The organism is Janibacter cremeus, assembly GCF_029395675.1.
GTDB lineage: Bacteria > Actinomycetota > Actinomycetes > Actinomycetales > Dermatophilaceae > Janibacter > Janibacter cremeus_A.
Genome location: NZ_CP115184.1, coordinates 1,991,668 through 2,046,826 on the forward strand (window position 1 = coordinate 1,991,668; position 55,159 = coordinate 2,046,826).

Consider the following 55,159-nt stretch of genomic DNA (forward strand, 5'->3'; position numbering starts at 1 on the left):
CGCCGCGCCGACCGCGTGGGCGACCCCGCTCGCCTTCGTCGTCACGGTGCTGGTCTCGCTGGCGACCCCCGGGTCGCGCCCCCGCCGCTGGGCGCGCACCATGGCCCGGCTGCACACGCCCGAGGAGGTCTTCGCCGACGCGCGCTGACCGCTCGTCGCAGCCGGGCCACCGCTCATCGCGGCACACCCTCCCGCACGGCGACGCAGGACGCACGTCGACCGCGGAGCACGACCCGGACGCGCACGGCAGGCCCGCTCCTGCACCAGTGTTGGTCCATCCGGCCGGAGCCGTCCGGACCCACCAACTACCCGGAGGTGTGTTGTGAGCAACGACGCTCCCACGCTCGGCGAGCGCTACATCGCCGTCCAGGAGTCCGAGGATTTCGGCGAGCTGCGCCGCAAGTTCCGCGGATTCGTCTTCCCCGTCACCGCGTTCTTCCTCGCGTGGTACTTCCTCTACGTGCTGCTGTCGATGTTCGCGCCCGACTTCATGGGCACCCCGGTCTTCGGCAGCATCAACATCGGTCTGCTCCTCGGGCTGGGCCAGTTCGTGACCACCTTCGCGATCACGATCATCTACGTCCGCTGGGCCGACCGGGTCTTCGACCCGCGCGCTGAGGCACTGTCCGCCAGCGTCGGCAGCCACGAGACCCCGGAGGTGGACGGCTGATGAACGCCCTGAGCACCCTGGCCGCTGCGACCACGACCGGCTCGCCGACACTGAACATCACGATCTTCGTCGTCTTCGTCGTCGCGACGCTGGCGATCGTCATCAAGGTGGCCTCCGGCCACAAGACCGCCAGCCAGATGTACACCGGCGGCGCCGCCTTCTCCGGCCGGCAGAACGGGCTCGCCATCGCCGGCGACTACCTCTCCGCCGCGAGCTTCCTCGGGATCGCCGGAGCCATCGCCCTGCAGGGGTATGACGGCTTCCTCTACTCCATCGGCTTCCTCGTGGCCTGGCTCGTCGCCCTGCTCCTGGTGGCCGAGCTCTTCCGCAACACCGGCCGCTTCACACTGGCCGACGTGCTGTCCTACCGGTTGCGCCAGCGTCCGATGCGCATCGCCACGGCCAGCTCGGTCCTCGCGGTCTCCTTCTTCTACCTGCTGGCCCAGATGGCCGGCGCCGGATCCCTCGTCTCGCTGCTCCTGGGCGTCGACGGCGCGATGGCGCAGAACGTCGTCATCGCCGTCGTCGGCATCGTCATGGTCAGCTACGTGATGATCGGTGGCATGAAGGGCACCACCTGGGTGCAGATGATCAAGGCCGTGCTGCTGATCTTCGCCGTGGCGATCATGACCGTGTGGATCCTGGGCAGCTACGGCTTCAACTTCTCCGCCCTCATGCAGGCCGCGGTCGACAAGAGCCCCACCGAGGTCGGGGACAGGCTCCTCGAGCCGGGCCTGAAGTACGGCGAGAGCCTGACGACGAAGATCGACTTCATCTCCCTCTCGCTCGCCCTCGTCCTCGGGACCGCCGGACTCCCCCACGTCCTGCAGCGCTTCTACACCGTCCCGACGAGCAAGCAGGCCCGCAAGTCGGTCGAGTGGGCCATCTGGCTCATCGGTGGCTTCTACCTGCTGACCCTGGTCATCGGTTACGGCGCCGGCGCCCTCGTCGGTCCGGACGTCATCAACGACGCCCCGGGCAAGGCGAACGCCGCCGCACCGCTGCTGGCCTTCGAGCTCGGCGGGTCCTGGCTGCTCGGCATCGTCTCGGGCATCGCCTTCGCGACGATCCTCGCGGTCGTCGCCGGGCTGACGATCACCGCGAGCGCGAGCTTCGCCCACGACCTGTACAACCAGGTCTTCAAGAACGGCGAGGCCACCCAGGAGCAGGAGGTGAAGGTCTCGCGCTACGCGGTCATCGGTATCGGCATCGTGGCGATCCTCGGCGGCATGCTCGCCAAGAACCAGAACATCGCCTTCCTCGTGGCCCTCGCCTTCGCCGTCGCGGCGAGCGCGAACCTCCCGACGATCCTCTACAGCCTCTTCTGGAAGCGCTTCAACACCCGTGGGGCGCTGTGGTCGATGTACGGCGGCCTCGGGTCGGCGATCGTCCTCATCGCCTTCTCCCCCGTGGTCTCCGGGTCCGAGACGGCGATGATCCCGGGCGCCGACTTCAGCATCTTCCCGCTGGCCAACCCGGGCCTGATCTCGATCCCGCTGGGCTTCACCCTCGGCTGGCTCGGCACGATCTCCAGCAAGGAGTTCAACCGCGCCAAGTACGCCGAGATGGAGGTGCGCAGCCTCACCGGTCACGGCGTGGCCGAGATGGTCGACCACTGAGCCGACCCGAGGAGCGTGCGCAGCACGCGCCCCGAAGGGGGGAGAGCCGCGGCTCTCCCCCCTTCGTCGTGCGTCAGGGCAGTGCGGGAAGGTCAGGCATTGGCTGGGGCCTGCGTGCCCGCGCCGCGCCGACGGATGACCGGGTCCGTGGCCGTCGCGGGGTCGTCCGCCGCAGCCTGTGCCCCCAGGACGACGAAGCCGTTGTCCGCGAGGAGGTCGAGGTCCTCCTGGGCGGCCTGCCCCTCGGCCGTGAGGTAGTCCCCGAGGAAGATCGAGTTGGCCACGTGCAGCCCGAGCGCCTGCAGGCTGCGCAGGTGCATCTCGCGGCCGGCGGCGATGCGGATCTCCGTCGAGGGCGCGAGGAGCCGGGCGGCCGCCAAAATCCGCAGGCAGCGCAGCGGCGTCAGCTCCCACGTCTGCTGCTTCGGGGTCCCGTCGAAGGGGATGAGGAAGTTGATCGGGATCGACTCCGAGCCCATCTCGCGCAGCGCGACGAGCGCCTCGACGAGCTGCTCGTCACTCTCCCCGAGCCCCGCGATGAGCCCGCTGCACGGGGAGAGGCCGGCACCCTGCGCCTTCGCCACCGTGCGGACCCGGTCCTCGTAGGTGTGCGTCGTGACGATCTGGTCGTGGTGCGACTCCGCGGTGTTGATGTTGTGGTTGTAGGCATCGGCCCCGGCCTCCCGCAGCCGCTCGCCCTGCCCGTCCCGGAGGAGGCCCAGGCAGGCGCAGACCTCGACGTCGGGACGCTCGTCCTTGATCGCACCGACCATGCCGGCGACCCGCTCGACGTCGCGGTTGCTCGGGCCCCGGCCGCTGGCGACCAGGCACACGCGGGACGCGCCACCGCGCAGCCCGGCCCTGGCCTGCTCGAGCGCCTCGTCCTCCGTGAGCCAGGTGTAGCGCAGGATCTCGCTCGTGGAGCCGAGCGCCTGGGAGCAGTAGCCGCAGTCCTCGGGGCACATCCCGGACTTGAGGTTGACGAGGTAGTTGACCTTGACGGTCATGCCGAAGTGCGCGCGCCGCAGCCGGGCGACGGCGGCCACGAGGTCCAGCACCTCCTCGTCGGGTGTCCCCAGCACAGCCAGGGCGTCCTGCGGCGTCGCCTCCGCCCCGGCGAGGATGCGGTCGACGAGGTCGTCGTGGGTTGTCATGGGGCTACCTCCGGTGTCTGGGTCTGGTCAGTCGTCCCCCACGCCACGGGCGTGGAGGGCCTCGCCCGTCGCCTGGGCGTCGGCGACGACCCGGATGGCGAAGGGGGTGAGTCGGGCCCGCACATCGCGCTCCAGTCCGCGGGCGCGGGCCGCGTCACGGGTCTCCTCGGCGAGCCCGATGGTGGCGGGGATGGTGCGGAGCACGAGGGAGAAGGCGAGCGCCACCCGCTCGGGGTCGATCCGGAGCCGGTGCCCGGGGAGACGACGGAGGAGCCTCGATGGCGGCTCCAGGGCACGCTCGACGACGTCGAGCATGGCGTCGACCGGCGTCGTCGTGGTGACGACGGTGGCCAGGAGGACGAGGGCGACGAGGTCCCCCACGGTCTCGACGGCTCGCGGCCAGCCCTCCTGGCGGGTGAGCCAACCACCCAGCACGAGGACGAGGAGCAGCAGCCAGCGCAGTGCCCGGACCAGGTCGCGACCAGGCGTGCGCGCAAGGGCGAGGAGTACCACGGCGACACCGAGGGCGAGGAGCGCCGACTGCCATCCCCGGACGACTGCGACGAGCGGACCGGCCACGAGCAGGGCCAGCAGCTTCGCCCCTGCCGGCAGCCCGTGCAGGAGCGTCTCGGCGGGTCGGTACGCGCCGACGAGCAGGCTGCTCATGCGCTCACCCGGTACTGCTCGACGACCTCGGCGGCGGGCCCGTCTGCGACGACACTGCCCCCGGCGACCAGGAGGGCCCGGTCGCACCTCCCGGCGAGCTCGAGGTCATGGGTCACGAGGACCAGCTGCTGGGGCAGGGCCATCAGCAGGTCCCCGACCCGGCGGGCGTTGGTCAGGTCGAGCAGGGTGGTCGGCTCGTCGGCGACGAGGACGTCGGGGTCGAGTGCGAGCACGCCCGCGAGTGCGAGCAGCTGGGCTTGGCCTCCCGAGAGCGCGTGCACGCTGCGGTCCTCGAGTCCGCCCAGGCCGTGGGCCGTGAGGACCTCGCGGACGGCCTGCCGCCGGACCTCGGGATCCCGGTGGATGCGGCGCAGGGAGAGGGCCACGTCCTCCCCCGCCGTCGGCATCACCAGCTGGGCCCGGGGATCGGTGAAGGAGAAGGCGACCCGGCGACGCACCGCACGCCCCTCGCGGGCGACGTCCAGCCCGTCGACGCGGACCGTGCCGGTGGTCGCCGTCACGAGCCCGTTGAGGAGACGCGCCAGGGTGGACTTGCCGGCGCCGTTCGGACCGATGAGGGCGACCCGGTGCTCGGTGAGGTCCAGGCTCGTCCGCTCGAGGACGAGGCGGTCACCGTCGGCCGTGGTCCGCCGGACGGTGACGTCCTCGAGCTCCAGGCGGGCCATCAGGACTCGCGACGCAGCAACCCGGGGAAGGCCCGGTGCACCGCTGCGGCGACAGCCACCGTGGCGGTCAGCTTGATGACGTCGCCGACCCAGAAGGCGGCGTCCACCGTCGCTGCGGCCGACCAGTCGAGGTCCGCCCGAAGGTGCAGGCCGACGATGCCCGCGCCGTGGATGAGCACCACGGCGAGCAGGCCACCGACGAAGAGCGCGGCGGCACCCGGGGTCCCGGACCGGCGGGTGAGGGCGGTGGCGACGGCACCGATGACCGCTGCACCGATCACCATGCCGATGATGTACCCGCCCGTCGGCCCGCTGAGGACGGGCAGGCCCGACTTGCCGTTGGCGAAGACGGGCAGGCCGGCGGCACCGACGCCGATCCACAGCACCACGGCCATGGCCCCACGTCGAGCGCCCAGGACCGCCCCGGCGAGCAGCACCCCGAAGGTCTGCAGCGTGATCGGCGCGAAGGCCGAGACGTTGATGGCGGGCAGGATCGAGCACACGGCGATGAGGGCGGCCAACGCCGCGACGAGTGCGAGGTCGACGGACGCGACACGGTCCCGGGTGGCCAGCTGGGTCGTCACGGTCGATCCTCCGTCGTCGTACTGAACGCCGTTCACCGGCGGTGAACGGCGTTCAGATTAGGGCGCGGGAGAGGTAGGGTCAAGTTGATCCGCAGCACGCACCAGGACGAAGGGAGGGCCGTGCCCGACGCCCGCACGCCCCGCTCGGGCCCACTCACCCGCACCCTCCTCGTCGACACGGCGCTGGCGATCCTCGCCCGGGCGGGTCTACCCGACCTGACGATGCGCGCGATCGGCACGGAGCTCGGCGTGCGGCAGAGCGCGCTGTACCACCACGTCGACAACAAGCAGGCGCTCCTGGGGGCCGTCGCCGACGAGATCCTCTCGCGTGGTCCGCGTGGCCCGGCCGGGACCGGGGACGACTGGCGGCGCCGGGCACGCCACCGGTGCGCCGACCTCCACGCAGCGGTGACGGCCTACCCGGACGGCGCCGACCTGGTCATGAGCATGTGGGCCTTCGGGATGGGCGCGCAGGCCCCCTTCGTCGAGCTGCGCGACCTGCTGGTCGAGGCCGGCCTGTCCGACGAGGTGGCCCCGACGGCGGCCCGCACCCTCCTGCACTTCGTGTATGGGCACGCCTACGACGAGCAGTCCCACGAGCACGCGGCCCGCTCCGGGATCACCCCGGGCGAGCGCGCGTCGACGGACTTCGACACCGGCCTGGACATCGTGCTCACCGGCATCAGCACGCTGCCGGGACTCGCCGGGGGCTGACCTCAGGCCGGCGCGCCGGCCTGGGCGCGAAGCTCGGCCGCGCGGTCGTCGTCGACGGTGGCGAAGAAGTCCCCGACGACGTCCTCGAGGTGGCCCAGCCCCCGGGCCGCGAAGAGGATCGGCTGGTACTTGGTGATGTCGTAGTTGAGTGTGCCCATGTCCGCGAGGTCCAGGTCCCGGATCTCCATGGAGGCGTACTCCTGGATCTCCCCGTAGCTGGAGAGGATCCCGGCCCCGTAGGCCTTGAGGTCGTCCCCGTCGTAGGCGACGCCGAACTCGATGGAGAACCAGAAGACGTCGGCGACGAACTGCATCGCCTCCTCCGTCTCCAGCCTCAGCGAGGCCTCGCCGGCGGCCTGCGTGATCGCGGCGAAGCGGGGGCTGGCCAGCTGGTTCGCGTGCCCGATGACCTCGTGGATGATGTCGGGCTCCGGCGTGTACAGCGGCTCGGCGCCATGGCGCAGGTACTGCGTGGAGTTGAAGGTCTGGTTGGCCAGGTCGGCGTAGAAGTCGCGCAGCGGCACCAGTCCCGGCGCGCAGACGTAGCGCCATCCGGTCAACGGCAGCAGCCGCTCGCTGACCTCGTGCAGCTGCGGGACGTGGTCGGCGGGCAGGGCCAGCCGCTCCTTCGCCGCGAGGTACTCGGGGTGCGCGTGGACCTCGTGCAGGGGCGCGAGCTCACGGCTGACCTGCCGCCAGACCGCGTGCTCGTCCTCGGTGTAGTCGATGGACGGAACGGGCTCGTGACGACGGTCCCACCGCAGGGCGGTCCCTGCGATCTCACCCCGCCGACGCAGGTACTCCGCGTCGTCGCGGCCCGGGTGGGTGTCCGCCAGATGGACCTCCACGGTGCCGTCGTCGTGCTCGGTCACGGGTGAGTACAACTGTCCCTCGGTGAACACATCACCACCTCCTTGTGGTCAGTCAACACTGACAGATCACGCTCTTCCAGGCCACGGACGCGCAGATCACTGGTCAGGATGTGCAGTGCGTCGCCCATCCGCTCCCCCGGTTCCTGGGCACAGTGCGTACCCCGGGGGCACGTGTCCCGCGGCCCCTGCCGCTCGTCGCCCCGGGACCGACGTCCGGCGACGGCGAACGGACATCGATTGTGCTCGTGACCACATCGGGGGAAAGTAGGGGTGGTACACACCGTGCGGTGACGCACGGCCACTCGATGAGGAGGACACGTGTCGGACTACGCCCCGAGCACCGAGTTCGCCGACCAGGCGGTCGGCAAGGCAGCCCTGTACGACGAGGCCGCGGCAGACCATGAGGGATTCTGGGCCGCGCGTGCCCGCGAGTACGTCACCTGGAGCAAGGACTTCGACACCACGCTCGACTGGACCGACGCCCCCTTCGCCAAGTGGTTCGTCGGCGGCGAGCTCAACGTCGCCTACAACTGCGTCGACCGCCACGTCGAGGCCGGCAACGGCGACCGCGTCGCCATCCACTTCGTCTCCGCCAACGGCGACGACGACCGTGCGATCACGTACGCGGACATGCAGCGTGAGGTCGCCAAGGCCGCCAACGGCCTGGAGTCCCTGGGCGTGGAGAAGGGCGACCGTGTCGCCATCTACATGCAGATGATCCCGGAGACGATCTTCACGATGCTGGCCTGCGCCCGTATCGGCGCGCCGCACTCGCTCGTCTTCGCCGGCTTCTCCGCCGACGCGCTGCGGGCCCGGATCGAGGATGCGGACGCGAAGGTCGTCGTCACCAGCGACGGGCAGTTCCGCAAGGGCAAGGCCATGCCGTTGAAGAAGGCCGTCGACGATGCCGTCGCGGGCACCTCGGCGCAGAAGGTGCTCGTCGTCAAGCGCACCGGCATCGACGTCGACTGGGACGACGAGCGGGACATCTGGTGGGACGACGTCGTCACCCCGGCCGCGGACACCCACGAGGCGGTCGCCCACGACAGCGAGCACCCCCTCTTCCTGCTCTACACCTCCGGCACGACGGGCAAGCCCAAGGGCATCCTGCACACCTCGGGCGGATACCTCGTCCAGTGCGCCTACACCAACGCCGTCGTCCACGACCTGCACCCGGAGACCGATGTCTACTGGTGCACCGCCGACATCGGCTGGGTGACCGGCCACAGCTACATCGTCTACGGCCCGATGGCCAACGGCGCCACGCAGATCGTCTTCGAGGGCACCCCGGACAGCCCACACAAGGGCGTCTTCTGGGAGATCGTCCAGAAGTACGGGGTCTCGATCCTCTACACCGCTCCCACCGCCATCCGCACCTTCATGAAGTGGGGTCAGGACATCCCGGAGCAGTACGACCTGTCCTCCCTGCGGGTCCTCGGCTCCGTCGGCGAGCCGATCAACCCGGAGGCCTGGCGCTGGTACCGCGAGCACATCGGCGGCGGCCACACGCCGATCGTCGACACCTGGTGGCAGACCGAGACGGGGGCGATCATGAACTCCCCGCTCCCGGGCGTCACCGACCTCGAGCCCGGCAGCTCCCAGGCGCCGGTCCCCGGTATCCACGCCGAGGTCCTCGACGACGAGGGCAACCGCCTCACCGACCCCGAGGCGGTCGGCTACCTCGTGCTGACCAAGCCGTGGCCGGCGATGCTCCGCGGGATCTGGCGGGACCCGGAGCGGTACAAGGACACGTACTGGAGCCGCTTCGGCCCCGACCTCTACTTCGCCGGTGACGGCGCGAAGTACGACGAGAAGGGCAACATCTGGATCCTCGGCCGCGTCGACGACGTCATGAACGTCTCCGGCCACCGGATGTCCACGGCCGAGATCGAGTCGGCGCTCGTCTCGCACGACAAGGTGGCCGAGGCCGCCGTCGTCGGGGCGTCGGACCCCACGACCGGCCAGGCGATCGAGGCCTTCGTCATCCTGCGTCAGGACGCGGCGACCGAGGCCGACTCCGAGGGCGGCAACGAGCTCGTCACCGAGCTGCGCAACCACGTCGCCAAGCACATCGGCCCGATCGCCAAGCCGCGCTCGATCATGATCGTCTCCGAGCTGCCCAAGACCCGCTCCGGCAAGATCATGCGGCGGCTGCTGAAGGACGTCGCGGAGAACCGCGAGGTCGGCGACGTCACCACGCTCGCCGACTCCTCGGTCATGTCCCTGATCCAGGACGGCATGTCCAAGTCGTCCAGCGACTGATCCACCACGACGAAGGGGGCCTGCCCACCGGTTACCGGTGGACAGGCCCCTTCTCGTGTGCCGTGGGACGGGATCCCCCCACATCCGGACGCACGAAAGCCCCCAACGGTGTGGTTGGGGGCTTTCGTGTGAATGGTTGTCCGGCTGCGTCCTACTCTCCCACACCGTCTCCAGTGCAGTACCATCGGCGCTGAAAGGCTTAGCTTCCGGGTTCGGAATGGGACCGGGCGTTTCCCTTTCGCTGTGACAGCCGTAACTCTATGGAAATACGATTTGCAGTGTCACCCCGAGCGGGTGGCTGACCGTATCTCGGGAACTGCACAGTGGACGCGAACGTGTCTTTCTTTACGCAACAAGTGTTGTGTGTGTATCAAGTCATCGGCTTATTAGTACCAGTCAGCTGCATGCATTGCTGCACTTCCACATCTGGCCTATCAACCCAGTCGTCTACTGGGAGCCTCTCGAACCGTAGTTCATGGAAACCTCATCTTGAGACATGCTTCCCGCTTAGATGCTTTCAGCGGTTATCACTCCCGAACGTAGCTAATGAGCGGTGCCCTTGGCAGAACAACTCACACACCAGAGGTTCGTCCAACCCGGTCCTCTCGTACTAGGGTCAGCCTCTCTCAAGTTTCCTACGCGCACAGCGGATAGGGACCGAACTGTCTCACGACGTTCTAAACCCAGCTCGCGTGCCGCTTTAATGGGCGAACAGCCCAACCCTTGGGAGATACTCCACCCCCAGGATGCGACGAGCCGACATCGAGGTGCCAAACCATCCCGTCGATATGGACTCTTGGGGAAGATCAGCCTGTTATCCCCGGGGTACCTTTTATCCGTTGAGCGACGGCGCTTCCACAAGCCACCGTCGGGTCACTAGTTCCGACTTTCGTCCCTGCTCGACATGTCTGTCTCGCAGTCAAGCTCCCTTGTACACTTGCACTCGCCACCTGATTGCCAACCAGGCTGAGGGAACCTTTGAGCGCCTCCGTTACATTTTAGGAGGCAACCGCCCCAGTTAAACTACCCACCAGGCAATGTCCCTGATCCGGATCACGGACCGAGGTTAGATAACCAGAACGACCAGAGTGGTATTTCAACGATGACTCCACACGCACTGGCGTGCATGCTTCAACGTCTCCCACCTATCCTACACAAGCCGTCCCGATCACCAATACCAAGCTATAGTGAAGGTCCCGGGGTCTTTCCGTCCTGCTGCGCGTAACGAGCATCTTTACTCGTAGTGCAATTTCGCCGAGTTCGTGGTTGAGACAGTGGAGAAGTCGTTACGCCATTCGTGCAGGTCGGAACTTACCCGACAAGGAATTTCGCTACCTTAGGATGGTTATAGTTACCACCGCCGTTTACTGGGGCTTAAATTCTCCGCTTCGGCCACAAAGTGGCCTAACAGGTCCTCTTAACCTTCCAGCACCGGGCAGGCGTCAGTCCGTATACATCGTCTTGCGACTTCGCACGGACCTGTGTTTTTAGTAAACAGTCGCTTCTCCCTGGTCTCTGCGGCCCTTTCCCCTAGCCCGTGAAGAGCTTCAGGGTCCGGGCCCCCCTTCTCCCGAAGTTACGGGGGCATTTTGCCGAATTCCTTAACCACGATTCACTCGATCGCCTTGGTATTCTCTACCCAACCACCTGAGTCGGTTTGGGGTACGGGCGGCTAGAACCTCGCTAGAGGATTTTCTCGACAGCATAGGATCACCCTGCTTCCCGCTAAAGCGGTCACCATCAGGTCTCAGGCACATGAGCTGCGGATTTGCCTACAGCTCGCCCTACACCCTTGGACGTGGACAACCATCGCCACGCGGAGGCTACCTTCCTGCGTCTCCCCATCGCTTGACTACTACCAGATCGGGTCACGCGTTCCACCCACCGGCGGGATCCGAAGATCCCTGTGGTGGGCTTCAGGCGCTTAGCATCACTGGATTCGTCAGGGGCGGTTCTTCGCCGGTTCCGGAATATCAACCGGATGTCCATCGACTACGCCTGTCGGCCTCGCCTTAGGTCCCGACTTACCCAGGGCAGATTAGCTTGACCCTGGAACCCTTGGTTATTCGGCGGACGGGTTTCTCACCCGTCTTTCGCTACTCATGCCTGCATTCTCACTCGTGTGGCATCCACGACTGGATCACTCCGCCGCTTCACTCGCCACACGACGCTCCCCTACCCATCAACACGCCTGGACACCCCCCACGAAGGAGGATGCCGAGCAGTGCGTTAATGCCACAGCTTCGGTGGTGTGCTTGAGCCCCGCTACATTGTCGGCGCGGAATCACTTGACCAGTGAGCTATTACGCACTCTTTCAAGGATGGCTGCTTCTAAGCCAACCTCCTGGTTGTCACGGCAACTCCACATCCTTTTCCACTTAGCACACGCTTAGGGACCTTAGCTGGTGATCTGGGCTGTTTCCCTCTCGACCACGGAGCTTATCCCCCGCAGTCTCACTGCCACGCTCTCACTTACCGGCATTCGGAGTTTGGCTAACGTCAGTAACCTGGTGAGGCCCATCAGCTATCCAGTAGCTCTACCTCCGGTAAGAAACACGTGACGCTGCACCTAAATGCATTTCGGGGAGAACCAGCTATCACGGAGTTTGATTGGCCTTTCACCCCTACCCACAGCTCATCCCCTCAGTTTTCAACCTAAGTGGGTTCGGTCCTCCACGACGTCTTACCGTCGCTTCAACCTGGCCATGGGTAGATCACTCCGCTTCGGGTCTAGACCCAGCGACTCACACGCCCTATTCGGACTCGCTTTCGCTACGGCTTCCCCACACGGGTTAACCTTGCCACTGAGCACTAACTCGCAGGCTCATTCTTCAAAAGGCACGCCGTCACCCCACAAGGAGGCTCCGACGGATTGTAGGCACACGGTTTCAGGATCTATTTCACTCCCCTCCCGGGGTACTTTTCACCTTTCCCTCACGGTACTTGTCCGCTATCGGTCACCAGGGAATATTTAGGCTTAGCGGGTGGTCCCGCCAGATTCACACGGGATTTCTCGAGCCCCGTGCTACTTGGGAACACTCCACGAGAGTCTGCATCATTTCGTCTACGGGGGTCGCACCCTCTGTGCCGAGCCATTCAAGACTCTTCGACTATGACGCAGATTTATCACTCCCGTCCAGGATGTCAGTCCCGGAACGAAGGTCCCACAACCCCGCACCTGCAACGCCTGACAGCTATCACACAAGTGCGGTTTGGCCTGATCCGATTTCGCTCGCCACTACTCACGGAATCACAATTGTTTTCTCTTCCTGTGGGTACTGAGATGTTTCACTTCCCCACGTTCCCTCTACCCGGCCTATATATTCAGCCGGGAGTGACTGGACTTGCCTCCAGCCGGGTTTCCCCATTCGGAAATCCTCGGATCACAGTCTGGTTATCGACTCCCCGAGGCTTATCGCAGATTCCTACGTCCTTCTTCGGTTCCTGGTGCCAAGGCATCCACCGTGCGCCCTTAAAAACTTGAGCCACAAAGATGCTCGCGTCCACTGTGTAGTTCTCAACATACGGGCAGCACCCCACCCACACGCCGACGCTGACCACACACCCACACAGGGTGCACGTGGCAGTCCGCCGACCAGGCAGGGCCCACAACCAACACACCCACCACCACAACAGCAGCAGATGCTCTCGTTGGCCATCAGGAACAAGCTCAACGCCTGAACCCTCAGGACCCAACAACGTGTCCGACACCCACCCCACGCCGCCGCGCCGCGTTCCACCACACCCCCAACGGGGCTGCAGGTACTAGCACGCGACCACCCAGGGTCACGATGTCATGATCGATGTTCCACCCAGAGCACCCGGCTGCCGGACATCCGCCGGCACAACCGAGCATGACCACCAACCACCACAACGGGTGGCCGGGGCACTAAAAGCTCCTTAGAAAGGAGGTGATCCAGCCGCACCTTCCGGTACGGCTACCTTGTTACGACTTAGTCCCAATCGCCAGTCCCACCTTCGACGGCTCCCTCCACAAGGGTTGGGCCACCGGCTTCGGGTGTTACCGACTTTCGTGACTTGACGGGCGGTGTGTACAAGGCCCGGGAACGTATTCACCGCAGCGTTGCTGATCTGCGATTACTAGCGACTCCGACTTCATGGGGTCGAGTTGCAGACCCCAATCCGAACTGAGACCGGTTTTTTGGGATTCGCTCCACCTTGCGGTTTCGCAGCCCATTGTACCGGCCATTGTAGCATGCGTGAAGCCCAAGACATAAGGGGCATGATGATTTGACGTCATCCCCACCTTCCTCCGAGTTGACCCCGGCAGTCTTCCATGAGTCCCCACCATTACGTGCTGGCAACATAGAACGAGGGTTGCGCTCGTTGCGGGACTTAACCCAACATCTCACGACACGAGCTGACGACAACCATGCACCACCTGTATACCGACCAAAAAGGGGCACCCATCTCTGGGTGTTACCGGTATATGTCAAGCCTTGGTAAGGTTCTTCGCGTTGCATCGAATTAATCCGCATGCTCCGCCGCTTGTGCGGGCCCCCGTCAATTCCTTTGAGTTTTAGCCTTGCGGCCGTACTCCCCAGGCGGGGCGCTTAATGCGTTAGCTGCGGCACGGAACTCGTGGAATGAGTCCCACACCTAGCGCCCAACGTTTACGGCATGGACTACCAGGGTATCTAATCCTGTTCGCTCCCCATGCTTTCGCTTCTCAGCGTCAGTAGTGGCCCAGAGACCTGCCTTCGCCATCGGTGTTCCTCCTGATATCTGCGCATTTCACCGCTACACCAGGAATTCCAGTCTCCCCTACCACACTCTAGTCTGCCCGTACCCACTGCAAGTCCGAGGTTGAGCCTCGGATTTTCACAGCAGACGCGACAAACCGCCTACAAGCCCTTTACGCCCAATAATTCCGGACAACGCTCGCACCCTACGTATTACCGCGGCTGCTGGCACGTAGTTAGCCGGTGCTTCTTCTGCAGGTACCGTCACTTTCGCTTCTTCCCTGCTGAAAGAGGTTTACAACCCGAAGGCCGTCATCCCTCACGCGGCGTCGCTGCATCAGGCTTTCGCCCATTGTGCAATATTCCCCACTGCTGCCTCCCGTAGGAGTCTGGGCCGTGTCTCAGTCCCAGTGTGGCCGGTCGCCCTCTCAGGCCGGCTACCCGTCGTCGCCTTGGTGAGCCATTACCTCACCAACAAGCTGATAGGCCGCGAGCCCATCCCAGACCGAAAAACTTTCCAGACCATGCCCATGCGGACTGATCTCATATCCAGTATTAGACGCCGTTTCCAGCGCTTATTCCGGAGTCTGGGGCAGGTTGCTCACGTGTTACTCACCCGTTCGCCACTGATCCACCCCAAGCAAGCTTGGAGCTTCACCGTTCGACTTGCATGTGTTAAGCACGCCGCCAGCGTTCGTCCTGAGCCAGGATCAAACTCTCCGTTGATGATAGAAACCCTCACCCCCAGCCACAAAGGACCAGGAACGAGAGCCAATCAATAACCCAACAAAGGGCCTAAAATCCCGGCTGAGCAAGAACAACTAGCAAAATAAACTGCTAATCATCTCAATCAACCAAAAGAAAATGCTCCCCAACCAAACCAACCCACACCCACACGGGCACAGGCCAGATCAGCCAAGAAACGAGGTATTGGCATCGATCATTTGACACGCTGTTGAGTTCTCAAGATTCACACGCACACCCCACACAACCCACCAACCGGCGACCTGCACAAGGGGCAACTTCTCCATCTTGCCGCTGTCCATGCTTGGGCGTCAAATCCGTGATCCGCTCTCTGAGCGGCCGGACTGCTTGATCGCGCTTGGATCTTCAGCGGCGGTGACCCACCGTAGCAGCGAGGCTGTTCGGCTCCAAATGCGTTTCTCCGTGGTCGCGATGACCGTGGATGCTGCGATTTGAACGAGGGGCTGTCAGTCCTGGGACCGGCCTACTTGGTGCGACCCTGCAAGGGCCACCACTTGGTGTCCGTTCCTCCCTCTCGGGCTGACAGATGAAACATTAGATCACCCGTCGGCCCGACACCAAATCGCCTCTCCACGAGTGCCCGTCCGGCCCGCGACGGGTGGGTTCCGGGACGGCTCGGGTGTCCCCGCCCGGCCTCGACCCCCGCATCGGTGCCCACGCCCCCCGGCGAATCAGGACGGTGCGCAGGATGTCCGGCCGGTCGGTGATGATCCCGTCCACCCCCATGTCCAACAGCTCGTCCATCAGGGCCGGTTCGTTGACCGTCCACACCACGACGCGCACACCCAGCCGGTGGGCCCGTCGCACGAGCGAGGGCGAGTGCACCGGGAGACGCCCGAGCCGGATCGGGAGGTGTGCGAAGCGTCCGGCCACGGTCACGGCCGGCGGTTGGAGGCCCACCGTCGACGCGGAGAGGAGCGCGGCCAGGGACCGCCACCCCAGGGCGGTGCGTACGTGCGGCACCTGTGACGCCAGCAGCTGCAGCCAGCCGTCCCAGGCGCCGGCGACGCAGACGCGCTCCGCGTAGTCCCGGCGCTGGAGGAGCCGGGCCATGGGCGCGATGGCGGCGCGTTCCTTCAGATCGACCGTGAAGCAGGCATCGGGGAAGGTCTCCAGCGCCTCCTCGAGAGTCGGGATGCGCTCCGTACCCGCCACGCGCACGTGCGCGCGCAGCTGGTCGCTCGTGTGGGCGGAGACCCGACCTCGTCCCGTGGTGCAGCGGTCGAGCACCTCGTCGTGGAAGCAGACCAGTTCCCCGTCGGCGGTGAGCCGGACGTCGCTCTCGAGGTAACCCAGTCCGAGAGCGGTCGACATCGCAAAGGCCGCCAGGGTGTTCTCGGGAGCGAGGAGGGCACCGCCACGGTGGGCGATGGCCAGTGGCTGACCCTGGACTCCGTAGCTCATGTGTCCATGGTTGCCCCGGAAACAGCGATCGCCCACCCGCGCAAGTCGCATCTCGCACGGATTCAACTGATCTTCACCGGGTACATCCCCACCAGCCACCCAGTGGGCACCCACACCACGCGCAGCGGCGACCGGCGGCGTCTCGTGACCCCGCTTGCCGACGTTTCCCTCGACTCGTGGGTAGGCTTGCAACTGCACAAGGCCCGGCCCGTCAGCGGCGGGTCACCGTCGCGACCAGGAGCACCATGAGCAACGACAGCGCCACCAGCACCCCCGCCGAGCGAGCCGCCCGCCGCGTCGTCGGTCAGCCGGCCCCTGGTGAGACCGAGCGGACCGTCGGTCAGCTCGTCGCCGACGCCTCGCACGACATCTCCTCCCTGATCCAGAACGAGATCCAGCTCGCCAAGACCGAGGTCTCCCGGGGTATCTCCTTCGGGGGCAAGGGCGCGGCCTTCCTCGGCATCGCGGCCTTCCTCGCCCTGCTCGGGCTGATCTTCCTCTTCCACACCCTCGCCCAGGTCATCGCCGTCTGGCTGCCGGTGTGGGCGGGCTACCTGATCGTCACGCTGGTCCTCTTCCTCATCGCAGCGGTCCTCGGCCTCCTCGGCGTCAAGGCCATGAAGAAGGCCAAGGCGAATGCAGTGCCGCAGCGGGCCATCCGCAACGCGCAGGAGTCCATGACGGCCATCAAGCCGAGCAGCTGAACCCTTCCGACGCCGCCGCGGCCCTGGTCGAGGGGCCGTGGGAGCACCGATTCGTCTCCGCGAACGGCGCCCGGTTCCACGTCGCTGCCATGGGCAGCGGTCCTCTCGTCCTCTTCGTGCACGGCTACCCGCAGTTCTGGTGGTCCTGGCGATTCCAGCTTCCAGCGGTGGCCGCGGCGGGATACCGCGCCGTGGCGCTCGACCTCCGAGGCTTCGGGGCGAGCGACAAGCCTCCCGCCGGGTACGACGGCCCGACCGCGTGCGACGACCTCGCCGCCGTCGTGCGCAGCCTGGGCGCGGACCGAGCCGTCTTCGTCGGCCAAGGACTGGGTGGGTGGTTCACCTGGAGCATGCCGGCACTGCGCCCCGACGTGACCGCCGCCATCGCGCCGGTGGGCGTCCCCCATCCGGCGGTCTTCCACCGCGCGATGTGGCGCCACCCCCTGCAGTGGCGCTCCAACGGCCACCTCAGGGCGATGCAGGCCCCCTTCGCCTCCGGCCGCCAGGCCATGACGGTGGGTCGCCGTCTCCGTGCCTGGTCCGGACCGGACCAGGCATGGCTGACCCCGCAGGTCGTCGCGCGGTACACGGAGGCGCTGTCCGTGCCCTTCGCCGGTCAGGCGGCCGCGGAGTACCACCGGTGGCTGTACCGCTGCCCGCTCACCCCCTCGGGTGCCCGATACCTGCACCGGGTCTCGAAGGAGATCACGGTCCCCGTGCTCCACGTCCACGGACAGCAGGACCTGTCCTCGCTACCGATCCTGTCCGCGGAGAGCCGTCGCCACACGAGCGGACCGCTGCAGACCGCCGAGGTGCCGGGCGTCGGTCACTTCGTGCCCGAGGAGGCCCCGTCGCAGATGAACTCGCTCCTCGTCGACTGGCTCAGCGCCGTCCACCCCGGCCATGGAGGTACTGCCGCACGAAGCGCCACGGCAACCGCCGCCGGACGGTCTCGTCCCACGGGACGTCGATCCCCGCGGCCTCGATGAGCACCGCCAGCAGCTGTGCGGTGAACCCCCAGACGAACAGGTCCGCCACGTCGAAGCCCGGCCCGACGTAACCGGACGGCCCCTTGACCGTGAACCGGTTGGTCGGTTCGACGAGCTCCGCGACCGGCACCCACTCGACGCGTGCCACCTCGCCCCTGTCGATGACGCGAAGGGGGTGCGGCTCCCGCACCCAGCCCAGCACCGGGGTGACAGCGTTGCTGCTCGGCCCGAGCCACAGGTCGGGAAAGGAACCGATCACCTCGACCTCGGAGGGGTCGACCCCGACCTCCTCCCACGTCTCCCGCAGCGCGGCCTGGACCGGTGTCTCACCCGGATCGAGCTTGCCGCCCGGGAAGGAGACCTGGCTGGCGTGGCTGCGCAGGGTCTCCGACCGCTCCGTGAGCACCACGCGGGTCCCGTCGTCGCCGGGACCGAAGAGCATGAGGACCGCGGAACGTCGCGGCGGGTCGTCGGGCGGCTCGAAGCGGGTGAACCAGTCCGGCAGGTCCGCGTGGAGGTTCACCTCGCACTGCAGCAGCCACTCGGGCGGCTCCGCCCCGGTATGGCGGGTCATCCCCCCTTCGCCTCCGCGCCCGGCGCCAGCTCGAACTTGAGGAGCTTGGCCGCCGCCACGGGGTCGGTCTCACCCACGCCGTACGAGGGGCACCACCTGGCCACGGGGCAGGCACCGCACGCCGGTCGCCGGGCGTGGCAGGTCCGCCGTCCGTGGAAGATCAGGACGTGGCTGAGCATCGTCCACTCCTTGCGCGGGATGAGCCGCCCGACGGCCTGCTCGACCTTGACGGGGTCCTCCTCGTCCGTCCAGCCCATGCGCCGCGCCAACCGACCGAAGTGGGTGTCGACGGTGATCCCCGGGATGCCGAAGGCATTGCCGAGAACGACGTTCGCCGTCTTGCGACCGACGCCCGGAAGCGTGACCAGGTCCGCCAACCGGGGCGGGACCTGCCCCTCGTACCGCTCCACGAGGGCCGCGCCCAGCGTGATCACCGAGTTGGTCTTGGCCCGGTAGAAGCCGGTCGGTCGCAGCACCTCCTCCATCTCGGTCCGGTCGGCCGACGCGAGGTCGGCCGCGGTGGGCCAGCGGGAGAACAGCTCAGGGGTGACCCGGTTGACCGTGACGTCCGTCGTCTGCGCCGAGAGGACGGTCGCGACGAGCAGCTGCAGGGGGTCGGCGAAGTCGAGCTCACAGTGCGCGTACGGGTACCGCTCGTGCAGGGTGCGGTACATGCGGCGAGCTCGACGGGTCAGGGCGAGTGGGGACTCGACGCGTTCGGCAGACACCCTCGCAGCCTAATGGGGTGCGGCCTGAGGCTTCCGGGTGACCGCACCCCACGGAAATCCCCTCGCATGGCACACTGCGCTGTGTGAACCTCGATGTCGTACGCCGCGCCCCGCTCTTCGCGACTCTTGACGACGCCGACGCCGCCGAGGTGATGGCAACGATGACCCCCGTGCGCATGGAGCGCGGGGACGTCCTCTTCAACGAGGGCGACCAGGGTGATCGTCTGTATGTCATCACCGAGGGCAAGATCAAGCTCGGCCGCTCCTCCACGGACGGTCGGGAGAATCTGCTGGCGATCCTCGGCCCGTCCGAGATGTTGGGAGAGCTCAGCCTCTTCGACCCCGGTCCGCGCACGGCCACGGCGACCGCCGTGGCCGAGACGCAGCTGATCGGACTCGGGCACGAGCAGCTGGTCACCCTCCTCAGCAGCCACCCCCGCATCGCGGGCACGCTGCTGGGCGCCCTGGCCCGGCGCCTGCGCCGGACCAACGAGAACCTCGCCGACCTCGTCTTCACCGATGTCCCCGGTCGCGTGGCCAAGGCCCTGCTCGAGCTGAGCCAGCGCTTCGGGCGTCCCGTCGAGGAGGGCGTCATGGTCGCCCACGACCTCACCCAGGAGGAGCTCGCCCAGCTCGTCGGCGCCTCGCGCGAGACGGTCAACAAGGCGCTCGCCGACTTCGCCGGCCGTGGGTGGCTCCGCCTCGAGGCGCGCGCCGTCCTGCTCATCGACGTCGAGCGCCTCACCCGCCGCGCCCGCTGACTTGCGCGACGACACCGGCCGCAGCGCACCGCGCTGCGGCCTTCGTCGTGCGTCGGAGGTGAGGTGAGGACGCAGGGATGGCGTCGCCCGGCTCAGGCCGAAGTCGGGCCCGGCAGGACTCCGGAACCATCAGGGAGAAGGACCGACTTCGCGCCAAGGGCGATGCCGTGCCTGCGTCCGCGGAGCCTCCCGGCCCCCTTCGCCCTGTCGTGGCCGGCTCAGGCGCCGAGGTAGGCCATCTGGGCGAGGACGGACATCTTCGCGGCGGGCCACACCGAGCGGTCGACGTCCGCGTACACCGTCGCCACGACGTCATCGGCCGTCTGCGCGCCCTCGGCGAGTGCCGCGCGGACCTGGTCGAGTCGCTCGCGCCGGTGGAGCCGGTAGAAGTCGACCATCGATGCGGCGTCGGGGATCGTCGGTCCGTGACCGGGCAGGATCGAGGTGACCTCTCCCCCGCCGGTGAGTGCCTTGATGCGCTCGAGCGAGTCGAGGTAGGCCGCCAGCTCCCCGTCGGGGTGGGCGACGACGGTGGTGCCCCGCCCGAGGACCGTGTCCCCGGTCAGCAGCGCGTTGTCGGCCGGGAGGGCGAAGGAGATGGAGTCGGCGGTGTGCCCGGGGGTGGTCACCACGCGGACCTCGAGGCCCGCGGTCCGCAGCACATCTCCGTCGGAGAGGTCGTCGTGTCCTCGCCCCACGGCCTGGACGGGCGCACCGGTGAGCCGGGCCAGACGCGGGGCTCCCTCGCTGTGGTCGATGTGCCCGTGCGTGAGCACGATCCGACCGACGCGAGCCCCGAGCGACGCGACGTGGTCGACCACGCGCTGCTGGTGCGCCGCCTCGTCCTCACCCGGGTCGATCACGATCGCCTCGCTCCCGTCGGGCGGGAGCAGGACCCAGGTGTTGGTCCCGTCGAGCGTCATGGGACCGGGATTGCCCTGGAGGAGACAGTGCGCGTGCACCGTGACCTGACCGCCTTGCCACTCCCCGACGGGGACGGAGGGCTCGGGAGGACGCGCCGGGCTCACGGCAGGCTCGCGCGCATGGCCGGTCCGGCGTCGGAGATGACGAACTCGGGCATCACCGGCGCGATGGGAAGGTCCTGCTCCATGGCCGCCCGCACGGTGGTCACGGGGGCCAGCTGCTCCAGGCTGACGATCGTCGGAGGCATCAGCATGACGTCACCGTCGGTGAAGGCGTCGAGCAGCGCCTGCGGCCGGGTCCAACCGGACCGGTCCGCCTCGCTGGTGTCGCCATCGGGATCCTGGCCGATGGGGACGGCTGCGACGAAGAACCTCGTGTCGTAGCGTCGCGGCTCGACGACGGGCGTGATCCAGTGCGCCCGGTAGCGCAGCAGGTCGCTGCGCAGGACGAGCCGACGGTCCAGCAGCACCTGACCGAAACCGATCTCCCGGGCCACGAGGGCCCGACGCAGCTCCCGTGCGTCATCGAGGTCGAGCCGCGGCGGCTCACCCTCGGCGCCTGCCGGCGAGGCCAGCAGGACACCGGTCTCCTCGAAGACCTCGCGCACCGCAGCGGCGACGAGCATCCGCGCCGCGGCCTCGTCGGTGCCGAGCAGCTCGGCCCACTCCTCGACGGCCGGTCCGGCCCACGGCAGCTCGTCCTCGGCATCGCGCGGGTCGGCCGCGCCCCCGGGGAAGACGTGCATCGACGCAGCGAACTCCATCTGGGCCACCCGCCGGAGCATGAAGACCTCGAGCGGGCCCTCGTCGTCACGCAGCAGCATCACGGTCGACGCCAGTCGCGGGGTGACCGGTTCGGCGGGAGCGGCGTCGCCCTCCGCCACCCCGAGCGTTCGCCGGGCGTCGGCGTCGAGCAGGAAGTCCCGCTCGACCATCAGTCGCGCAACCTCACGGTCACCTCGACCTCGACCGGCGAGCCGAGTGGGAGCGCGGCGACGCCCACGGCGGACCGGGCGTGCATGCCCCCTTCGCCGAAGACCTCGCCCAGCAGCTCGCTGGCACCGTTGATGACCCCGGGCTGGCCGGTGAAGTCGGGTGCGCTGGAGACGAAACCGACGACCTTGGTGACCTGCTCGACGCGGTCGAGGTCCCCGATGGCGGACTTGACGGCGGCGAGCGCGTTGATCGCGCACGTCCTCGCGAGCTCCTTGGCCCGGTCCGGGTCGACCTCGGCACCGACGTGCCCGGTCTCGAGCAGCTGCCCGTCGACCATCGGCAGTTGTCCGGAGGTGAGGACGTGGTTGCCGTCCACGAGGGCCGGGACGTAGGCGCCTGCCGGTGCCGCCGGCTCCGCGAGCGTGATGGACAGCTCGGCCAGACGATCGTCGATGCGTCCCATCAGGCGCCCTTGGGCCGCTTGAGGTAGGCCACCAGGTTGGTCCCGTCCGGGCCGGGGACGACCTGGACGAGCTCCCACCCGTCCTCGCCCCACTGGTCGAGGATCTGCTTGGTGGCATGGACGATGAGCGGCACTGTTGCGTACTCCCACTGGGTCATGTCGGCACCCTACTCGTAGGGTGACGGGTGTGGACTCCCCCTCGGACCCCCGCGTGAGACTGCACGTCGTGACCGGCAAGGGCGGGACGGGCAAGACGACCGTCGCCGCCGCGATGGCGCTGGCCCTGACGGCTCGCGGTCAACGGGTGCTGCTCGCCGAGGTGGAGGGGCGTCAGGGGATCTCGCAGGTGCTGGACGTGGCTCCACTCGGGTCGAGCGAGCGCCACCTCGTGAGCGACCCCTCCGGAGGAGAGCTCTTCGGCCTGTCCGTGGACCCCAAGAGCGCGCTGATGGAGTACCTGCAGAAGTTCTACAAGCTCGGACGTGCGGGCTCCGTCCTCGAGAAGGTCGGGGCGGTGGACTTCGCCACGACGATCGCTCCGGGGGTCCGGGACGTCCTGCTCATCGGCAAGGTCTACGAGGCCGTCGGGCGGCAGACGAAGGGGGCCCGCAAGCGCCCCGTGTACGACGCGGTCGTCCTCGACGGTCCGCCCACGGGACGGATCGGCCGGTTCCTCGCGGTCAACGAGGAGGTCTCCGAGGTCGCCCGGATGGGGCCGATCCACAACCAGGCCGAGTCGATCACCCGTGTCCTGCAGAGCCCGGCCACGTCGGTGCACGTGGTGACGCTCCTGGAGGAGATGCCGGTCCAGGAGACGAGGGACGCCATCGCCGAGCTCGGTGACCTCTCCCTGCGGGTGGGGTCGGTCATCGCCAACGGCGTCCGCCAGCCGCTCGTCGCGGAGGAGCACGCTGCGGCGGTCGCGAACCAGGCCCCGGAGGTGAGGGACGCGGTGAGCGAGGCCCTCGGCGTCGTCGACATCAAGGCCGGACCGGCGATGGTCTCCGGACTGCTCCGCGAGGGCGCCGACCACGTGATGCGGGCCCGGCTGCAGCTCGAGCAACAACAGGTGCTGGCCAGCCTGCCCGTCCCCGTCCGCACGCTGCCGCACCTGGCCGACGGCGTGGAGTCCGGGGACCTGCGGGTACTCGCCGGCACCCTCGCCGAGCAGGGAGGCGTGTGATGGCCCCCCGGACCGAGACGGCCCTGGACCTCGATGCCGTCATCGCCGATCCCGCACGACGGATCATCGTGTGCTGCGGCTCCGGTGGCGTCGGCAAGACGACGACCGCTGCCGCACTGGCCGTGCGCGCCGCCGAGCAGGGACGTCGCGTGGTCGTCCTCACGATCGACCCCGCCCGACGGCTGGCCCAGTCCCTCGGGCTGGACGAGCTGGACAACACTCCACGTCCGGTGGCGGGCCTGGACACCTCGGCGGGCGGTTCGCTGGACGCGATGATGCTCGACATGAAGCGGACCTTCGACGAGGTCGTCGAGGCCCACGCCTCGCCCGAGAAGGCCGCGCAGATCCTGGCCAACCCCTTCTACATCGCGGTGTCCAGCTCCTTCGCCGGGACGCAGGAGTACATGGCGATGGAGAAGCTCGGGCAGCTCCGCGCCCAGATCAGCGACGGGTCGCGCGACTGGGACCTGATCATCGTCGACACCCCGCCCTCACGCTCCGCCCTGGACTTCCTCGACGCCCCCAAGCGACTGGGGTCCTTCCTCGACGGACGCTTCATCCGACTGCTCATGGCGCCGGCGAAGGTCGGGGGCCGCGCCTCCCTTCGCGTCTTCGGTGCCGGGGTCTCGCTGGCCGGCGGGATCATGACGAAGCTGCTCGGCGGGGAGATGCTGCGCGACATGCAGACCTTCGTCGCCGCCATGGACACCATGTTCGGTGGCTTCCGTCAGCGGGCGGACCAGACCTACGCGCTACTGGCCGACCCGGAGACCTCCTTCCTCGTCGTGGCCTCACCGGAGCGCGACGCGATGCGGGAGGCGGGATTCTTCATCGAGCGGCTGGCCAGCGAGCAGATGCCTCTGGCCGGGCTCCTCGTCAACCGGGTGCGCGTCACCGCCGCCAAGCAGCTGAGCGCGGGGCGCGCCGAGGACGCCGCGGACCGGCTCGGGGCCACGGGGACCCACCCCCTCGCGGTCTCGCTGCTGCGGGTGCACGCCCAGGCCGCCGAGGACGCCGCCCGTCACCGAGCGATCATCACCCGCTTCCGCACCTCGCACCCGGGAGTGCCGGTCGGCACGGTCCCGGCGCACCCGGTCGACATCCACGACCTCACTGGGCTGCGCGACATCGGGAAGGCGCTCGCCGGACGTTCGTGACAGGGCGCCGAACCGCCGCCGAGGTTGCCGGACCCGCTCAGGTTCGGACGTTACCCTTTGCCGCATGTCTGCCTCCCGGATGCCACATCTTGCCCGGCTGCTCGGCGCCTTCGTCGCCGTGTCGGTCGGCATCGGACTCGTCGGTGCCGGACTCGTCATCCCCTTCGCCGGTGCCTCCGGGAACGCGGCGAAGGCCACCGCGCAGGGATTCAACAACCTCGATGACGAGTTCACGGCCAACCCCCTGGCCCAGCAGTCGAAGATCTTCTCCGCGGACGACAAGCTCCTCGCCACGCCCTACGACGCGAACCGCATCGTCGTGCCCCTGGAGAAGATCGCACCGGTGATGCGGAAGGCGCAGCTGGCCATCGAGGACAGCCGCTTCTACGAGCACGGCGGCATCGACGTGCGGGGCACGAGCCGCGCCCTCGTGTCGAACCTGACCTCGCAGTCGACGCAGGGCGGGTCCTCGATCACCCAGCAGTACGTGAAGATGATGCTGGTGGAGAAGGCCGCGCGCAACGACAACCGGGAGGCCGTCGCAGCGGCGACGGAGCAGACGTACGCGCGCAAGCTCCAGGAGCTGAAGTACGCGCTCAACGTCGAGAAGACCCACACGAAGAAGCAGATCCTCGGCAGCTACCTCAACCTCGCGTACTACGGCGACCAGGCCTACGGCGTCGAGGCCGCGTCCCTGCACTTCTTCAGCAAGAACGCGAAGGACCTCGGGCTCTCCGAGGCCGCCACGCTCGCCGGAGTGGTGCAGTCCCCCAGCCGGCTCAACGCACGCACGAACACCGAAGAGGTCCAGAAGCGACGCGATGTCGTCATCGACCGGATGGTCGAGCTGGGCTGGGCCACCCAGGAGGAGGGTGAGAAGGCCAAGGCCAAGGACCTGGAGGACCTGCTCAAGATCCGCCAGAACGAGGGCGGCACCTGCTCGAAGGCCGTCGACCCGTACTTCTGCAACTACGTCATCGCCTACCTGAAGCAGATGCCCGAGCTGGGTCCGAACCCGGACGCGCGCATGCAGACGGTCAACACCGCCGGTCTGAAGATCAAGACGACCCTGCGCCGGGACTGGCAGAAGGAGCTCAAGGAGGACCTCACGGACAAGGTGCCCAACGGCGACGACAAGTTCGGTGCGGCCGGCGCCGTCGTCGAGCCCGGCACCGGCAAGGTGCGGGCCATCGCCCAGACCTCCGAGTACAAGGTCGGGATGGAGCAGGCGACGACCCGGTACTCCGAGCAGGCCTGGACGGTCCCGGCGCAGTACGGAGGGACCAACGGCTTCGCCATCGGGTCGACGGCCAAGATGTACGCGCTCGTCGCGGCCCTGGAGAAGGGCATGCCGATGTCGGCGACCGTCGACGCCCCGTCGGCCGGCATCAGCAACCCCCACCAGTTCTCGCCCGACCAGTTCCAGGACAACTGCAGCACCAGCGCCCCGACCTGGGCGGTGTCCAATGACTACCAGATCGGCGGCGAACTGACCCTGGCCGAGATGACCGCGAAGTCCATCAACACCGCCTTCGCCCAGCTCGCCGCGGACATCGGCTCGTGCTCGATCCCGAAGGTCATGGCGAAGATGGGCCTCACCGACGGCTACGGGCTGCCCTACGGGCTGGCCCAGAGCGGCGGCGAGAAGATCAAGGGCAAGTACGCGATCTCCAACATCGTGCTCGGGTCGGACTCGACCTCGCCGCTGCAGCTCGCGTCCTCCTACGCCACCCTCGCCGCGGGTGGCAAGTACTGCCCGCCGACACCGATCCAGTCCATCACCCGCGCCGACGGCACGAAGATGAAGATCGAGAAGCCGAAGTGCAAGAAGGTCCTCGACAGGGGGGTCGCCCGCGGCGTCACCGAGCTGCTGCGCGGCACCCTCGAGGACGGCGGCACCGCGGCCGGGCAGAAGCTCGACGGTGGCCGCGAGGCAGCCGGCAAGACGGGCACCACGGACAACCACAAGCAGTCCTGGTTCGCCGGCTACACCCCGCAGCTGTCGACCGCCATCTGGGTCGGCTCGCCGATCACCGAGTTCGAGATGGACAACGTCACCATCGGTGGCCAGTACTACGAGAACGTCTTCGGCAGCACCCTGGCGGCGCCGATCTGGAACAACATCATGAACGTCGCCTCGAAGGGGATGAAGGAGAAGGACTTCCCGGAGCCCGGGAAGAAGATCGTCAAGGGTGACCTGCGGGACATCCCCGACGTCGTGGGCGAGGGCCCCACCCAGGCGAGGGCCGCCCTGGAGAAGGCCGGGTTCAAGGTCACGGAGGGAAGCACCGTGGCCAGCAACCAGCAGGCCGGGGCGGTCGCGTACACCGACCCGCGGGAGGAGGCCCTCAAGGGATCGACGGTCACCATGTACATCTCCAGCGGGGTCCCGCCGTACACACCCCCGCCGCCACCGCCGGAGCCGACGACGGCGGCTCCCCCGGCGCCGACGCCGGCCCCGGCGCCGGAGCCGGCGCCGACGAGCACCCCGACGTCCACCTCGCAGGCGCTGGGGCAGGGCAACAACGGCAACGGCAACGGCGGTGGACCCTCCTCGACCGGTTCACCGAACTGAGGCCATGACGAAGTGGGCCGGTCACCATCACGGTGACCGGCCCACTTCGTCGCTCCTGCGTCGCACTCCGGGGCGACGCGTGCCTCATGGGGCCGGTCAGCCGACGAGCCGGGCCTTGACCATCGCGGCGACGGCGCCGCCGTCCGCTCGGCCGGCGACCTCGCCCTGGACGATCTTCATGACCTGCCCCATCTGGGCCATCGAGGTCGCGCCGACCTCGGCCACCGCCCGGTCGACGATCCCCGCCAGCTCCTCGTCACCGAGCTGCTCCGGCAGGTAGACCTGCAGGTCCTCCAGCTCGGCCTCCTCACGCTCGGCGAGCTCGGGCCGCCCGGCCTCGCGGTAGGCAGTGGCCGACTCCTTGCGCTTCTTGGCCTCCTTGGCCACGACCTTCAACGTCTCCGCGTCGCTGAGCTCGTGGGCCTCGGTGCCGGAGACCTCCGCGTTGCTGATGCCGGTGAGGACCATGCGCAGGGTGTCGACACGGACCTGCTCCCGGGCACGCATCGCGGCGTGGAGATCGGTGCGGAGGGTGGCCTTCAAGGAGTCGCTCATGGACCTGATTGTCGCAGGATCCCCCCTTCGCCCATGACCATTTGCGAGGATGAGCCGGTGACCACTCCCCTGCCGCTCCGCCTCGCGGCCTACGGCGCCGCCACGGGTGGGGCCGCCCTGGCCTGGGCCACCCTGGTCGAGCCGCGGCTGTTCGCCCTCCGCCGGTACGCCCTGCCCGTCCTGCCGCGGGGCTCGCGACCGCTGCGCGTGCTCCAGGTGAGCGACATCCACATGGTCCCCGGCCAGCGCGCCAAGCAGGAGTGGGTCCGCTCACTCGCTGCCCTCGAGCCCGACCTCGTGGTCAACACCGGCGACAACCTCAGCCACCTCCGGGCCGTCCCACCGGCGCTCGAGGCGCTGGCCCCCCTGCTGGAGCGGCCGGGCGTCTTCGTCATGGGGTCCAACGACTACTTCGCACCGACCCCGAAGAACCCCGCGCGCTATCTCACCTCGGCCTACGCCGAGGTCCCGGACGGTCAGGTCCCGCTCCCCACCGAGGAGCTGCGCGCCGGCCTCGCCGATCGTGGCTGGGTCGACCTCGACAACGTGCGCACGACGATGGCGGTGGAGGGCAGCCGTCTCGATCTCGTCGGCGTGGACGACCCGCACATCGAGCGCGACGACTACGCATCCGTCAGCGCGCCCGCCGACCCCGACGCGGCGCTGACGATCGGCGTCGCGCACGCGCCGTACCAGCGCGTCCTCGACGCCATGACCGCCGACGGTGCGCGCCTGGTCATCGCCGGTCACACGCACGGCGGGCAGCTGCGTGTCCCTGGCTACGGGGCGCTCGTGACCAACTGCGATCTCGACCGCCGCCGCGCCAGAGGAGTCTCCCGTTGGTGGACCGGGGCCGGCTCCGGTCGGGTCCAGCCGCCGGATGCGGCCTGGCTGCACGTCTCCGCCGGGTTGGGCGCCTCGCGCTACGCGCCGGTGCGCTTCGCCTGCCGTCCGGAGGCGAGCCTGATGACCTTGACGGCGGCAGAGGCCCCCCGATGAGGGTCCACGAGGCCGTTGCCCTGGGTGCCGCCGTCGTCTTCGCCGCAAGCACCACGACATGGGCCCTGGCGACGGCGCAGCCGGCCGTGGGCCCGGCGCCCCCGTCCACCGGTGGGCCCCCGACCTCCTCGTCGACGACGACCACCTCCTCGACCTCCACGTCGAGCACCTCGACGACGAGCACGACCGAGGCCGTGGTCTCGGCGACGGAGGACCTCGTGACCGAGGCCGAGCCGGTGGAGGCGCCGCCCGTGGCGCCGTCTCCCGAGCCGACCAGCACGTGGGTGCCCGAGCCGTCGGCCACCTACGCCCCGGTCGAGCCGACGTGGGCGCCCGTGGTCCCACCGCTCGAGCCGCTCGACCCGGACACGCCACAGGGGACCACCGTGGACGGCGGTACGTCCGATCCCGGCACCACCCGGACTGGGACGACGGATGACGGTGCCACGACGGGCGACGGCGACGAAGGGGCGAGCGACACCCCCGGGCCGGAGGGTGAGTCCACGAGCCCGGGCCTCCTCGACCCGCTGTTATCACCCGACGACGGGCAGGGCTGACACCCGATTACGGGTCGAAGCAGTCTCTGGGTTATTCTTCCTTGTCGTTGCCCACTGCGGGCAGCGCAAGCACCTCGGGGTGTGGCGCAGCTTGGTAGCGCGCGTCGTTCGGGACGACGAGGTCGCAGGTTCAAATCCTGTCACCCCGACCATCTGACACCGGCTCTGATCCACGGATCAGGGCCGGTGTTTCGTTCTGACGGGCCCCATCCCCGCGCCCCGTCGACCGTGCGGTCTACTGGGGACGGATCCCACGTCCCTCAGGAGATACCCATGACGCACCGCCCCTGCTTCCACCTCGCCATCCCGGTCGACGACATCGACGCCGCTCGAGAGTTCTACGGCGGCGTGCTCGGGCTCGGGCAGGGGCGTTCGGACACGCGGTGGGTCGACTGGAACTTCTACGGCCATCAACTGGTCACGCACCAGACCTCGGGCGGCGTCCCCGGCCCTGCGGGTCACAACCCCGTCGACGACCACGAGGTGCCGGTGCCCCACTTCGGGCTCGTGCTCGACCACGACGACTTCCACGACCTCGCGGAGAAGCTGCGGGCGGCCCACGTCGAGTTCGTCATCGAGCCGTACGTGCGGTTCGAGGGACAGCCCGGGGAGCAGTGGACGATGTTCTTCCTCGACCCGGCCGGCAACGCCCTGGAGTTCAAGTCCTTCGCGGACGAGTCCCAGATCTTCGCGACCTGAGCCGCGGCCCGCTCCCCCCGTCCCTCGTCGTACCCTGCCGTCATGGGCATCCTCGGCTACCTCGGCAGAGTGGCCGGCCCCGATCGGACCCCCGCGCTCAACCACCAGCTGGCAAGCCTGCTGGCGCTGGTCGCCGGGATCCTCAACTCGGTGGGTTTCGTCGCCGTCGCCTTCTACACCTCGCACATGACCGTGTGACCGCGATCGTGGCGGACCAGATCGTCATGGGTGACTACTACCTCGTCGGGATCGGAGTGCTGTCGATCGTGTCCTTCATCTGTGGCGCGATGGTCTGCGCGATCATCTTCAACTGGTGCCGGCGTCGGGGTCTGCGCAGTCGCTACGCCAATGTGCTGCTCATGGAGGGTCTGCTGATGCTGCTCTTCGGTCTGCTGGCGGAGCGACTCACGATCCCGGGACGCGAGCTCGTCTTCGTGCCCGTGCTCTGCTTCACCATGGGCCTGCAGAACGCGATCATCACGAAGATCTCGGGTGCACAAATCCGCACGACCCACGTCACCGGGATGATCACCGACATCGGTATCGAGCTCGGCAAGGTCGCCTACGTCAACCGACTCGCTGGGAGCACCCCGGTCGCCGGGTCTCGCGGGAAGCTCTTCCTGCACACCTCCCTCGTCGCGCTGTTCGCGATCGGCGGGGTCATCGGTGCCGTCGGATACCTCGCGCTGGGCTTCGCCGTCCTCGTGCCCTGTGCGCTCCTGCTGGTGCTTGCCTCCCACCAGCCGTTGCTGGCCGACCTGGGTGCCCGCGTCGAGGGGCACGCCTGACTACGCTGCGACCATGAGTGACGAGCCCTGCCCCTGTGGCACCGGTCGAGCACTGTCGCAGTGCTGCGGACCGCTGCTGACCACCGAGCGTCTCGCCGAGACGGCCGAGGAGCTGATGCGCAGCCGGTACACGGCCCACGTCTTCGGCAACGCGGAGCACCTGTGGCGCACGTGGGACGGCCGTACCCGGCCGGCCGTGGTCAATCCCGGCGAGGCCCGCTGGACGGGTCTGGAGATCACCGAGGTCGTCGACGGCGGCCCGGACGACATGACCGGGACGGTGGTCTTCACCGCCACGCACGAAGGGGGCGAGCTGGCCGAGCGCAGCGAGTTCACCCGGCGCGGTGGACGCTGGTTCTACACGGGAGGTCGATGATGGGCGAGGTCCGTTACGAGGTCGCCGAGGGTGTCGCGACCATCACGCTGGCCGCGCCGGAGCGGCGCAATGCGCTCTCGGTGGAGATGTCGCGCGAGCTCATCGACGCCGCCCGCACGGCGGAGGCCGATGCCGGCGTGGGTGCCGTCGTCATCACCGGCGGCGCGCACTTCTGCGCCGGCGCCGTCCGCTCCGTCCTCGCCGAGACCGGCAAGGACCCGGTCGAGGACACCGCGTACCGCGACCTCGAGACGGTCTACTCGGCGTTCACGACGATCGGGACGCTCGACGTGCCCACGATCGCAGCGGTCCGCGGCGCGGCCGTGGGAGCGGGACTGAACCTCGCGCTGTCCACCGACCTGCGGGTCGTCTCGCGTTCCGCGCGTCTCCTGCCCGGCTTCGCCCAGATCGGGATCCATCCCGGTGGCGGCCACCTGCACCTGCTGCACCGGGTCGCGGGGCGGGAGGCGGCTGCGGCCATGGGGCTCTTCGGCGAGGAGGTCGACGGCACGAGGGCCGTCGACCTCGGGATCGCGTGGTCCGCCCACGAGGACCCCGAGGTGGAGGACGCCGGCCGGGCCGTGGCCGCCCGGGTGGCGGGCGACCCCGATCTGGCCCGGCGGGTGCTGCGCAGCTTCCGTCGCGAGACCGCTCCCGGCGGTCTGGCGTGGGACTCAGCGGTCGAGGTCGAGCACTCCCCACAGATGTGGTCCCTGCGCCGCAAGCACGGCTCCTGAGCAACCGCACGACCCCGGGGAGATGCGGGCCGGGTGGCGGGGTCAGGACTGGCCGATGGCCCGTCGCAGGTCGGCGAACCACTCGACGGTCGGGTCGAAGGCCCCGCCACCGGCGATGCGGTCCAGCTCGATCGCGCGCAGCTCGTCGTCGCGCCCCACGTCCTGGCCGATGACGCCCGAGCCGCCCGCCAGCGCGGTCTCGACCGCCAGGTCGGTGCACCGGGCGATCAGCTCCAGGTCCTCGGCGTTCGGGGCGGCGGAGCGGGCGAAGTAACCCGACTTCCACACCTTCGCCTTCTCCGCCCCGAGCCGCTCGGCGAAGGTCTCCGCGAAGTATGCGCCCGGGTTGACCTCGTCGAGGGCCACGTGACCGAAGGCGTCCCGCGGCACCCGCTCACCCGCGGCCTCGAGCGAGGCGACAATGTCGTCCACACCGGCACCCTCCGCGAGGAAGACGTTGACGCACCCGATCTCGTCCATGACCGCCCTGAGTCGCTCACCCTCCGCGTCGAGGTCGACGGGCACCTCGGGGACGTAGACGGCGTGCACGTCCCACCGGCGGGGGTCGTTGCCGATCCCGGGGACGAACTCTCGCCCGAGCAGCTGGTCCCGGTACCGACGCGCGGTCTCGGCCGTGAGCCAGCCGCTGTGCCGCCCCATCACCTCGTGGATGATGAGCATCCGCGGGTTCGAGGAGTGCTCGCCGATGATGTTGCGGGCGAAGAGCGCCCCCTGCTCGGCCGCCGTCCACGCCCCCAGGCTCTGCCGGATCGGGATGATGTCGTTGTCGATCGTCTTGGGCAGCCCGATGACCCGCAGGTCGTGGCCCGCCTCGACGAGGTGGCGGGCGAGGTCGGCCGCCGTGGTGTTGGTGTCGTCGCCACCGATGGTGTGCAGCACGTCGACCCCGTCCTCGAGCAGCTGCTCGGCCGCGACGCGAAGGGGGTCGTCCCCCTTCGCCACGAGGCCGCGGCGCACGAGGTCCTCGGCATTGGTCAGCTTGACCCGGGAGTTGCCGAGCGGGGAACCACCGAAGGCGTGCAGACGGCCCGCCGTTGCCCGCACCTCATCGGTGACCTCGACGCTGCGGCCGGCAAGCAGGCCGGCGTAGCCGTCGAGGTAGCCGATGAGCCGCACCTCGGGGGCGCGGTCGGTGTAGCGCTCGATGAGCCCGCCCACCGCGGACGAGAGGCACGGGGCGATACCCCCGGCCGTCAGCATCGCGACGGTGCGGACGCTCACGTGCTCTTGCAGGGCAGCTGGATCGTCTCTGCCGGACGCTCGTAGGGCTTGACCTGCGGGACCTCGCTCGGTGCCTTCAGTCCGTCCCACTCGTTGCCGAGGACCAGGTCGAGCGTGGTTCCGCTGCGATCGTCCTTCTGCATCTGGATGTCCTCGACCTGCTCAGCCAGTCGCTTGGCCGCTCGCTCGCCCTCCGGACCGAACCGGATGACGCCGACCTCGTTCTTGTGGAAGGAGTTCTGCGGGTCGTTGCCCGTCTTCTTGACCGTGAACTCACGCTCCTCGAGGACCTTGCTGGTCTCTGCCGCCAGCCCCTCCTTCCACGTCGTGTTGTAGACGTTGACGGAGATCTCGGCCGGCGCCGGCAGCGGCGGGTCGGGCTCGTCGACGAGCTTCTCGAAGCCGTACCCCAGCACGAGCTGGACGCTCTCCCCACCGCGGGCGTCGTTCCACAGCTTGGAGCCGGGGATCTGCTTCTGCACCAGCAGGGCGTTCTTCAGACCCTCGTCGCCGAAGTAGATGGTCGCCGGGCCCTCGACGTACACGGAGTCGTCGGCATTGCCGATCGAAGCGACCTTGAAGTCGCGCAGCTCGAGGTCACGTCCGACCTCGCTGGCCAGACCGACGGCGTCGCTGCTGTTGAGGAGGTTGATCTTGAAGGACTCGCGCTCGGGGGCCGGCGCGGCCACCGGGGCGCAGTCCACGGTCTCGTTCATGCCGAGCAGACCGGTCCCGTAGGCCGTCGCGACCGTCGCGGTCCCCAGGATGAGCCCGGGGAGGGTGACGAAGAGGAGAAGACGGCGCCGACGCTGACGACGGAAGTGCCTGGCGGCGGCTCCCTCGAGCTCGTCGAAGCCGACGACTCGATACGACACGGGACCTTCGTCGTGCGGGTCCGCTCCGTGGTTCTGATCAGTCATCTACACCCCTCCCCTGAGTCTCCATTGTAGAGGAACTTCATCTCCTCATGAGCCACACCAGTCACACAAGCAACACGGGTGGATCGTTCCCGGACCGAGACCGATCGGGCACTCACGAGCATGGACGCCCGGGGTGACGAACCGGTTGCATGATGGTCACGACCCGGCCGCACCATGGTCAGCCCCGGGAGACGGCAGGAGCGCCCCGGCCCCGCTCGGCGGAGATCATCTCGGCGACCGTGAGCATCGCCGTGGCACCACGGCGAATGGTGTCGGCACTGACGAACATGTCGATGTGGTGCCCCGCTCCCTTCGGCTGCCGGATCCGGCCCACGAAGCGTGGGTCGATGCCCACGCTGTCCACGGGCGTCGGCACCTCCCCGGTCCGCTCGTCGAGGTAGACGAGGGACGGCGCGGCCACGTAGGCCTGTCGCACCTTGTCCGGGGAGACCGGCCGTGCGCACCGGGCGTGCAGCGCCATGGAGTGCGCCATGACCACCGGCACCTGGACGAGGGTGACCACGACTGGCACGGTGGCGGCGAGGTCGAGGATCTTGCGCACCTCGTGGTCCACCGCGCGCTCGGCGGTGGTGAAGCCGTCATCGGTCGCCTCCCCCACCCACGGGATGACGTTGAGCGCCAGCGGAGCGGGGAAGGGGGACGCGACGGGCAGGTCGGACACGGCCGCCCGCACGTCCCCGGGGTGCTGTCCGATCGTCGGCTCCGCGGCGACGGTGTACAGCTCCTCGCGCAGTCGGGCGACCCCCCGGTCCGACTGGGACACCGCGGCGATGAGGCCCGTGACGACGAGGTGCTGCAGCTCCCACCCCTGGTGCAGGACGTGGGCGGCGTCGATGAGTCCCCACGTGAGCGGTCCCGGCAGGGCGACGATGCCTCGGGGCCGGTGGCTCACCAGCTCGGAGTTGATACCCGGGACGACGAGCGGGACATCCTCGTCCAGGCGATGCGTAGAGCTGGCGTCGATCACGACGGCGCCGGCCGCCACCGCCCGGCTCGCCCACTCCCCCGTCACCTCGGACGAGAGGTTGAACAGCGCGACGTCGACGCCGTCGAAGGAGTCCTCGCGCAGGGTCTCCACCGGCTGCTCACGCCCGCGCACGGTGAGGGTGCGGCAGGTCACCCCCGGTGCGTAGAGACGGATCTCGCCCCACGGGTCGTCCCGCAGGGCGAGAGCGGAGGCGATCGCCTCCGCGAAGCGCCCCGTCGCCCCCACCAGGGCCAGGGTCGGCCCTGCGGTGGACGGCGACGGGGATGCGGTCACCGCCCGGTACCCGCGTAGACGACCGCTTCGCCGTCCTCGGAGTCGAGACCGAAGGCCGTGTGCAGCGCCTGGAGCGCGTCATCGAGCTGCTCGACGCGCGTGACCACGGAGATACGGATCTCCGAGGTCGAGATCATCTCGATGTTGATGCCCGCGTCGGCGAGTGCCTTGAAGAAGGTGGCCGAGACGCCCGGGTTGGTGCGCATGCCGGCGCCGATCAGCGAGAGCTTGCCGATCTGGTCGTCGTACCGGATCGAGTCGAAGCCGACCTCGTCCTTGGTCTTCAACAGCGCCTCGACGGCCACCTGCCCATCGGACATCGGCAGGGTGAAGGAGATGTCGGTGCGGGCGGTCTCCGACTCGGAGACGTTCTGCACGATCATGTCGATGTTGACCTGGGCATCGGCCACGGTCGTGAAGATCTGCGCGGCGCGACCCGGCTCGTCCGGCACGCCGACGACGGTGATCTTGGCTTCACTGGCGTCGTGGGCGACGCCGGCGATGATGGGTTCTTCCATGGCCTGGTTTCCTTCGGTATCGGGGGGCAGGACCCACGTACCCTCCTTCGGGGAGAAGGACGAACGCACGTGGATGGGCATCTCGGAGCGACGCGCGTACTCCACGCACCGCAGGTGGAGGATCTTGGCGCCGCTGGCGGCCATCTCCAGCATCTCGTCGTGGGAGATGCGATCGATCTTGTGGGCCTTGGTCACGATGCGCGGGTCGGCGGTGAAGATGCCGTCGACATCGGTGTAGATCTCGCAGACGTCGGCCTCGAGAGCGGCGGCGAGCGCCACCGCGGTCGTGTCGGAGCCGCCCCGGCCGAGGGTGGTGATCTCCTTCGTCCCCTGGCTCACGCCCTGGAAGCCGGCGACGATGACGATGTGCTTCTTGCCCAGCGCCTCGGTGATGCGGCCGGGTGTGACGTCGATGATCTTCGCCTTGCCGTGCGAGGTGTCGGTGATGACGCCCGCCTGACTGCCGGTGAAGGAGCGCACGCTGTGGCCGAGGTCGGCGATGGCCATCGCGACCAGCGCCATCGAGATCCGCTCACCGGCGGTCAGCAGCATGTCCATCTCCCGCGGGGGCGGGACCGGACTGACCTGCTCCGCGAGGTCGAGCAACTCGTCGGTGCTGTCACCCATGGCGGAGACGACGACGCATACGTCGTTGCCCGCCTGCTTGGTCTCGACGATGCGGTGCGCCACTCGTTTGATGCTCTCGGCATCGCCGAGCGAGGAACCGCCGTACTTCTGGACAACCAGACTCAAAGGAGAACTCCGTGATCTGCGGGTCCGGCCCGGGCACGGACCGGCGCGTCACCCCGCAGGATAACGACACGGCGGTTCCCGTGCCGCATCCGTCCACCAGACCGTTACCCTTCCGGCAGCTCTTCCGCCCCGTCAGCGGGCCGTGGCGCCGCGCGTGAGGCTCGTCACGCGGTCTGGTGGAGGCCGCCTCCCCGCTGCTGGGTCAGGTGTGCAGGGCGTCGAACTCGGCCTCACCGACGACGTCGGCGTCGGCATCGAGCCGCAGGTGCGCCAAGAGCGTCTGCAGGACGCGCACGGCCATCGCGGCACGGTCGCCCCAGTCCGCGAGGTAGCTGTACTGCCACCACCACAGGGCCTCGGTCGGCCGGCCGGCCTCGTGGTGCGCCAGCCCGTGCGTCAGTGCCCCGGCGATGATCGCGAGGTCGTTGCTCAGCGAGCCGGTCGCCCGCTCGGGCGAGGTGACCGGGTCGGCGACGTCGTCGTACTCGTCGACCTCGGAGAGCAGCTGGGCGAGGCCGGTGCGCAGTGGGTCGAGGTCGGTGTCCGGGCCCGCGTCGTCCTCGAAGCGCTGCTCGAGGACGATGTCGTTGATCGCCCCCAGCCGGGCACCGACGAGCTGGATCTGGCTCGTCGTCAGCAGCAGGAGCGGGATGGCGCTCTCGGGCGCGGCCCCCGAGGCGATCTCGGCGACGGTCGCCAGCCAGGCACTCGCCTCAGCCGCGCACTCGTCGGCCAGCAGGGTGGTCTCGTCAGGCATCGAGCAGCTTCCTCCCTTCGAACGCGCGACCGAGGGTGACCTCGTCGGCGTACTCGAGGTCCCCACCCACGGGCAGCCCGGAGGCCAGGCGGGTCACCTTGATCCCGAAGGGGGAGAGCAGCCGGGCCGTGTAGGACGCGGTGGCCTCGCCCTCGAGGTTGGGGTCGGTCGCGATGATCACCTCGGCGACGCTGCCGTCGGACAGCCGCGACATCAGCTCGGTGAAGCGCAGGTCGTCCGGACCGACGCCGTCCATCGGGGAGATCGCACCGCCGAGCACGTGGTAGCGGCCGCGGAACTCACGGGTGCGCTCGATCGCGATGACGTCCTTGGGCTCCTCGACGACGCAGATGGCGCTGGGGTCGCGGCGGGTGTCCGCGCAGATGCGGCACTGCGGGCCCTCGGCGACGTTGCCGCAGGTCTCGCAGAAGGAGACCTTGTCCTTGACCTCGCTGAGGGTCTGGACGAGCCGCTGGACGTCCTGCGGGTCGGCCTGCAGGAGGTGGAAGGCGATCCTCTGGGCACTCTTGGGACCGACCCCGGGCAGTCGGCCGAGCTCGTCGATCAGGTCCTGGACCACGCCTTCGTACACGCCTCGACCCTACGCCCACCGGTGACCACGTGGGCCATCGGAGGGAGGTGGGCGGTTCACTCCTCGCGGATGACGGCTCCGCCGAGGATGCGCTCGATGACGGCCGGGCCGGCAGCACCGGCATCGACGATGTCCTCGTCGTCGTCGCTGACCGAGGCGTCGTCAGGCTCGCGCGGCGCACGCGGCTCGGGGGCGGGCGGCGAAGGGGGGCTGCTCGCCTGCTCGGACCCGGTCGCCGGACCGGCGGTGGCCCACGAGGGCGCGGAAGAGGCGGACGCCGGCGTCGACCCCCAGTCGGCACCGGAGGGTCCACCAGCCGGGGCCGGGACACCCATGTCATCCGCAGGAGCGGCCTGGGCCCGGGGCTCACCCGGCCCGGTGGGCCCGCCTCGGCCGGCAGCGGGCGGCGCGGACGCACTCTGCGGGGGCGGTGAGTAGGTCGCCTGGGAGCCACCGCCGGCCGGCGGCTGGCCGCTCTGCTGGTGCGGGACGCCCTCGACGCGGGCGTCGACCCCCAGGGCATCGATGAGTGCCTGGCGGACCACCTCGGCGTGGGAGCCGTTGCGGAAGGCGTTGGCCAGACCGGTCGTCGCGATCCCGAGGACCAGACGTTGCCCGTCGTACGAGAGCACCTGCGCGTGCTCGGACAGGAAGGTCCAGGTCGCCCGGCGCATCTGGTAGATCCGCCCGAGGACGTCGGGCCAGGCCCGGCGCAGCGCCTCGACGTCGATGTGGCTGCTCGTCGCGGCTGCCCCCGCCGGCTCATCGGCCGCAGGCTGCTCGGGCGCCTCGGCCGGCGGCTCACCGCGGTCCGGGCGCGCCCCGGTCTGCTGCTCCGGGGTCGGCGGCTGCGAGTCGGCCGCGGCCGGCGCGGGCCCGGCGGCCTCGTGCGCGGAGACGTCGTGCGCCGTGGGGCGTGGCTCGGACGCGCGCCCCTGCGGCGCCGGCGCCCGCGGGGCCGACTCGTGCGGCGTGACCGCATGGTCCGGGCCCCGCCCGGTCGTCGCCGCGGCAGGCGCAGCCTGCGCGATGGGGGCGTCCTGCTGCGGGCCCGGCGCCGGGCGCTGGGGCACGGCGGCCTGACGCGGTGCGTCGCCCCTCGCCGGGGCTGCGTCCTCGCTCCTGGGGCCACCCCCTTCGCCCGTGGGCACCCCTCCCACGTCGAGACGGCGCTCGAGGCGGTCCAGTCGGGCCGCGTAGCCGGACTCGCCGGCCGCGGCCGGCAGGAGCACCCGGGCGGCGATGATCTCCAGCTGGACGCGTGGGGAGGTGGCGCCGGTCATCTCGGTCAGGCCGGCGTTGATGATGTCCGCCGCCCGGGAGAGCGACGCGGGACCGAAGACACCGGACTGCTGACGCATCCGCTCGATCTGGTCACCGGGCAGCCCGCGCAGGATCGCCGCGGCGCCCTCGGGCGCGGCCGCGATCACGATGAGGTCCCGGAAGCGCTCGAGCAGGTCCTCGACGAACCGGCGCGGGTCCAGGCCGGTCTCGATGACCGAGTCGATGACGGTGAAGACGCCTCCGGCGTCGCCGGCCCCGAAGGCCGTGACCGCGCGGTCGAGCAGCTCGTCGTCGGTGAACCCGAGGAGCGCGGCGGCCCCCTCGTAGGTCAGGCCCCGCTCGTCGCTGCCGGCGATCAGCTGGTCGAGGACGGACAGCGAGTCCCGGACCGACCCTCCGCCGGCGCGCACGACGAAGGAGAGCACGCCGGGCTCGAGCGCCACGCCCTCGGCGGCGCAGAGCTGCTCCATGTAGTCCTGCAGCCGCGCCGGCGGCACGAGGCGGAAGGGGTAGTGGTGGGTGCGCGAGCGGATCGTGCCGATGACCTTCTCCGGCTCGGTCGTCGCGAAGACGAACTTCACGTGCTCCGGCGGCTCCTCGACGATCTTCAGCAGGGCGTTGAATCCCTGCGGCGTCACCATGTGCGCCTCGTCGATGATGTAGATCTTGTAGCGGCTCTGCGCCGGCCCGAAGGACGCCCGCTCGCGCAGGTCACGGGCGTCGTCGACACCACCGTGGCTGGCCGCGTCGATCTCGATGACGTCGACCGAGCCGGCACCACCGCGGGCCAGCGCCACGCACGAGTCGCACTCACCGCACGGCGTGGGGGTGGGCCCCTGCTCGCAGTTGAGGCAGCGGGCGAGGATGCGTGCGCTCGTGGTCTTGCCACAGCCGCGCGGCCCGGAGAAGAGGTAGGCGTGGTTGACCCGCCCGGAGCGCAGCGCCTGCATCAACGGCTCGGTGACGTGCTCCTGGCCGATGACGTCGGCGAAGGTCTCTGGCCGGTAGCGGCGGTACAGGGCGGTGCTCACGGGACGACCCTACTTGCGCTTCCCGACAGCCGTCCCCCGAGTGGGGACCGGCTGTGGAGGATCACCTCAGGGGCGAAGGGAGGCGGTCGCCTCGGTGAGCTTGCGCAGCTGCGCGAGCAGGTTGCGCAGCTCCTTGGCGCGACGCTCGGCCGGGGCGAAGACGAGGCTGCCGTCCTCCGCCTCCGTCGTCTCGAGCATGGTGGAGAAGGAGACCTGCCCCCGGGCGACGTGCATCTGCGGGTTGGCGAGGATCGTGCGCCAGTGCTCGACCGCGCGCACGCCACCGTCGGCTCCGTAGGAGACGAGGGCGACGCCCTTGTGGACCCACTCGGGGAAGAGCACGTCGAAGGCGTTCTTCAGCGCGGCGGGCACGCCGTGGTTGTACTCCGGGGTGACGAAGACGAAGCCGTCGAACTCGTCGATCTTCTTCCCCCAGCGCACGGTCTTCGGGTTTTCGTACTGCCGCTTGGCGGCGCCCGGGACGACGGGCTCACCGAGCAGGTCGAGGTCGTAGTCGGCGAGGTCCACGAGCTCGTACTCGGCGTCGTCACGGCCCTCGGTCTGCTCGAGGACCCAGTCGGCGACCTGCTTCCCGAAACGACCGGGGCGGGTGCTGCCGAGGATGATGGCGATCTTCACGAAACTCCTTCGCGGTTGCGGACCGACCGGGGCCCGCCGCCCCGGGTGGGACGGCGGGCCCGATCACGATGCTGAATCAGGCGCGCGGCTCGTCGTCGCGACCGCGCAGGTCATCGACCTTATCGCGCACCTTGTCCATCATCCCCTCACGCTTCGCGTGCTGGGGGCCGTCCGACCGCGGCTCGGGGTCGAGGTGCTCCCGTCCTGCGTCGCCGGGCCGGTCCGCGCCGACCCCACGGTCGTGCTCGCGGCCGTCACCACCCACGAGGTCACTCTGGTCGGCGGGGCGGTCAGCAGCGAAGCCCTCGTCACGACTCCCGGGGTGGTCGGAGCCGAAGCCCTCGTCACGACTCCCGGGGTGGTCGGAGCCGAAGCCCTCGTCACGACCCACGGGACGATCCGAACCGAAGCCCTCGTCACGACCCACGGGACGATCGGAGCCGAAGCCCTCGTCACGACCCACGGGACGATCGGAGCCGAAGCCCTCGTCATGACCGGCGGGACGGTCGGCGGCGAAGTCCTCACGCTGCTCGACCGGACGGCCGGTGGCGCCGGAGTCGCGGTCCGAGGCGCCGTACGCACCGGCACCCGCGCCGGCGGCGCCGGCACCGGCTGCGGTGGTCCCGGTGCCGCGACCGTGGCGATCGTCATCCGCGCGGGCATCACCGCGGACCTCCGGGTCCTTGGCGTCCGCCGCGCGCAGCTGCTCCTCGTGGGCGAGCCTCTCGCGCTCGGCGTCCTCCGCCTTCCGACGCGACTCGTCATCGAGGCGCTCGGCCTCCACCCGGCGGCGCTCTGCCTCCGCCGCCCGCTGCTCGGCCTCGGCGGCGGTGCGGTCCGCCTCCGCGCGGGCGGCGCGGGCATCGGCATCGGATGACCTGGCGTCGGCCTCGCGCGTGCGCACCTCCCGCTCACGCTCGGCCGCCTGGGCGCGCATCTGCTCGGCCTCGGCGCGGTCGCGCTCGATCTTCTTCTTCTTGGCCCCCTTGGCGAGCATCGACGCCAGAGCGACGAGCACCAAGAGGACGATGACAGCGACGATGATCCAGATCCACATGTTGTCCATGGAGCTCCTCCTTCACGGAGGCGGTCGTGGTCACGACCGCACTTGGCACCACGCTATGGGGATCTGCGCCGCGCGCCAGTCGAAACGGCGCCACGATTTCGCTCCGGCCCGCCATGCCGGGCGTCAGGGCACAAAAAGGACACCCCGCGCACCTGGAAGAGCTCGCCTACCCTTGCTGCATTCCTGCCCTGGGGGAGTTCGGTGAGGTACCACCACGCGGGGTGCCGATCGCTGAGTCTACGTGTCCCTGGCTGCTCCGCGAAAGCGGGTCCCGACACCACCGCGCAGGCGGGCCGAGCCGCCGCCGGGGGCGGCCCCCTTCGCCTCGGGCATGCGGAAGGCCCCGATCCACGGATCGGGGCCTTCGGTGGCGGAGGATGCGGGATTTGAACCCGCGAGGGGTTTCATCCCCAACACGATTTCCAATCGTGCGCACTAGGCCACTATGCGAATCCTCCGCGGGAGAGATTACCCGAGCCACCCGCCTGCCCGAAATCGAGTCGATTACCCGCCGTCAACACCTGTGGGCGACCATGGTGGGCATGACCCCTCCCTCCCCCCGTCGCCTGTTCATCACGGTCGCGACCGCCGAGGCCGTGACGTGGTCGCTGCTGCTCATCGGCATGTTCCTCAAGTACGTCACGCAGACCACGGAGCTGGGTGTGCGCATCGGCGGGATGCTGCACGGGGTGGTCTTCATCGCCTTCGTCCTCGTGACGCTCATCGTGTGGGTGGACCAGAAGTGGCCCACCCGGCGCGGCCTCATCACCCTCGCCACGGCCATCCCACCGCTGGCGACGCTGTGGACCGAGCGCTGGCTCGACCGCGACGGTCACCTTGCCTCCACGTGGCGTCTGGGGGCGAAGGGGGCGGCCACCTCTCCCCCGGAGAGGCTCGTCTCCGGGGCGCTGCTCCGCCCCGGCCTGGCGGCACTCGTCCTCGTCGTCGCCGTCGCACTCCTCACCGGCGTGGCCCTCTTCATCGGGCCCCCCGTCCCGACCTCCTGACCCTCGGAGTCAAGAGTCGGTCACAAGCACGCGACCCGTGCGACCATCCGGTCCCACCCCTCATATCGTGTCGGGGTGATCTTCCAGACCGTCGGCGACGCCCGTCCCTACCCGGACCACGGTCGGACCACGCCGCGCGACTGGGCGGACATCCCGCCGCGGGCCGTGCGCCTCGAGCAGCTGACGACGACCCGCAGCGTCCTCAACCTGCACGACCTGCTCGCCGAGGACTCCACCTACTACGGCGATCTCTTCCCGCACGTCGTGGCGTGGCGTGACCGGATGTACCTCGAGGACGGCCTCCACCGCGCGCTCCGCGCCGCACTGGTGCAGAAGCGGCCCGTGCTGCACGCCCGCGTGCTCGAGCTCCCGGACTGACCATGGCCGCCAACGACCACTACGGGGAGTCCAACGAGGCCCGGGCGCGGCGCCGCAGGTCGATCATCACCTTCAGCCTCGTCATCCTGATGCTCTTCTTCGCGGTGTGGTACGCGCTGTCGTACATCCGGGCCGACGCGACCCGCGACGCCTCCCCCACCACGTCCTCCTCGACGTCCTCGTGCGACCTCACGCCCGAGGACGTGGAGGTCAACGTCTACAACGCGACCGACCGCCCCGGCCTGGCCGCGCAGGTGGCCAGGGGTCTGCGCGGGCGCGGCTTCGTCGTCAAGACGGTCGCCAATGACCCCAAACGCGCCGAGCTGACCGGCCCGGGTGAGCTGCGCTACGGGGCCGTGGGCGAGGCGGGCGCCGACCTGGTCGACGAGCACGTCGGTTCCTTCGCGCGGAACCTCGACGAGCGGACCCGGACGAACGTCGACGTCGTCCTCGGCCCCACGTTCGACGGCCTCGTGGACAAGAAGCAGGTCCCCGACTGCTGAACCGCCGGACGCCGGCTGCGGGTCAGGACGTCGAGCCGGGGACCTGCTCGCCCCACGTGTCCAGGTGCCGTGCCCGCAGTTGGTCCCACTGCTCGAGCAGCCAGGGGCTCAGCGCCCAGGGCGCGGCATCCACGGCAGCGGCCAGCTCGGCCCCGGTCAGCCACGCGTGGTCCATGACCTCCTCGGAGTTCGGGCGGACCCCGTCCACGGCGCGGGCGGCATAGACCGGACAGACCTCGTTCTCCACGATCCCGGAGGTGTCGACCGCGCGGTAGCGGAAGTCCGGCAGGATCGGCCGCAGGGCCGTGAGCCGTAGGCCCAGCTCCTTCTGCGCGTACCGGTGCACCGCGGCCTCCGGGTCCTCGCCCGGTCGCGGGTGGCCGCAGAAGGAGTTGGTCCACACACCCGGCCACGCCCGCTTGACGAGGGCACGCCTGGTGAGCAGCACCCGTCCTGCCTCGTCGTGGACGTAGCAGGAGAAGGCGAGGTGCAGCGGGGTGTCCTCGCCGTGGACGTCCTCTCGCGGCGCGGTCCCCACGGGCCGACCCTCCGCATCGAGGAGGACGACCTCGTCGCGTGGTGGTCCCGGCGTCGATGTCCTGGTCGTGCTGCTCATCGGTGGCTCCCTCGGGTCTCGTCGGTGTCCTGCAGGTGGAGCGTGACCGCCCACCGCTCCCACGGCGGCGCGTCCCGCCAGTTCAGGCGGAGCGTGCGGAAGGCCCGGCCGAGGCGTCGGCGCCACTGCCGACCACCCCGCAGGGATCTCGCCGACACCCCGACGACGAGCGACGGGTCGAGCAGGATGTCGGCCCCGGGCCCGAGCACGAGGGCCAGGTCGAAGTCGTCGTGCACCTCCAGCTCGCGGTGCACGAGATGGGCCACCCGCTGCCAGGCCGTGCGGCGCACGGCCATCGAGGATCCCCACAGCACGTGGTGCCCGGCGGCCGCCGCACCGAGCAGGTAGTAGCTGCCGAGGTAGATGACCGACAGCAGTCGGCCAAGGCCAGGGGGCGCGTCGTGGAAGACGCCGATCCCCGTCACGGCCTCGGCACGGGGATGGCCGGCCAGGACGGTCCCGATCCGCTCGACCCAGTCGGTGGGTGGGCGCGTGTCCGCGTCCAGCCGGGCGATGATCGCCCCCCGCGCGGCGTCGTAACCGGTCGCCGTCGCGTACGCGATGCCCACGGTCGGCTCCTGCACGACGCGGGCACCGTGCGCGAGCGCCACCGCGGCAGAGTGATCGGACGAGGAGTTGTCCACGACGATGATCTCGAGCGGTGGCTCGCTCTGCCGGCCCAGGGCGCGGAGACACTCCCGCAGGTGCTCTGCGTCATCGCGCACCGGGATGACGACGCTGACCTCAGACATCCCCGCCCCCTCGGTGCCGAGCCAGGACGACCGACCCAACGCCGGCACCGACGGTGCCGGCGAGCAGGTCCCCCATGGTGTCGTCGTAGCCCACGACGATGCCGTCGTCGAGCACGCTGTGGCCGAACCACTCGCCCGCCTCCCAGACGACTCCGAGCAGCGTGCCCAGCGCCACGGTCACCAGCACGGTCCCCGTGCGCGACGCACCGGCGGGGAGCGCCCCCGTGCGGAGCAGCACCACGACCAGCACGACGGCCAGCTGACCGTTGACGGCGGCGTGGACGAGGAGGTCGAGGGCGGGCACCGACTCGTACCAACCGAGCGTGGCGGCCCAGGCCGCGAAGACGAGCATCGCGCCGCCCACGGCCTGGAAGCTCCCCGGCAGTCCTGCCACCCGCGGCACCGTCAGGCCGAGGAGGACGAGCGCGAAGAGCGCCACCACCACGGCTCCCCACCAGAAGGCGAGGCCGCAGGAGAGCACACCGGCCACCGCCACCACGTCGGTGGCCACGCGCGCCCACCGCGGGCCGTGGACGATCAGCTCAGGTCGCAAGGCTCATCCAGATGAAGAGCTGGGTCAGGACGAAACCGGTGAGGAAGTTGAGCCAGATGAAGCGGCGCCACCCCGCATTGGCCTGCTCGCACTCCCGGTCCGACAGACGCAGGAAGGGGGCGACACTCGCGGCGTAGGGCAGGGCGAGGAGGGCGGCCCAGGCCATGGGCCAGCCGGTGACCAGGAGCAGACCCCCGGAGACGAGGTACCCGAGGAAGGCCGCCCGCACGGTGGGCGCCGCGCCGAGGGCGGTGGCGACGGACGCGATGTCGGCCTCCCGGTCGGCCTCGATGTCCTGCACCGCACCGAAGGCGTGCGAGGCCATCCCCCACACGAAGAACGAGCCGAGCCCGGCGAGGACGGGCGAGGTGAGACGGGTGTCGGTGAGCGCCAGCCCCAGCACGGCCGGGCTGACGAAGTGGGTGCTCGACGTGATCGAGTCCAGGACCGGGCGCTCCTTGAAGCGCAGCCCCGGAGCCGAGTAGGCGACGACGGCGAAGAGGATCACGGCGAGCGTCATCGTGGAGACGATGTCCCCCCACAGGACGAGCAGGACCACGAAGGGGACGTTCGTCACCACGGCGGCCCACACCGTCAGGCGGTGCCAGCGCCGGGAGAGCACGACGCCCTCGAGCCCACCCTTGCGAGGGTTGCGCAGGTCGGACTCGAAGTCGAAGACGTCGTTCACGCCGTACATGAGCAGGTTGTAGGGGATGAGGAACCACAGCGTCCCGACGACGAAGGTGACGGTGAGACCGCCACCGGAGAGCAGGTAGGCCGCGGCGAAGGGGTAGGCCGTGTTGATCCAGCTGACCGGACGCGAGGAGCCGACGAGCTGACGGAGGGCACCACCGACCGAGGGGCCGAGGTCCGCGGACTCCGACACCGTCATGACCGCACCTCCCGCGCACCGATCAGCTCGTCCGCGGCGGGAAGCACCAGACCGGCGACCAGGGGCCAGGCCAGGTCCTCCACCGGGGCGAGCCACAGCCGCACGCCCAGCAGCGAGGACTCGTCGAACCGGAAGAGGTCGGTGAGGATCATCAGGCTGTCGAAGACCACCGTGAGCACCACCAGGACGGCGACGGTCGCGCCCGTCGTGAGCCACCACCGCGCGGTCAGGCGGCACCGGAGGGTGGCGAAGAGCGCCACGGCCGCCGACAGGGCGACGAAGACGCAGGCGAGGCCGGCGTACGTCATCGCGGGCTCGTCCCGAGGTGGCCGACGGCCAGTCCCACGAGCCCGCGCAGGACCAGGGTGGTGTAGCAGAGGAAGCCGATGAACAACAGCTCCTCGACCGGCAGCTCCGGCGCCAGCAGCAGCCCGGTCATGATCTCGCTCTCGCCCCGGTGGTAGAAGCCCAGCCGGATGGCCACCACGTCCCACACGAGGAAGAGCAGGATGCCACCGCCGAGGACGATGGCGCTGCGTCGCCGGGCGCGCCAGAGCACGAGCGAGAAGCGCGCGTCGAGCAGGGCCATGCAGCCGATGAGCAGCACGAGCACGGCCGCGTAGGCCATCGAGATCACGTCGCGCCCCCACCCCGGGGGTGCGCCGCGGTCCCCGTCGGGGTGGGTCCGCTCGAGGTGTCGCCGCGCAGGTGCTTCAGCACGAGCTCGGCGCTGATCAGGCACATCGGCAGGCCGACTCCCGGGATGGTGCTCGATCCGGCGTAGTAGAGGCCGTCGACGTACCGGGAGCGATTGCGGCTGCGGAACATCGCGCTCTGTCGCAGGGTGTGACCGGGTCCGAGCATGCCGCCCTGCCACGCATTCAGGTCGGCCGCGAAGTCGCCGGGCCCGATGGTCCGGCGCACCACGATGCGGTCCGCGAGGTCAGGCGCGTCGGCCCACTGCGCGACCTGCGCGACGGCCCGGTCCGCGACCTCCTCGATGCCGGGATCACCGCTCCCGTCCGTGCCGCCACGCCCGAGGGCCGGCTCGGCGGGCACGGGGACGAGCACGAACAGGTTCTCGTGCCCCTCCGGGGCGACGCCGGTGTCCGTGGCCGAGGGCTTGCAGACGTAGGCCGACGCCGGGTCGGGGACCCGGCCGGCGAAGATCGCGTCGAAGTTGGCGTGCCAGTCCCGGGTGAAGAAGAGGTTGTGGTGGGTCAGCGTGGGCAGTCGTCCGCGCACCCCGAGGAGGACCAGGACGGCGCCGGGCCCGCTGGCGCGGCGATCCCAGTAGCGCTGCGGATAGGTGCGCAACCCCTCCGGAAGCAGCGTGGTCTCGAGGTGGTGCAGGTCGCCTGCCCCGACCACGATGTCGGCCTCGTGATGGTGGGCACGACCGTCCGGGCCCTGCCACCACACCCCGGTCGCACGAGCGCGTCGACGGGACGCCCGCGCACGCACTCCGGCGGGTCGCGTGGGCGCGGTGGTCACCTCGGTCACGGTCGCAACGGTGTGGACGCGGACCCCGCGCCCTCTCGCCAGATCGGTGATGGCCTCGATGAGGCGGGTGAAGCCCCCTTCGGGATAGCCCACGCCGCCGGTCAGGTCGAGCGAGCTCATCAGGTGGTACAGGCTCGGGGTCCGATCCGGCGAGGAACCGAGGAAGACCGCGGGGTAGCCGAGCACCTGCCGCAGCCCCCGGTCCCGGAACCGCGCCGCCACGAATGACTCGAGTGACCTGGCCAGCAGTGGCAGCAGCCGCGGCATCCGGCGGAGCACGTCCGGGTGCGCGAGCGCGAAGGGGGTGGTGAAATTCGTGTACAGGAAGTGGCGCATCGCCATGTCGTAGGTGTCCGACGCCGAGGCAAGGTAGGACGACAGCTCCCGTGCCGCGCCCGGCTCGATCCGATCGAACGTCTCGAGATTGGCCGTGGTGTCGGCGTGCACGTCCAGCTGCGACGGTCGCACCTGCGGTGTCCCCTCGAAGAAGACCCGGTAGGCCGGATCGAGCACCCGGACCGGGAGCTGCTCCGCCGCGGTCGTGCCGAGCAGGCGGAAGAAGTGTTCGAAGACCTCCGGCATGAGGTACCACGACGGGCCGGTGTCGAAGCGGAACCCCCCTGCCGACCAGGTCCCCGCACGACCACCGAGCGTCTGCTGCTGCTCGAAGAGGTCGACCTCGTGACCGTCCGATGCCAGGAGCGCGGCGGTGGCGAGGCCGGCGATCCCGCCGCCGACGACCGCGACCCTCATCGCGCGACCAGGGCACTGCGCGCGATGATGCGCACCTTGGCGAGATCGGGCACCCGCACCCGCTCGCGCGCGATCTGCTGTGCCGGGGTGGCGCGCAGTCGCAGCGAGAGCGCCTCGAAGAGGGCGTGCGCCGCCCGCACCGCCCGCCTGCTGCTCGGGGGCAGCTGCTCGATCGCCCGAGCGGCTGCGCGCAGGTCGTCGTCGATGTCGTCGAGCAGCTCGTCGCGCTGGCGGTCGGTGAAGGTCCCGCGGTCGACACCGGGCAGGTACGACCGCCCGAGGAGCTCGTGGTCGCTGTGGAGGTCGCGCAGGAAGTTCACCTTCTGGAAGGCGGCGCCCAGCCGACGGGCACCGGGCGCGAGGTCCTCGTAGCGGCGGTCGTCACCGGAGACGAAGACACGCAGGCACATCAGACCCACGACCTCCGCCGACCCGTACACGTACCGGTTGAGCGTCTCCGTGTCGTGCTGGCGCACGGACAGGTCGGCCCGCATGGCGGCGAAGAACGGGTCGACGAGATCGGCCCCGATGCCGTGCTCGAGGGCAGTGCGCGCGAAGGCGTGGACGACGAGGTTGGCGCTCGCTCCGCAGGCGAGGGCGCGGTGGGTCTCCTGCTGCAGGCCGTCGAGGAGCCGGCGGCGCTGGTCGGTGTCCCACGGCTGGCTCTCGTCGTCCACGAGCTCGTCCGCCACCCGCACGAAGGCGTAGACGGAGCACACGTGGGTGCGTACCGGCTGCTGCAGGAGCCGGGTCGCCCACCCGAAGGAGGTCGAGTAGCGACCGATGACGACGGCGGCACTCGCGTGGGCGACCTCGTCGTAGGTCGACGAGGCCCTCGCCCGGGCCGGATTGCGCGCCATGTGCAGAACGTACCCGCCATCACGCCCCGAATCTGCCCAAGCAGAGGGCCCGACCGCTCGCACGCGATCGGGCCCTCTGCTGATGCCGGGACGACATCCGGGCCCCATCGGGCCCCGTGGCGGTGGCGGTGGGATTTGAACCCACGGTCGGCGTCAACCGACAAACGCTTTCGAGGCGTTCTCCTTAGGCCGCTCGGACACGCCACCGCCGAGAAGGGTACCGGAGCACCGCTCCGAGCGAGAAACCGGGCCGCACCCTCCCGCGCACGCGCCACGGACGAAGGGGGTGACCCGGGTCAGCGGTGGTCGGCGAAGAAGTCCAGCAGGAGGCCACCTGCCTGCTGCTCGCGCACGCCACCGACGACCTCGACCCGGTGGGTCGAGCGCCGGTCGCGCACGATGTCCCACACGGAACCGCAGGCGCCCATCTTCGGGTCCCACGCGCCCAGGACGATCCGGGGCACCCGGGAGGCGACCACCGCACCCGCGCACATCGGGCAGGGCTCGAGCGTGACGACGAGGGTGCACCCGGTCAGGCGCCACTCCCCCTTCGCCCGCGCCGCGGCCCGCAGGGCGACCACCTCGGCATGACCGGTCGGGTCCCCGTCGCGCTCGCGCACGTTCCTCCCTTCGCCGATGATCGCGCCCTGCGCGTCGACGACCACCGCGCCCACCGGGATGTCCCCGTCCGCGGCCGCCTGCGCGGCCAGCTGCAGGGCACGGTCCATCCACGCCTCCTCGGCGGGCCGCTGCGGGCGGGTCGGATCGTGCCTCACGCCCACAGTCTCCCGCACGGTAGGTTCGGGGTCATGCGCGTCACCGTCCCGGACCATCCGCTCATCACCCACAAGTTGACCTACCTGCGGAAGAAGGACACGGACAGCCCGACCTTCCGCCGGCTCGCCGACGAGCTGGTGACGCTCTTGGCATACGAGGCCACCCGCGAGGTGCGGTGCGTGCCCTTCGACATCGAGACCCCCGTCGGGCCGACCACCGGGATGAAGCTGTCGACGCCCAAGCCGCTCGTCGTGCCGATCCTGCGCGCCGGCCTGGGCATGCTCGAGGGCATGGTCCGCCTGCTGCCGACGGCCGAGGTCGGCTTCCTCGGGATGCTGCGCAACGAGGAGACGCTCGAGGCGATCACCTACGCCAACCGGCTGCCCGACGACCTCTCCGGCCGGCAGTGCTACGTCATCGACCCGATGCTCGCCACCGGCGGCACGCTGGCGATGTCGATCCAGTACCTCGTCGAGCGCGGTGCCGACGACATCACGGCGGTGACTCTCATCGCGGCCCCCGAAGGCATCGACGCCCTGGAACGCGAGCTCGGTGACCTGCAGGTGCCGATCCGCCTGGTCACCGGCGCGATCGACGAGCGCCTCGACGAGAACGGCTACATCGTCCCCGGGCTCGGCGACGCCGGGGACCGCCTCTACGGCATCGTCTGACCTCGGTTTCGAGGCTCGCGCCCAAGGGCGCGCTTCGCGCCTCAGCCACCGGGGGCGAAGGGGGCGGCGCGCCCGCAGGGCCGGGGTCTCTCGTCCCACTGGTCACATCTGCAACACTGAGGCGTCCTACCGCGCCGTGCGCGGCCAGCCGCCCGATGACGGAGAAGAACGACCCATGAACGCGCCACCGATCAAGAAGATCGTCCTCTGGCTGCTCACGATCTTCCTCCTCTACGCGATCCTGACCTCCCCCACCGACGCGGCCGACATGGTCGACACCGGGTGGGGGATCCTCGCCAACGGCGTGGAGAACATCGGTCAGTTCTTCGACTCCCTGATCAGCCGGTGACCCGGTGTCGGCGCGCGTCGACGGCCGCGGCGTAGACCGATACCTCCTGCCCGGGGAGACGCCGGCAGCGGAGATCCGGTACCACCCGATCGTCCTGCTCAAGCCGGCGCTGGTCGCCCTCGCCGCCACCGTCCTCGCGCTGTGGCTCGACCTGGCCATCAGCATCGCCAACGCCGGGATCCTCAAGTACGTCTGGGTCCTGTGGATCGTCGCCTGCCTCTGGGCCGGTTGGCAGTGGATCGAGTGGCGCCACACCCAGGTCGTGGCCACCGACAAGCGCATCGTCCTCTTCGAGGGGTGGATCAACCACAAGGTCTCGATGATGCCGCTGAAGAAGGTCACCGACATGGGTTACGAGCGCTCCCTGCTCGGCCGGATGCTCGGTTACGGCACCTTCGTCCTCGAGAGCGCCGGCCAGGACCAGCGCCTGTCGAGGATCTCCTTCGTCCCGAACCCGGATGACAACTACCGGGCCATCTGCGCCGTCGTCTTCGGTCTGTCGAGCAACCTCGTGGACGACGAGGACCCGCGGCACTCGGACGACCCCGCCGGCGACAGCTGGACGGACGAGCCTCTCGACGAGCCCGACCAGGACGACCCGTGGGTGCACACCGGCGGTTCCATCTACCGCAGCCGCGACCTCGTCCGGCGCGACCGCGACGCCGACACCGGTGAGCTGCCGCCGTACGACCCCCGCGACCACGCATGAGACGGCATGACGAAGGGCGGTGGTCACCGGATCCGGTGACCACCGCCCTTCGTCAGGCACAGCTGGTCAGATCAGCTTGAGGATGTCCCCCACCCGCTCCTTGGCATCGCCGAAGAGCATCTGGGTGTTCTCCTTGAAGAACAGCGGGTTCTGCACCCCGGCGTACCCGGTGGCCATCGACCGCTTGAAGACGATGACGTCCTTGGCGTTCCAGACCTCCAGGACGGGCATCCCGGCGATCGGGCTGGTCGGGTCCTCGGCAGCGGCCGGGTTGACCGTGTCGTTGGCGCCGATGACGAGGACGACGTCCGTCTCCGGGAAGTCGTCGTTGATCTCGTCCATCTCGAGCACGACGTCGTAGGGCACCTTGGCCTCCGCGAGGAGGACGTTCATGTGCCCGGGGAGGCGACCGGCGACGGGGTGGATCCCGAACCGGACGTCCACCCCCTTCGCCCGCAGCTGCTCGGTGAGGTCGGCGACCGGGTACTGCGCCTGGGCCACGGCCATGCCGTAGCCGGGCGTGATGACCACCGAGGAGGCGCCGGTGAGCATCTCGGCCACGGTGTCGGCGTTGGTCTCGCGGTGCTCCCCCTGCTCCTCGTCACCGCTGGACTTCGGCGCCTCGGCCCCGAATCCGCCGGCGATGACGGAGATGAACGAGCGGTTCATCGCCTTGCACATGATGTAGGACAGGAAGGCACCCGAGGAGCCGACGAGCGCACCGGTGACGATGAGCAGGTCGTTGGAGAGCATGAAGCCCGCCGCGGCCGCGGCCCAGCCCGAGTAGCTGTTGAGCATCGAGATGACGACCGGCATGTCGCCGCCGCCGATGGAGGCGACGAGGTGCCACCCGAAGGCCAGGGCGATCACGGTCATGATGCCCAGCGGCACCAACGAGGGCGTGACGACGAACCACACACCCAGCGCGACAGAGACGAGCACGGCCAGCAGGTTGAGCCAGTGGCGCGCCGGCAGCACGAGCGGTGCGGACTTCATCTTCGCGCTCAGCTTGAGGTAGGCCACGATCGAGCCGGTGAAGGTCAGGGCACCGATGAAGACACCGACGAAGACCTCGCCGTTGTGGATGCCGACCATGTCGAGGGCCTCGAGCTCCCGGTGCGCCTCGACCGCCTCCTCGGAGTCGCCGTGCGCCCCGAGGAAGGAGTTGTAGCCGACGAGGACGGCGGCCAGACCGACGAAGGAGTGCATCATCGCGATGAGCTCGGGCATGCCGGTCATCTCGACGCGACGGGCGATCCGCACACCGATGGCCCCACCGAGGGCCATGGTGACGACGAGCACGCCCAGACCCCACTTGCCGGCGTCGACGGCGGCACCTGGTCCGTCGTAGACGCCCTTGACGACGAGCGCGATGGTGGCCACGAGGGCGATGACCATGCCGGCGATGCCGAACCAGTTGCCGTGCTTGGCCGACTCGTGCTTGCTGAGTCCGGCGAGGCTGAGGATGAACAACAGGGCCGCGACGATGTACGCGGCGGTGACGACTGTGGACAGCACGACTCAGCCCTTCCGGAACATGTTGAGCATCCGCTGCGTCACGGTGAAGCCACCGAAGACGTTGATGCTGGCGAAGAAGATCGCGGCCGCGGCGACCACCTGGATGGCGAGGTTCGACGACGTCACCTGGAGCAGGGCGCCGACGACGATGATCCCGGAGATCGCATTGGTCACCGACATCAGCGGCGTGTGCAGGGCGTGGGCCACGTTGCCGATGACGTAGAAGCCGATGGTGACGGCCAGCGCGAAGACGATGAAGTGGGACAGGAAGGCTGCCGGCATGAACGCGGCCGCAACGAGGAAGAGCGCGGCGGCGCCGCCGATGATCCAGAACTTGCGGTTCGGGTCGACCGGCTTCTTCGGCTCTGCGGGCTCCATCTCGGCGGGCGCCGGCGCCGCGGGGGCGGCGGAGACCTGCACCGGTGGAGGCGGCCACAGCGTCTCCTTCTGCTGCGTGACCGTCATGCCGCGCACGACGGTGTCCTCCATGTCGAGGACGGCCTCACCCTGCTTCTCGGGGGTGATGAGCTTGAGGAGATTGACGACGTTGGTGCCGTACAGCTGGCTGGCCTGCGTCGGGAGGCGACCGGCCAGGTCGGTGTAGCCGATGATCCGCACGCCGTTGTCGGTGACGACCCGCTCGTCGGCCACGGAACCGGCGACGTTGCCACCGGTGCCGGCGGCCATGTCGATGATGACCGAGCCCGGCTTCATCGAGGCGACCATCTCCTCGGTGATCAGCCGCGGGGCGGGCTTCCCGGGGATCAGGGCCGTGGTGATGATGATGTCCACGTCCTTGGCCTGCTCGGCGTAGAGCTCGGCGGCCTTGGCGTTGAAGTCCTCCGAGGCCTCCTTCGCGTAGCCGTCGGACGAGATCTCCTGCTGGACGTCGATCTCGAGGAAGTCCGCGCCCATCGACTCGACCTGCTCGGCGACCTCCGGGCGCACGTCGAACGCGCGCACGATCGCACCGAGGGAGCCCGCGGCACCGATCGCGGCGAGACCGGCGACGCCGGCACCGCAGACGAGGACCTTGGCCGGCGGGACCTTGCCCGCGGCCGTGACCTGCCCGGTGAAGAGACCGCCGAACTCGTGGGCGGACTCGACGACGGCGCGGTAGCCCGCGATGTTGGCCATCGAGGAGAGCACGTCCAGGGACTGGGCGCGCGAGATCCGCGGCACGGCGTCCATCGCCATCGCGGTCACGCCCTGCGCACGCAGCGCCTCGACCTTCTCCGGGTTCAGGGCAGGGGCGAGGAGGGAGGTCAGGATGGCACCCGACCTCAGCAGGGGAACCTCCGCGTCGGTGGGGGCGTTGATCTTCACGACGATGTCGCTGGCCCACACCTCCGCGGTCTCACCAAGGGTCGCGCCGGCCTCGACGTAGCCCTGGTCGGGGTAGGCCGAGGCCGCTCCTGCGCCGGGCTCGAC

The 55,159-nt window shown here is 69.4% G+C and carries 57 protein-coding genes, 3 tRNA genes, 3 rRNA genes and 1 other RNA gene (2 of these 64 running past the window's edge); 25 read left to right on the forward strand and 39 right to left on the reverse strand.

Annotated elements, in window-relative coordinates; translation table 11 throughout:
* The 3 genes from O9K63_RS09325 to O9K63_RS09335 all read left to right on the forward strand — a co-directional run.
* Positions 1-148: the end of a cation acetate symporter gene (locus O9K63_RS09325; protein WP_277237290.1), read on the forward strand. It extends 1,376 nt beyond the left edge of the window; the window shows 148 of its 1,524 coding nt (coding positions 1,377-1,524); its start codon lies beyond the left edge, outside the window; its stop codon occupies positions 146-148.
* Between the two features lie 174 nt (positions 149-322).
* Positions 323-670: a DUF485 domain-containing protein gene (locus O9K63_RS09330; protein WP_277237293.1), complete on the forward strand. Its 348-nt coding sequence runs from the start codon at positions 323-325 to the stop codon at positions 668-670.
* Positions 670-2,289, forward strand: a complete 1,620-nt coding sequence (locus O9K63_RS09335) for a solute symporter family protein (RefSeq protein WP_277237295.1) — start codon at positions 670-672, stop codon at positions 2,287-2,289. The genes O9K63_RS09330 and O9K63_RS09335 overlap by 1 nt, the downstream gene beginning before the upstream one ends.
* Positions 2,290-2,381: 92 nt before the next feature.
* Here O9K63_RS09335 and bioB read toward each other — a convergent pair whose 3' ends face one another.
* From bioB to O9K63_RS09355, 4 genes are read right to left on the reverse strand one after another with little or no spacing between them, the layout of a single operon-like run.
* Positions 2,382-3,443 carry a biotin synthase BioB gene (gene bioB, locus O9K63_RS09340; RefSeq protein ID WP_277237296.1) on the reverse strand — a complete coding sequence of 354 codons (1,062 nt, stop codon included), beginning with the start codon at positions 3,441-3,443 and terminating at the stop codon, positions 2,382-2,384.
* Positions 3,444-3,470: 27 nt separating this feature from the next.
* Positions 3,471-4,109, reverse strand: a complete 639-nt coding sequence (locus tag O9K63_RS09345) for a CbiQ family ECF transporter T component (RefSeq protein ID WP_277237297.1) — start codon at positions 4,107-4,109, stop codon at positions 3,471-3,473.
* On the reverse strand, positions 4,106-4,795 hold the full coding sequence (locus O9K63_RS09350; RefSeq protein ID WP_277237299.1) for an energy-coupling factor ABC transporter ATP-binding protein: 690 nt from the start codon (positions 4,793-4,795) through the stop codon (positions 4,106-4,108). The genes O9K63_RS09345 and O9K63_RS09350 overlap by 4 nt, the downstream gene beginning before the upstream one ends.
* Positions 4,795-5,379 (reverse strand): biotin transporter BioY, encoded by a 585-nt coding sequence (locus O9K63_RS09355; protein ID WP_277237301.1) that lies wholly within the window; start codon positions 5,377-5,379, stop codon positions 4,795-4,797. The genes O9K63_RS09350 and O9K63_RS09355 overlap by 1 nt, the downstream gene beginning before the upstream one ends.
* Before the next feature lie 84 nt (positions 5,380-5,463).
* Here O9K63_RS09355 and O9K63_RS09360 point away from each other — a divergent pair, with 84 nt between their 5' ends.
* On the forward strand, positions 5,464-6,093 hold the full coding sequence (locus O9K63_RS09360) for a TetR/AcrR family transcriptional regulator C-terminal domain-containing protein (RefSeq protein WP_277237302.1): 630 nt from the start codon (positions 5,464-5,466) through the stop codon (positions 6,091-6,093).
* A 2-nt stretch (positions 6,094-6,095) separates the two neighbouring features.
* Here O9K63_RS09360 and O9K63_RS09365 read toward each other — a convergent pair whose 3' ends face one another.
* The gene (locus O9K63_RS09365) at positions 6,096-6,965 is read right to left on the reverse strand and encodes a phenylalanine 4-monooxygenase (RefSeq protein ID WP_277237304.1); all 870 of its coding nucleotides are present in this window, start codon (positions 6,963-6,965) and stop codon (positions 6,096-6,098) included.
* Positions 6,966-7,283: 318 nt separating this feature from the next.
* Between O9K63_RS09365 and acs the strand changes: the two genes are divergently transcribed.
* The gene (gene acs, locus O9K63_RS09370; protein ID WP_277237305.1) at positions 7,284-9,227 is read left to right on the forward strand and encodes an acetate--CoA ligase; all 1,944 of its coding nucleotides are present in this window, start codon (positions 7,284-7,286) and stop codon (positions 9,225-9,227) included.
* A gap of 138 nt (positions 9,228-9,365) precedes the next feature.
* Here acs and rrf read toward each other — a convergent pair.
* The 4 genes from rrf to O9K63_RS09390 all read right to left on the reverse strand — a co-directional run bounded on the left by rrf (position 9,366) and on the right by O9K63_RS09390 (position 16,099).
* Positions 9,366-9,482: ribosomal RNA gene (gene rrf / locus O9K63_RS09375) — 5S ribosomal RNA — on the reverse strand.
* A gap of 111 nt (positions 9,483-9,593) precedes the next feature.
* Positions 9,594-12,713, reverse strand: a 23S ribosomal RNA gene (locus tag O9K63_RS09380).
* 418 nt (positions 12,714-13,131) lie between these two features.
* Positions 13,132-14,656, reverse strand: a 16S ribosomal RNA gene (locus O9K63_RS09385).
* The 16S, 23S and 5S rRNA genes sit together here, the layout of an rRNA operon.
* Before the next feature lie 573 nt (positions 14,657-15,229).
* A complete protein-coding gene (locus O9K63_RS09390; protein ID WP_277237307.1) occupies positions 15,230-16,099 on the reverse strand; it encodes a glycerophosphodiester phosphodiesterase in 870 nt (289 codons plus the stop codon).
* Positions 16,100-16,344: 245 nt separating this feature from the next.
* Between O9K63_RS09390 and O9K63_RS09395 the strand changes: the two genes are divergently transcribed.
* Together O9K63_RS09395 and O9K63_RS09400 are read left to right on the forward strand one after the other, a co-directional pair.
* Complete coding sequence (locus O9K63_RS09395; protein ID WP_277237309.1) at positions 16,345-16,803, forward strand: phage holin family protein; 459 nt, start codon at positions 16,345-16,347, stop codon at positions 16,801-16,803.
* 89 nt (positions 16,804-16,892) lie between these two features.
* Complete coding sequence (locus O9K63_RS09400) at positions 16,893-17,792, forward strand: alpha/beta fold hydrolase (RefSeq protein ID WP_277237311.1); 900 nt, start codon at positions 16,893-16,895, stop codon at positions 17,790-17,792.
* Here the strand turns inward: O9K63_RS09400 and O9K63_RS09405 are convergent.
* Both O9K63_RS09405 and nth read right to left on the reverse strand, forming a co-directional pair.
* The gene (locus O9K63_RS09405; protein ID WP_277237313.1) at positions 17,686-18,366 is read right to left on the reverse strand and encodes an NUDIX hydrolase; all 681 of its coding nucleotides are present in this window, start codon (positions 18,364-18,366) and stop codon (positions 17,686-17,688) included. The genes O9K63_RS09400 and O9K63_RS09405 overlap by 107 nt on opposite strands.
* The gene (gene nth / locus O9K63_RS09410; protein WP_277242302.1) at positions 18,363-19,040 is read right to left on the reverse strand and encodes an endonuclease III; all 678 of its coding nucleotides are present in this window, start codon (positions 19,038-19,040) and stop codon (positions 18,363-18,365) included. Before nth ends, O9K63_RS09405 begins: the two co-directional genes overlap by 4 nt.
* 137 nt (positions 19,041-19,177) lie before the next feature.
* Between nth and O9K63_RS09415 the strand changes: the two genes are divergently transcribed.
* Complete coding sequence (locus O9K63_RS09415) at positions 19,178-19,855, forward strand: Crp/Fnr family transcriptional regulator (protein ID WP_277237315.1); 678 nt, start codon at positions 19,178-19,180, stop codon at positions 19,853-19,855.
* Between the two features lie 218 nt (positions 19,856-20,073).
* Here the strand turns inward: O9K63_RS09415 and O9K63_RS09420 are convergent, their stop codons facing one another.
* From O9K63_RS09420 to O9K63_RS09435, 4 genes are all read right to left on the reverse strand, one after another.
* Positions 20,074-20,778: an MBL fold metallo-hydrolase gene (locus O9K63_RS09420; protein ID WP_277237317.1), complete on the reverse strand. Its 705-nt coding sequence runs from the start codon at positions 20,776-20,778 to the stop codon at positions 20,074-20,076.
* Between the two features lie 101 nt (positions 20,779-20,879).
* Complete coding sequence (locus O9K63_RS09425; RefSeq protein ID WP_277237318.1) at positions 20,880-21,713, reverse strand: NUDIX hydrolase; 834 nt, start codon at positions 21,711-21,713, stop codon at positions 20,880-20,882.
* On the reverse strand, positions 21,713-22,177 hold the full coding sequence (locus O9K63_RS09430; protein WP_277237320.1) for a RidA family protein: 465 nt from the start codon (positions 22,175-22,177) through the stop codon (positions 21,713-21,715). Before O9K63_RS09430 ends, O9K63_RS09425 begins: the two co-directional genes overlap by 1 nt.
* The gene (locus O9K63_RS09435; protein WP_277237322.1) at positions 22,177-22,335 is read right to left on the reverse strand and encodes a DUF4177 domain-containing protein; all 159 of its coding nucleotides are present in this window, start codon (positions 22,333-22,335) and stop codon (positions 22,177-22,179) included. Before O9K63_RS09435 ends, O9K63_RS09430 begins: the two co-directional genes overlap by 1 nt.
* A gap of 29 nt (positions 22,336-22,364) precedes the next feature.
* Between O9K63_RS09435 and O9K63_RS09440 the strand changes: the two genes are divergently transcribed.
* The 3 genes from O9K63_RS09440 to O9K63_RS09450 all read left to right on the forward strand — a co-directional run bounded on the left by O9K63_RS09440 (position 22,365) and on the right by O9K63_RS09450 (position 27,092).
* Positions 22,365-23,360: an ArsA-related P-loop ATPase gene (locus tag O9K63_RS09440; protein WP_277237324.1), complete on the forward strand. Its 996-nt coding sequence runs from the start codon at positions 22,365-22,367 to the stop codon at positions 23,358-23,360.
* Positions 23,360-24,517, forward strand: coding sequence for an ArsA family ATPase (locus O9K63_RS09445; RefSeq protein WP_277237326.1), 1,158 nt, complete (start codon positions 23,360-23,362; stop codon positions 24,515-24,517). Before O9K63_RS09440 ends, O9K63_RS09445 begins: the two co-directional genes overlap by 1 nt.
* A 64-nt stretch (positions 24,518-24,581) precedes the next feature.
* Positions 24,582-27,092, forward strand: a complete 2,511-nt coding sequence (locus tag O9K63_RS09450; RefSeq protein WP_277237328.1) for a transglycosylase domain-containing protein — start codon at positions 24,582-24,584, stop codon at positions 27,090-27,092.
* Between the two features lie 96 nt (positions 27,093-27,188).
* On the opposite strand, the gene O9K63_RS09455 is transcribed toward O9K63_RS09450, so the two are convergent.
* On the reverse strand, positions 27,189-27,647 hold the full coding sequence (locus tag O9K63_RS09455; RefSeq protein WP_277237330.1) for a GatB/YqeY domain-containing protein: 459 nt from the start codon (positions 27,645-27,647) through the stop codon (positions 27,189-27,191).
* A 57-nt stretch (positions 27,648-27,704) separates the two neighbouring features.
* On the opposite strand from O9K63_RS09455, the gene O9K63_RS09460 reads away from it, so the two are divergent.
* From O9K63_RS09460 to O9K63_RS09495, 8 genes are all read left to right on the forward strand, one after another.
* Complete coding sequence (locus tag O9K63_RS09460) at positions 27,705-28,646, forward strand: metallophosphoesterase (RefSeq protein ID WP_277237332.1); 942 nt, start codon at positions 27,705-27,707, stop codon at positions 28,644-28,646.
* Positions 28,643-29,203 (forward strand): hypothetical protein, encoded by a 561-nt coding sequence (locus O9K63_RS09465; RefSeq protein ID WP_277237334.1) that lies wholly within the window; start codon positions 28,643-28,645, stop codon positions 29,201-29,203. The genes O9K63_RS09460 and O9K63_RS09465 overlap by 4 nt, the downstream gene beginning before the upstream one ends.
* A gap of 75 nt (positions 29,204-29,278) precedes the next feature.
* Positions 29,279-29,355 (forward strand) — tRNA-Pro (locus tag O9K63_RS09470).
* 121 nt (positions 29,356-29,476) lie between these two features.
* Entirely contained in the window at positions 29,477-29,902 is a 426-nt protein-coding gene (locus O9K63_RS09475; RefSeq protein WP_277237335.1) for a VOC family protein, read from the forward strand.
* Positions 29,903-29,944: 42 nt separating this feature from the next.
* Complete coding sequence (locus O9K63_RS09480) at positions 29,945-30,100, forward strand: hypothetical protein (RefSeq protein ID WP_277237337.1); 156 nt, start codon at positions 29,945-29,947, stop codon at positions 30,098-30,100.
* A complete protein-coding gene (locus O9K63_RS09485) occupies positions 30,097-30,690 on the forward strand; it encodes a YoaK family protein (RefSeq protein ID WP_277237339.1) in 594 nt (197 codons plus the stop codon). The genes O9K63_RS09480 and O9K63_RS09485 overlap by 4 nt, the downstream gene beginning before the upstream one ends.
* 13 nt (positions 30,691-30,703) lie before the next feature.
* Positions 30,704-31,066 (forward strand): YchJ family protein, encoded by a 363-nt coding sequence (locus tag O9K63_RS09490; protein WP_277237341.1) that lies wholly within the window; start codon positions 30,704-30,706, stop codon positions 31,064-31,066.
* Positions 31,066-31,803 carry an enoyl-CoA hydratase-related protein gene (locus tag O9K63_RS09495; protein ID WP_277237343.1) on the forward strand — a complete coding sequence of 246 codons (738 nt, stop codon included), beginning with the start codon at positions 31,066-31,068 and terminating at the stop codon, positions 31,801-31,803. The genes O9K63_RS09490 and O9K63_RS09495 overlap by 1 nt, the downstream gene beginning before the upstream one ends.
* A 42-nt stretch (positions 31,804-31,845) precedes the next feature.
* Here O9K63_RS09495 and O9K63_RS09500 read toward each other — a convergent pair whose 3' ends face one another.
* The 11 genes from O9K63_RS09500 to O9K63_RS09550 form a co-directional block, all read right to left on the reverse strand.
* Positions 31,846-33,045 carry a pyrophosphate--fructose-6-phosphate 1-phosphotransferase gene (locus O9K63_RS09500; RefSeq protein WP_277237345.1) on the reverse strand — a complete coding sequence of 400 codons (1,200 nt, stop codon included), beginning with the start codon at positions 33,043-33,045 and terminating at the stop codon, positions 31,846-31,848.
* Complete coding sequence (locus tag O9K63_RS09505) at positions 33,042-33,920, reverse strand: LytR C-terminal domain-containing protein (RefSeq protein ID WP_277237347.1); 879 nt, start codon at positions 33,918-33,920, stop codon at positions 33,042-33,044. The genes O9K63_RS09500 and O9K63_RS09505 overlap by 4 nt, the downstream gene beginning before the upstream one ends.
* Before the next feature lie 223 nt (positions 33,921-34,143).
* Positions 34,144-35,247 (reverse strand): aspartate-semialdehyde dehydrogenase, encoded by a 1,104-nt coding sequence (locus O9K63_RS09510; protein WP_277237349.1) that lies wholly within the window; start codon positions 35,245-35,247, stop codon positions 34,144-34,146.
* Positions 35,244-36,518 carry an aspartate kinase gene (locus O9K63_RS09515; RefSeq protein ID WP_277237351.1) on the reverse strand — a complete coding sequence of 425 codons (1,275 nt, stop codon included), beginning with the start codon at positions 36,516-36,518 and terminating at the stop codon, positions 35,244-35,246. Before O9K63_RS09515 ends, O9K63_RS09510 begins: the two co-directional genes overlap by 4 nt.
* A gap of 202 nt (positions 36,519-36,720) precedes the next feature.
* Positions 36,721-37,275, reverse strand: coding sequence for a DUF5063 domain-containing protein (locus tag O9K63_RS09520; protein WP_277237353.1), 555 nt, complete (start codon positions 37,273-37,275; stop codon positions 36,721-36,723).
* Complete coding sequence (gene recR, locus O9K63_RS09525; RefSeq protein ID WP_185991479.1) at positions 37,268-37,867, reverse strand: recombination mediator RecR; 600 nt, start codon at positions 37,865-37,867, stop codon at positions 37,268-37,270. The genes O9K63_RS09520 and recR overlap by 8 nt, the downstream gene beginning before the upstream one ends.
* 56 nt (positions 37,868-37,923) lie before the next feature.
* Positions 37,924-40,182 carry a DNA polymerase III subunit gamma and tau gene (locus O9K63_RS09530; RefSeq protein ID WP_277237357.1) on the reverse strand — a complete coding sequence of 753 codons (2,259 nt, stop codon included), beginning with the start codon at positions 40,180-40,182 and terminating at the stop codon, positions 37,924-37,926.
* Positions 40,183-40,248: 66 nt separating this feature from the next.
* On the reverse strand, positions 40,249-40,821 hold the full coding sequence (locus O9K63_RS09535) for an NADPH-dependent FMN reductase (RefSeq protein WP_277237359.1): 573 nt from the start codon (positions 40,819-40,821) through the stop codon (positions 40,249-40,251).
* Positions 40,822-40,897: 76 nt separating this feature from the next.
* On the reverse strand, positions 40,898-41,887 hold the full coding sequence (locus O9K63_RS09540) for a hypothetical protein (RefSeq protein WP_277237361.1): 990 nt from the start codon (positions 41,885-41,887) through the stop codon (positions 40,898-40,900).
* Between the two features lie 132 nt (positions 41,888-42,019).
* Positions 42,020-42,116, reverse strand: an RNA gene (gene ffs, locus O9K63_RS09545) — signal recognition particle sRNA small type.
* 139 nt (positions 42,117-42,255) lie between these two features.
* Positions 42,256-42,345: transfer RNA gene (locus O9K63_RS09550), tRNA-Ser, on the reverse strand.
* Positions 42,346-42,429: 84 nt separating this feature from the next.
* On the opposite strand from O9K63_RS09550, the gene O9K63_RS09555 reads away from it, so the two are divergent.
* The 3 genes from O9K63_RS09555 to O9K63_RS09565 all read left to right on the forward strand — a co-directional run bounded on the left by O9K63_RS09555 (position 42,430) and on the right by O9K63_RS09565 (position 43,775).
* A complete protein-coding gene (locus O9K63_RS09555) occupies positions 42,430-42,894 on the forward strand; it encodes a DUF3817 domain-containing protein (RefSeq protein WP_277237363.1) in 465 nt (154 codons plus the stop codon).
* Between the two features lie 75 nt (positions 42,895-42,969).
* On the forward strand, positions 42,970-43,272 hold the full coding sequence (locus tag O9K63_RS09560; RefSeq protein ID WP_277237365.1) for a type II toxin-antitoxin system VapB family antitoxin: 303 nt from the start codon (positions 42,970-42,972) through the stop codon (positions 43,270-43,272).
* 2 nt (positions 43,273-43,274) lie between these two features.
* The gene (locus O9K63_RS09565) at positions 43,275-43,775 is read left to right on the forward strand and encodes a LytR C-terminal domain-containing protein (RefSeq protein WP_277237367.1); all 501 of its coding nucleotides are present in this window, start codon (positions 43,275-43,277) and stop codon (positions 43,773-43,775) included.
* 22 nt (positions 43,776-43,797) lie between these two features.
* On the opposite strand, the gene idi is transcribed toward O9K63_RS09565, so the two are convergent.
* The 10 genes from idi to O9K63_RS09615 form a co-directional block, all read right to left on the reverse strand.
* Positions 43,798-44,391 (reverse strand): isopentenyl-diphosphate Delta-isomerase, encoded by a 594-nt coding sequence (gene idi / locus O9K63_RS09570; protein WP_277237369.1) that lies wholly within the window; start codon positions 44,389-44,391, stop codon positions 43,798-43,800.
* Complete coding sequence (locus O9K63_RS09575) at positions 44,388-45,143, reverse strand: glycosyltransferase family 2 protein (protein ID WP_277237371.1); 756 nt, start codon at positions 45,141-45,143, stop codon at positions 44,388-44,390. Before O9K63_RS09575 ends, idi begins: the two co-directional genes overlap by 4 nt.
* A complete protein-coding gene (locus tag O9K63_RS09580) occupies positions 45,136-45,654 on the reverse strand; it encodes a hypothetical protein (RefSeq protein WP_277237373.1) in 519 nt (172 codons plus the stop codon). Before O9K63_RS09580 ends, O9K63_RS09575 begins: the two co-directional genes overlap by 8 nt.
* 31 nt (positions 45,655-45,685) lie before the next feature.
* On the reverse strand, positions 45,686-46,588 hold the full coding sequence (locus O9K63_RS09585; protein ID WP_277237375.1) for a prenyltransferase: 903 nt from the start codon (positions 46,586-46,588) through the stop codon (positions 45,686-45,688).
* Positions 46,585-46,896 (reverse strand): lycopene cyclase domain-containing protein, encoded by a 312-nt coding sequence (locus O9K63_RS09590; RefSeq protein ID WP_277237377.1) that lies wholly within the window; start codon positions 46,894-46,896, stop codon positions 46,585-46,587. Before O9K63_RS09590 ends, O9K63_RS09585 begins: the two co-directional genes overlap by 4 nt.
* A complete protein-coding gene (locus O9K63_RS09595; protein WP_277237379.1) occupies positions 46,893-47,216 on the reverse strand; it encodes a lycopene cyclase domain-containing protein in 324 nt (107 codons plus the stop codon). The genes O9K63_RS09590 and O9K63_RS09595 overlap by 4 nt, the downstream gene beginning before the upstream one ends.
* Positions 47,217-47,221: 5 nt before the next feature.
* The gene (gene crtI / locus O9K63_RS09600) at positions 47,222-48,844 is read right to left on the reverse strand and encodes a phytoene desaturase family protein (RefSeq protein ID WP_277237381.1); all 1,623 of its coding nucleotides are present in this window, start codon (positions 48,842-48,844) and stop codon (positions 47,222-47,224) included.
* Positions 48,841-49,704, reverse strand: a complete 864-nt coding sequence (locus O9K63_RS09605; RefSeq protein ID WP_277237383.1) for a phytoene/squalene synthase family protein — start codon at positions 49,702-49,704, stop codon at positions 48,841-48,843. The genes crtI and O9K63_RS09605 overlap by 4 nt, the downstream gene beginning before the upstream one ends.
* A gap of 117 nt (positions 49,705-49,821) precedes the next feature.
* Positions 49,822-49,911, reverse strand: a tRNA-Ser gene (locus O9K63_RS09610).
* An 89-nt stretch (positions 49,912-50,000) separates the two neighbouring features.
* Complete coding sequence (locus O9K63_RS09615; RefSeq protein WP_277242303.1) at positions 50,001-50,432, reverse strand: nucleoside deaminase; 432 nt, start codon at positions 50,430-50,432, stop codon at positions 50,001-50,003.
* Positions 50,433-50,513: 81 nt separating this feature from the next.
* Here O9K63_RS09615 and upp point away from each other — a divergent pair, with 81 nt between their 5' ends.
* The 3 genes from upp to O9K63_RS09630 all read left to right on the forward strand — a co-directional run bounded on the left by upp (position 50,514) and on the right by O9K63_RS09630 (position 52,210).
* Positions 50,514-51,152, forward strand: coding sequence for a uracil phosphoribosyltransferase (gene upp, locus O9K63_RS09620; RefSeq protein WP_277237385.1), 639 nt, complete (start codon positions 50,514-50,516; stop codon positions 51,150-51,152).
* Positions 51,153-51,327: 175 nt separating this feature from the next.
* Complete coding sequence (locus tag O9K63_RS09625) at positions 51,328-51,501, forward strand: hypothetical protein (RefSeq protein WP_277237387.1); 174 nt, start codon at positions 51,328-51,330, stop codon at positions 51,499-51,501.
* Between the two features lie 4 nt (positions 51,502-51,505).
* Entirely contained in the window at positions 51,506-52,210 is a 705-nt protein-coding gene (locus O9K63_RS09630) for a PH domain-containing protein (RefSeq protein WP_277237389.1), read from the forward strand.
* Between the two features lie 66 nt (positions 52,211-52,276).
* On the opposite strand, the gene pntB is transcribed toward O9K63_RS09630, so the two are convergent.
* Entirely contained in the window at positions 52,277-53,728 is a 1,452-nt protein-coding gene (gene pntB, locus O9K63_RS09635) for a Re/Si-specific NAD(P)(+) transhydrogenase subunit beta (RefSeq protein WP_277237391.1), read from the reverse strand.
* A 3-nt stretch (positions 53,729-53,731) separates the two neighbouring features.
* A protein-coding gene (locus O9K63_RS09640; protein WP_277237393.1) for a Re/Si-specific NAD(P)(+) transhydrogenase subunit alpha crosses the window boundary here: on the reverse strand, positions 53,732-55,159 show its 3' portion. The gene runs 102 nt beyond the window's last position; 1,428 of the gene's 1,530 nt are visible here — the last part of the coding sequence; the start codon falls outside the window, past its right edge — the gene reads right to left on this strand; its stop codon occupies positions 53,732-53,734.

Coding starts and splice junctions, on each gene's coding strand:
- O9K63_RS09565 (WP_277237367.1), top strand. CDS start 43,275: ATGGCCGCCAACGACCACTACGGGGAGTCCAACGAGGCCCGGGCGCGG.
- idi (WP_277237369.1), bottom strand. CDS start 44,391: ATGAGCAGCACGACCAGGACATCGACGCCGGGACCACCACGCGACGAG.
- O9K63_RS09595 (WP_277237379.1), bottom strand. CDS start 47,216: ATGGCCTACGCGGCCGTGCTCGTGCTGCTCATCGGCTGCATGGCCCTG.
- O9K63_RS09495 (WP_277237343.1), top strand. CDS start 31,066: ATGGGCGAGGTCCGTTACGAGGTCGCCGAGGGTGTCGCGACCATCACG.
- O9K63_RS09430 (WP_277237320.1), bottom strand. CDS start 22,177: ATGGGACGCATCGACGATCGTCTGGCCGAGCTGTCCATCACGCTCGCG.
- upp (WP_277237385.1), top strand. CDS start 50,514: ATGCGCGTCACCGTCCCGGACCATCCGCTCATCACCCACAAGTTGACC.
- bioB (WP_277237296.1), bottom strand. CDS start 3,443: ATGACAACCCACGACGACCTCGTCGACCGCATCCTCGCCGGGGCGGAG.
- O9K63_RS09345 (WP_277237297.1), bottom strand. CDS start 4,109: ATGAGCAGCCTGCTCGTCGGCGCGTACCGACCCGCCGAGACGCTCCTG.
- crtI (WP_277237381.1), bottom strand. CDS start 48,844: ATGAGGGTCGCGGTCGTCGGCGGCGGGATCGCCGGCCTCGCCACCGCC.
- O9K63_RS09455 (WP_277237330.1), bottom strand. CDS start 27,647: ATGAGCGACTCCTTGAAGGCCACCCTCCGCACCGATCTCCACGCCGCG.
- O9K63_RS09475 (WP_277237335.1), top strand. CDS start 29,477: ATGACGCACCGCCCCTGCTTCCACCTCGCCATCCCGGTCGACGACATC.
- O9K63_RS09575 (WP_277237371.1), bottom strand. CDS start 45,143: ATGTCTGAGGTCAGCGTCGTCATCCCGGTGCGCGATGACGCAGAGCAC.
- O9K63_RS09390 (WP_277237307.1), bottom strand. CDS start 16,099: ATGAGCTACGGAGTCCAGGGTCAGCCACTGGCCATCGCCCACCGTGGC.
- O9K63_RS09395 (WP_277237309.1), top strand. CDS start 16,345: ATGAGCAACGACAGCGCCACCAGCACCCCCGCCGAGCGAGCCGCCCGC.
- O9K63_RS09350 (WP_277237299.1), bottom strand. CDS start 4,795: ATGGCCCGCCTGGAGCTCGAGGACGTCACCGTCCGGCGGACCACGGCC.
- O9K63_RS09405 (WP_277237313.1), bottom strand. CDS start 18,366: ATGACCCGCCATACCGGGGCGGAGCCGCCCGAGTGGCTGCTGCAGTGC.
- O9K63_RS09540 (WP_277237361.1), bottom strand. CDS start 41,887: ATGGACAACATGTGGATCTGGATCATCGTCGCTGTCATCGTCCTCTTG.
- O9K63_RS09490 (WP_277237341.1), top strand. CDS start 30,704: ATGAGTGACGAGCCCTGCCCCTGTGGCACCGGTCGAGCACTGTCGCAG.
- O9K63_RS09585 (WP_277237375.1), bottom strand. CDS start 46,588: ATGACGGTGTCGGAGTCCGCGGACCTCGGCCCCTCGGTCGGTGGTGCC.
- O9K63_RS09520 (WP_277237353.1), bottom strand. CDS start 37,275: ATGCCTGACGAGACCACCCTGCTGGCCGACGAGTGCGCGGCTGAGGCG.
- O9K63_RS09615 (WP_277242303.1), bottom strand. CDS start 50,432: ATGGACCGTGCCCTGCAGCTGGCCGCGCAGGCGGCCGCGGACGGGGAC.
- O9K63_RS09590 (WP_277237377.1), bottom strand. CDS start 46,896: ATGACGTACGCCGGCCTCGCCTGCGTCTTCGTCGCCCTGTCGGCGGCC.
- O9K63_RS09425 (WP_277237318.1), bottom strand. CDS start 21,713: ATGGTCGAGCGGGACTTCCTGCTCGACGCCGACGCCCGGCGAACGCTC.
- O9K63_RS09400 (WP_277237311.1), top strand. CDS start 16,893: ATGGGCAGCGGTCCTCTCGTCCTCTTCGTGCACGGCTACCCGCAGTTC.
- O9K63_RS09335 (WP_277237295.1), top strand. CDS start 670: ATGAACGCCCTGAGCACCCTGGCCGCTGCGACCACGACCGGCTCGCCG.
- O9K63_RS09480 (WP_277237337.1), top strand. CDS start 29,945: ATGGGCATCCTCGGCTACCTCGGCAGAGTGGCCGGCCCCGATCGGACC.
- O9K63_RS09450 (WP_277237328.1), top strand. CDS start 24,582: ATGTCTGCCTCCCGGATGCCACATCTTGCCCGGCTGCTCGGCGCCTTC.
- O9K63_RS09555 (WP_277237363.1), top strand. CDS start 42,430: ATGACCCCTCCCTCCCCCCGTCGCCTGTTCATCACGGTCGCGACCGCC.
- O9K63_RS09625 (WP_277237387.1), top strand. CDS start 51,328: ATGAACGCGCCACCGATCAAGAAGATCGTCCTCTGGCTGCTCACGATC.
- O9K63_RS09605 (WP_277237383.1), bottom strand. CDS start 49,704: ATGGCGCGCAATCCGGCCCGGGCGAGGGCCTCGTCGACCTACGACGAG.
- O9K63_RS09445 (WP_277237326.1), top strand. CDS start 23,360: ATGGCCCCCCGGACCGAGACGGCCCTGGACCTCGATGCCGTCATCGCC.
- O9K63_RS09420 (WP_277237317.1), bottom strand. CDS start 20,778: ATGACGCTCGACGGGACCAACACCTGGGTCCTGCTCCCGCCCGACGGG.
- O9K63_RS09435 (WP_277237322.1), bottom strand. CDS start 22,335: ATGACCCAGTGGGAGTACGCAACAGTGCCGCTCATCGTCCATGCCACC.
- nth (WP_277242302.1), bottom strand. CDS start 19,040: ATGTACCGCACCCTGCACGAGCGGTACCCGTACGCGCACTGTGAGCTC.
- O9K63_RS09465 (WP_277237334.1), top strand. CDS start 28,643: ATGAGGGTCCACGAGGCCGTTGCCCTGGGTGCCGCCGTCGTCTTCGCC.